This is a genomic window from Curvibacter soli, assembly GCF_029211125.1.
In the GTDB taxonomy this organism is placed as follows: domain Bacteria; phylum Pseudomonadota; class Gammaproteobacteria; order Burkholderiales; family Burkholderiaceae_C; genus Curvibacter_A; species Curvibacter_A soli.
This window is the reverse complement of the sequence record NZ_JARGEN010000026.1, coordinates 107,944-162,859: the sequence shown is the minus strand read 5'-3', so window position 1 is coordinate 162,859 and position 54,916 is coordinate 107,944. Positions and strand designations below refer to the sequence as shown.

Genomic DNA, 54,916 nt, shown 5'->3' with positions numbered 1-54,916 from the left:
GATGGCCATGGCTGCGGACTGGCTGATTTTGGGTAGCTCTAGCGCGTGCGTGCCAGACACGCCTTGCGGCTATCGTGGTCTTTGATCGCGTAGCAACGATCCCGCGATCCTTTGATTTCCGCCAGACACTGGTTGCGGTTGTCACCATCCTTGATGCGGTAGCAACTTCCAGAGTCCCGCTTGACCTGCGCCAGACAGTACGCCCGCTTATCCGCATCCTCGATCGCGTAGCACTCCGAGGTGCCCGCCATGGCCTCCCCCATCCAGACCCCTGCGATCATGCAGAGCGGCACGAGGAGGTGGCTTCTTGCTATGTTGTTGATGGTCATGGTGCCCTCATTCGCAGATGCTGTGGAACATAGCCTGCTCCTCGCCAGCGGTGCATATGGTCAGTTGTTGCCCATCCCGTTGCCAGCGGAATCTACACATAGCTAGCCCTGACCCGCTACAGGTCTGCATTTCCGGACGGCCCTCGCATCGGGTGTCTCCCTCCATGCATTGATCTGCATCTTTGGAGATCATGGGCTGCCAGCCATCACGCATGAGCACCACCCGCACCTGTGCATAGGATTCGTTGCGAGCGAATGGCGGGACAGGACGCCGTTTGATACTGGTCTGGGCCTGGGTTTCATCCACCACTGGCGGCGGCGAGCGATCATTCCCATCTTGTGATTTGCGAGAGATCATGAGTGGCGCGCGATTCTCTGCTGCCACAGCGTTGCCCGTGACCTTCTGCCATTGCCCGGCATATGCCCAGTATGTCTTCCCTTGGTAGGTGACCAGCATGCGCTTGGGTTTGAGGTGATCGGCATCCTTTGATGATTGCCATTCCATCCAGTCCGCTTTCACTGGATCTCCATGCGTCACCTCACGGCATTGCCCGCGTGCGATCTTGCGCATCAGTTCTTGCTGGAAGACCCAGCTACTGCGTTGCATGTAGCTGTCGCTGGTGACGATGCGCGTCAGCACCTCCGGTCTGTGGCGAAATTTCTCCAGCAGGGCTTGGTTGGTCACGTCCGTGGCACCAATGATTTCATCGAATGATTGCTGCTGATGGCACAGCAGGGCAGGCTTTGTCATGTCAGAGCGCAACTCCAGCTGCACGCCCGGCATGAGTAGTGCGACAGGGGCAATGATCACCACCGCGAGTCCATACCAGGCCAGGACCACCTTCGCCTTGCCGAGACGACCCTGCCCCCAGGTTGCCGATGACCACGCACGGAGAGATTGCCATTTGGTAGCGAGATAGTTCTTCATTGCATTGCTCCCTCTGCGTTGTTGTGCTGATTGGGTGTGTTGGCCCGTGTTGATGCGAGTGGGTCAGAGCTATGACCGTCGGTCATATTTCCTGCGCGGCGACCGAGGGCGTAGTCCGCCCAGTCCTGCATGAGCTGCTGCCGCTTGGCGAGGAGGTCACCGCGCCGGTACGCGGCCTCCACCTTGTTGCCCACCGTATGGGCCAGTGCCATTTCTGCCACCTCGTTCGGATAGTCGGTCTGCTCCGCGCACCAATCGCGGAACGTAGAGCGGAACCCATGGGGCACTGCCTCCAGCTTCAGGCGACGGAGTACCGCCGTGAGCGTCATGTCCGAGAGCGCACTACCCAGTTCAGGATCGCGGCTGTTAGGGCTTGGGAATACATACGCCTTGCCCGTGGTGCGTCCCGCTGCCAGGGCGAGTGCTTTCATTTCTTGCAGGAGTGCGATAGCTGCATCCGACAGCGGCACCCGATGGGCCTTGCTGGCCTTCATGCGTTCAGCGGGGATGGTCCATACCCGCGCAGCCAGATCGATTTCCTCCCAGGTGGCACCGCGAACTTCTCCGGAGCGGGCTGCCGTCAGGATCAGGAATAGCAGGGCCTTGGCACCTATCCCCTCCTGGCCCACCAGTTGCTCCATGAATACTGGCAACTGCGCATAGGGCAGCGCCTGAAAATGCATCGTCTTCGTCACCTTGCCCGGAGCAGGCAACAGCTTGTCCAGCAGCCCCTTCCAGCGCGCAGGATTGGAGTCGGTACGGTAGCCCCGTGCAATGGCCCAGTCGATGATGGATTCGATGCGACTGCGCAGGCGGGTAGCGGTCTCCGTCTTGCTGGACCAGATTGGCTCCAGCACCTTGAGCACCATCGCCAGCGAGATGTCCCGCACAGGCATCTTGCCCAGTACAGGCGTGGCGTACATATCCAGCGACCGTTGCCACTGCTGCGCGTGCTTGGCGTTCTTCCAGCCCTTCTCATGCGAGGCGATATAGCGCTTGGCCGCTTCACCGAATGTCATGCTGGTGTGTATTTCTGCGACCAGACGGGCACGTGCTCTGCGTGCATCCTCTATAGGGTCAATGCCCTGCGCCAATTTGGCACGGGCAGCCCGAGCCGCCTCCCGTGCATCCGCCAGCGTGACGGACGGATACGAGCCCAGGCCCAGGTCTCGTCGCTTGCCTGCCACCTGATAGCGCAGCACCCAACTGCGTGAGCCATACATCGTGACATTGAGGATCAGGCCACGCACGCCGCCGACATGGTTGGTGCCACGGCGCCAGAGGGCGGCGACCTGCGCCGCACCCAGTTCCTTGCGAGGTTCGCGGGGCATCATGGCTGCACCTCCGCTGATGCAGGACGGGGATAGCCAGGGGGCTCATAGATCAGTACCTGCCACTCGCACACCGAGGCACGAGAGAGGGCTGGAGCAGGGTCACCCCCATCCATGGCGATCAGCTCACTTTCGACGGCGCGAGTTCGGCCCTCGGAGAGCCAGTCAGCCCAGGCGCGGTAGCGGGCGATCATCCCGGCGTCGCGCTGGTGGAGATAGACGACCTGCAGGGGCGCAGGCGTGTTCGGTGCAGTCAATCGAGTTTCCTCCTTGACCGCCACTCTGGAGAATTTGGAGAGCTTGTAGGAAATTTCGATTTCATCGTCCCGGAACCCGCATGGGGCAAGGCGATGCTCTCCTCTCCCCAAGTTTATTGAGTTGATTGCTATCAATTTCATATCAATGACTCCTATGTCATTGATTTTCAATAGCTTTTTTCAGAGGCGGAGAGGGGGTGTCCGGAGCGGGCACGCTGTCTTGAGGGACGAGACAGAGGACGAGTTTTCTTGCGACGCGAGACACGGAGACTCCCCGGCGATGGGGAGTATGGAGGGGAGGGCAGCGGGTAGAGCTACCCGCCATCTGTTCAGGCCAGCTCGTAGGGTTCCAGGGTCCAGCTATAGCTCAGGCCACGCGGGTGACGCGGGTGGCCGTTGGCGGTCAGCTCACCGAATCGGCGCCACTGAGGGTTGTATTTCGCCAGCCGCTCGAACAGCTCGTCCCGGGTGCGGTAGAGGTACGGGCGGTTCATCACCAACTCACCCCAGGCAGCCCAGATGGTGGGATTGGGGTACTGGGCAATGATCTTCTCGATTTCTTCCAGATTGCGCTCGCAGGCCATGGGCGCAGGCTTGGACGGCAGGTCTTGGGGATCGGTGGCCCGCACCGGGTAGAGGTTCAGCATGATGAAACTGTCGAATCCACATTGCTGGGCCACCTTCTCCACCTTGGTGACTGTGTTGTCCAGTTTCTCCTGGGTGGCCGTGCTGGGATTGAGGCCGATGGTGATGAGCGGACGCTTGCCGATGGTGCCCAGGGTGTAGCGCCATTGGTCGTCGTGCTCGGAGTGGTAGATCTCGTACATAGTGCCTTTCAGGTGTGTGTTTTCCTTGGCACCCATGACAGCGTGGTTTGTGATGCCAAATTAACCTATTTCCGGCAGTTGAATCCCCAAAATTCGAGCAAGTGCCTGTCACGCATTGGGTTTCCATGCTTTCCAGACTCACCCATTTGGAACTGCTCTGCAGTCACGCGAAGTCTTTGGAAACCCGCATGGATATTGGGTTTTTTCAGTTTTTCGATTGGTTCAACTGCCGTTTCTAGGATTAATCGTACATCCATTTAGTCGTATTACGACTACCCACCAACATACCCATCGACTATCGTGCATCAGAGCAATATGGCCATCACAACATCTTCACTCCGACCTGCTTGGATTCTTGGCGGCATGCTCGCAGGAGTGTGTGCTTACAACTGGGGCGCGTTCGAATGGACAAAGTACTTGTTTAGTGTGATCTTTGGTGTGTCAGCGTTCACTCTCGCTGGCGTCGTTTTGCTTGCTCTGCTGTTCTTCATGGGGCGCTTCGCTACAGGAGAATGGGCACGCTATTCCCGGAATGACTTTGAGAACGTTGGCCCTTGGGCGCTGGGGCAACTGCAGCGAGGAGTCTCGGTGCTGTTGGGCCTCGCGTTGATAGGCCTGGTGTCTTGGATGAGCACAGGCAGCGAGCGAGGCGTTGCGCTGATTCTGGTTTGCGGCTGGCTTGCGGCGCCCCTGCTATGGTGCGCATACGGTCTTCGTCAGATGCTGATCAGTCAGACGTCTGCTGCATGATGCTCTTCAGGCGCCAGCCCTCGGGTGGCGCTTGAGCACTTGTCCGCTTACGATGTTTCGCCTGGGCGACGACGCGGCATCGGTGCATCTACCCGCCAGACTACCCATCCCACTGCTCCGAATGAGGTGCTGCGCCCCTACCTGGGCGGCACGCAAACCCTGCGCGCATCCTGAGATGGAACACTCCCCCAGGCTCGCCCACTGCGTGTGGCCACCAACCCCTCGCCGGGGGCGATACCAGCAGCCCGGCAAAGCCGGTTGCGCGGTATCCCTGGCATTGGGCTGCGCCAGTTTCATGCGTCGCGGGTGGCGCGCGAGCGCCATGGATAACTGATATAGAATCGCGCCTTCGACTGTGGGAGAGGTGGCAGAGTGGTCGAATGTACCTGACTCGAAATCAGGCGTAGTGGCAACACTACCGTGGGTTCGAATCCCACCCTCTCCGCCAGAACATGCCCTAAGTGATTGATTCACTTAGGGTTTTTTCTTTTCTGGCCGATCATCCCCCGCAGTGTCCCCCGCAGCAGATTGCGATTCATGCGGTCAAGAACGAACAGCACCGTCGTTTTTTTCGCGCCGACACTTTCCAGCGTTGCGCCGGGGCAAACCTTCAAAAGCGACATAACCTACTTGCACAGCGGCGTTGCCGTGGTCGCCAGTGCAGGACAGGCCCCTGCAGCCGCTCCGCCACCGCCTCCGCAATCGCCACGTTTGAGGGGTGGCTCCAGGCTCGGTAGGTGGACGAAAAATTCCGTTCACGTAGGACGCGCCCCACGGCAGGCAAGAAAAAACCCGCACAGGGCGGGCTTCGGTCGGTGCATGTAGATCAGCACGGCGGGTGCATGAATGGCATCAGCGCCTTGGCTGCAGAGACACGCAGGCGCATCGGTGCATCGTTGCGGTTGACCAGCGCCAAAAGCCATTTTGCAGGGCAGTCTGTAATGGGCAGGCCATCTATCAGGCGCGGCTTGTTGCGACTGCCTGCGGGCCTTCCAGCGCCTTTCCTGCGGCCTCCGTGTCCTGCCATGATTTGCTGAAACTTGATTGATTTCAAAAGGGGAAAATTTTCTCTGCGTGCAAAGCAATGGGGTGTCGCCGGTTCGAGGGTTGTAAGGTTTGACCGTGCCCCCCACCCTACGGCACAAGCTCATCAATCCGCGCCTCTAGCTGGGCAATGTGCGCCTCCATGCAATCCATGCGGGCCTGCAACGCTGCAATGTCATAGCGCGTCACCTGCTCGAACTGTTCGCGCTTGGGTTCCATGTGCCTCAAGTAACGCATAACCCCGTCTAGGTTCTGCTCGGGTGTCCGGCTCATGAGAAATACTCTGCCATTTCGGGGTCACTTTCCCACGGCTTCAACCCGCTGTGCAGCGCCTTTTTAAGCCCGGCGCTTTCGGGGCGCGTCGTCGCAGACTTGCACAATCTCAGCTTGCCCGATAGCGCGGCCATCGTTGCAGCGTACTGGTTACTCAGCTTCGCGGCATTGTTCACGCTGCCATCGGCCAGGATAGGCCCGTCGCGCAGCACCAGGGCATCGCATAGCCTCTTGTGATGGTCTGCCATAACCAGCGCTTCAAGCAGCACCAGGTCGCCGGTCGAAAAGTAGTTCGCATCAAGCCCGGCGCAGATTGAAACCCACAGCGCAGCAGCGTCTTGGGGCAGGCCAGCGGGCGGGGGCGGGCGCTTCGTGTCGAATATGGTCGGTGTTGCCAGTGCGGCGGCGGATTTTCTGGGCATGGTGATTCCTCAAAAATACAGGCTTTTGAACGTAGCTTGGACATGCCGGTTCCCAGTCGGGGCGCGCAGGGTTTGACCGGTCCCCCCTTGCATCAATGAACAAAAAGCCCCACCAGGCGAACCCGGCAAGGCTTGATGTGCGCACCACGCGGCTGAAGCAAACCGCTGTGCGCTCTCGGGGTTTTCTCACGCGGCCCACTCTCCGAGTAACGGCCGTTTTGTTTACGCGCGGACGCCGGTGACCACAGCGAAGCAGGCCGGATGTGTCAGCACCACATCAGCGCGGACGTGGCAGACAAAGCCGATTTCGCCGGTGGTAGCGAATGCCTCTTTGGCAACTTGGATGCTCACCTGTTCGCGCATCATGAATGCCAGCTTCGTGAAGTCGCCAATGTAGATTTCGCTGCAGTCTGTGCTGGTGCCCACGGTCAGATTGTTGGGCACTGCGGACGTGCTCAGCATGGTCATGCCGCTCAGCATCTCAGGGCGGCGCAGGGGTTGGCCGGTGGTGTCGGTCAGCCCGCCCAGCTTCACGAGACTGCGGGGGCTCATGATGGCGGCGGTGGGCATCGGGGCATTGGCTGCCAGCAGTTCTTGCGCGCCGGTGAAAAAGTTTCCATAGCCAGCCAGGGCAGCACCATTGACGCCGTTGCTCACGGCCTTGATGCCGGCCGTGTTCAAGATGCCGCGCGGCTCGGGGTTGGTGCCGGTGCCACGCAGGCCGGCGCGATCCAGCTCCTTGGCGAATGCTTGCGCGATGGCGACATTCAGCGCCGCGTCCATGTTCGCAGCATCGGCAAGAAGTTCGCGGCTTGCTTTGAAATAGAACGCCAGGCTCTTCGGTGCTGCCACCACAGCGCGGAACGTGGGCGCGCTCTCAGCCAGGTTGCCCGACTCCAGACGCCATGCGGCGGTGGGGATGTTGTCCACGGCGGCGGTGGTGTACTGCTTTGCGCCTTCGGTCAAGGGCACGATGCCAGCGCCAGCAGACAGCAGCGAACTGGCTGGAACCAGCGCTTCCAGAATTTGCGGCATCACCAAAGATGGCACAGCGAACCCGCCCGAACTGTCGGTTCCAACACTCAGAGCAGCAGACACGCCTGCCGATGTTTTCATACCAGCCACGCCGCGCAGGAAGTCGCTAATCTGGATCTGCTCGCCGCGGCCTGCGGTGCCAGGCTTATTGGCGTAGTGCGCGCGGAAGTCTGCCGCATTGCGCAGCACTTTGACTGTGCCTCCGGCCTCGTTTGTCCAGTCGCGGCCAGCCTGTTCGTTAGCAGCCTGCACGGCCGTGATTTCAGCGTGCACCTCGCCAGCGCGGGACATGAGGCTATCCCATTCGTTTGACTGTGCTGCGCCCCACTTGTTGCCGGGGTATTGCTCCAACAGCTCTTTGGTTCGAGCGCTGATTTGGTCGTGTTCGTGGCGAAGTTCTGCGAGTCGTGACATGGGTTCTTTCTGTAAAAGTGTTGAGCCTTGAGCATCTTTCATGTGCCGCCCGCGCCGCAATACGCCATTGCGTTGCAGCGCGGTGCAATGGGGATCAGCTCGGGGCAATGAGGGAAGCGCGGTGTTTTTTCCGAAGCCAGTGCTCGAAGTCGGCGGCGGCGATAACTTCAATGCCGGGCGTCAGCTCGAAGAAGCGCGGGAACGTGGTGTCTCGCTTGAGCATCCGGTTCAGCGTGTGACGGGATATCCCCAGCTCGAACGCGACTTGCTGGCGGCGCATGAATCGGGCCACTGCGGGGGAGTCATTCTTCATGGCTTTGCCCCTTCGCGCGCAGCATCGCTTTCTCGGTGTTCAGGCCGGATCGAATGCCCGCGTTGACCATTTGCAGAACGAAAAGCCCCAGCGCTTGCTGCGCATGGCGGTCGCGCAGGATGGCCCGAATGTCTGCCAGGACGCCAGCCAGCTCGGGCGAGTCGTGGCGCGGCGGTGCCTCGCCGTCAAGAATCTGTGTGATGTGTTTTTGAATGTGGTGCATGGTGGTTCCTGTCGGTGTCATTGCGTTCCTCCGTTGTTTTGGTATGCCGACCACAGCGCCGCGCCAGTGCCGCATCGCAGGCCATACCGCGCGCCGCGGCCTGCAGCAATGCAGGTCGGACAGTTGATGTGATGTAGCTGGTAGGCTCGATCCAGTTCGCGCCAGTCAATCGCAGCAGGCTCGCATGGCTGTAGCACAGCGATCAGCGCCGCCTTGTTCTCGCGCAGCTTTGATGCCCAGCATTCGACCGCCTTGCGCTTGCCGGTTACTTTGAGTTGACCGTCAACGAACTGCAGTTCGATGCCAGCATCAAGGGCTTTTCTGATTAAGGTGGTCGCGTCGCTCACAGCAGCACCTCGACCGGCTCGTTATCCGTTTCGTCGTCTGTGACACTTTCGACCGGATGGCTAGAACTAACCTGCGAAACCGACATAACCGATTCAGCGGCCCAGCGCTCTGCAGACGTTGTGCCGGATGCCCGGACAAACCGCAAACCGTCAACGATGCGGCCTTGATGCCGTGCAATCCAGCGGCCCAGGCGGCGGCGGTTGATTTCGCCGCGCTCTTCGCTGATTTCCAGCAGGCACTCGCGCAGGTTCTTTGCATCGTCTGCAAAGCCCGTTTCGGCTGCAGATACAGCCTCGCGAATCATTGCAGGGCGGTTGCCGTGTACGCGCTGCCACGCTGCCAACAAACGGCCCAGCGTTTCGCGGTCGGGGTCTTGCGCCAGTTGCTCGAACACGCGCTCTGCAGGGTCTTGCAGGCCCAGCCACAGCAGCGGCTGGCGAACCCATGCGCCCCACTGTGAATAGCTCGCCAGGGGCTTGCAGTTGATGTGCGCCTCGCCCGATGCAATCCATGCACGGATGACGGTCAGGGCCAGCGAAACATAGTTTTCACGGTAGCCCCGCACAGCGGCCAGCGGGTCGCCAGTAAATTGCCGGGTTGCTGGTGTCTCGACTTGCGGGTCAAGCGAAACCGTAATGCAGCGCCGCGCCATGTCTTTGACCGGCCCAACGTTGTTACCCGAACTCAGGAACAGTGACCGCGTGCCGACCGTCGCCGTCTTGCTCACACCCAGGATGCGGCCCGTCAGGAACGCTTCGGTCAGCGCGCTGCACAGCGACTTGAACGGGATCAGGTCGGTGGTCAGGTTGTCGAACACGACCACGCTCGGGGCTTCCAGCAGCAGCGCCAGCAGTTGTTTTTGGCACTCTTCGTCGCTGGTTGGGAAAGCCACTGCAGACGGTGTGCCCGGCCCGGCGAATGCAGAGATGATGCCGCTCAGGTAGCTCTTGCCGCTGGCAATTTGCGGGGCTCGGACGTGGAACATCGGCGCGGCTGGCAGGCTCGGTCGGATGGCAGCAGTCAGGATGCCAGCCAGGGCTGCAGCTTCATCGGCGGGGCTGGCGAACGCGAACTCGGTCAGTAGCGCGCGAAGCTCAGCCAGGGCCTGCAGCGCTTGCTGGCGTGTAGGTTTGTTTGGCACATCAAACAGGCGCGCATCAAACACACCGAACAAGCCCGTCGCCGCATCAAAACCAGCCTCTCGCACCAGACTGCCATCGGCGCGCAGGTGCGGCTGGCGTGCGATGCCGGTCAGGGCTGGCAAGTGCTCGTAACGCTCGCTGTCGAACAGAACTTGCACATGGCGCGCAGGCGGGTCGCTGGTCACAAAATCCTCAGCGCGGGCGTCGTAACGCAGCCAGGACGCGCAGCCAGACAGCGCTCGCACCAGTGCAGGCTGCGACACAGGCTTGATGCTGGTCGCGCCGCTTTCGGGGGCGGTGTTGACCGACACAATCAAACCGCCACGCTGGTAGTAACGGGCGCTTTCAGCCAGCACGGCCTCGGCAGCGTCAACGATGCGATGCAGCTCGCCCGCTTCGACCTTGATCGTCGGGCGGTGCTTTGCAGCCTGAAACGTCACGGCCAGGTGCTCCAGCAAAGCGCCTATGCGGTATTTGTCGCCGTGGCTGTGCTGGCACTTGAAACCGCCCACCGGGTACAGGTCGGACGGCTCAAAGTAGGCTGCGCCCCCGTCGATCTGGTCAGTGTGCTCCCCCCGCCACGGACAAGAAACGTCGTGTTTGCCGCTGCCCAATGGCTGCTTATAAAGCCCGCGTTTTTTCAGCGCCGCAATGACCTCGTTTTCGTCTGGGCGGGGCACATAAACGCCGTCTGCATTGCGGTCGATTGCAGCAGCTTTGCGGCCTGGTGCTTTCTTGCGCGATTCAATCGGCGGTGCCAATTCCAGGCGCTCGACAATCTCGTCGATGGTGTAGCGCCGCTCGGGGTGGAACTCGACCAGCTTGCACTCGAACGCGGGTTCGGTCTTGCCATTGCTGGCGAACGGCAGACGGCCCCAGCGGGTCGGCGGTGACTTAGCGCCGGGGTCGCACATGCCAGCTTCGACCATGCTCTGATTCAGCGCTTTGACGCGGCTCAGGTCGGTCTGCACCTGGTCGAACAGGTAGGTCGCCTGATAGTTGCCGGGGCTGGTTTCGATCACGATGGATGGCGGGCAGGCGGCCAGACGCTCCAAGGGCAAAGCCTTTGTGCCGACGTCATCCAACATCACGCCGTATATGCCTGCACAGTGCTTTTCTTGTCGGTGGTAGCCGTCATCGGGGGCATACGTCGCTAGCGTGAAATACCAGTTCAGGCTCGGGTTTTCCGTGCTGGTCTTGCCGAACTGCCACGGATTGCCGCCCCAGGCTTTGCGCTCTTTCGGTTTGCCATCAAAGCCCAAAACGAACGGGCGATGCGGCTCGGTCAGGCCAGCAAAAACGGCCTGCAGGAACTCTTCGTTATTTGATGGTGTGCTCATTGCTTCGCCTCCACCTCGTTCGCCAGGTGCGACTCGACAATGGCCAGCGCCGCCTGCAACTTGCGGTGCAGCGCCTGCAGCGTTTTGGCCTTCAGCTTGACCTCGAAAAACTCACTCTCTTCGTGCGCAAGAATCTTGACCGCGCTGATTTTTTCACCTGACTGCGCACGCTCGATAAGATCTTTGCGCGCTTGCTCTGGCAGCTTTATCAGAGCATCAAGCTCCACGCCCTTATCGAGACTGGTGCCAAAAATCCGATCCAAGTCGTCGCCCAAGGCTTCAGCGCGGGCAAGGTGACGTTGAATGCTGCGCACGCTCTCGCCGGTAAGCGATGCTGTACTGGCTGCGAAGGCTTTTTCTTGGGCACGACCGTGCTTTGCAACAGGTGCGCCAACTTGTCGGGGCTGTTTAACAGGAGGCTGAATGACCATTTAGATCACCCCCATCTGACGGGCGAAACCGACCAGCGCAGCGAAGTCGGCACAGTGACGGGTCAGGCCCCACTGCGCAACGATGAACCCGCCATCGGCCAGACGGTGAACCGCAGCGCCCTTTATGGCGAAGCGTGCCATTAGCGTCGTCTCGCGCTTCTGGTCTAGAATGCTGGTGCTTGTGTTTTCGTTTGCGCTCAGCCCGGTTGCCGCCGGGCTTTGTGCTTTCTGGGTGTTGCCGATCACTTTGCACCGCCCTTCTGTGCATCGCGCCATGCGACAAGCTCGCCAGTGTCGAACACTGTGCAGCGGCTCGACAGACGACGCGCTTTAGGGAAGTCGGCGCGCTCTTTTGCCCAGCGCCACAGGGTTGACACGCCAACGCCGAGGATTTCGGCAGCGTGTTTCGGGCGTGCTGCCCGAGGGATGGTTTGCGACATTGTTCGCTTTCAAGTTGCCCCGCGTTGTCTTGTGACTGCGGTATGAAAGCAGTGTCAAAAATCCCCCGTTTTTGCGCCCCTACGTTGTTGGACTATCTCGCGTTATCAACGTATGGCTGTGACGCCGGACGCGACGACGCGCGGGCCGATAGGCAGTGCAAGATGCTCACCCAGGCACGCCGCAAAACAGGCAAACCAGCTTGCTTTGTCTTTCGGCGGGGGCTTCCCTGTCATGCCACGAACGTGCTCAGCCAGCATAGACACGAAACCCCGCGCGCGGCTCTGTTCTGGTTTTGTTGTTGTGTCTATGGTGTATTGCTGTGCGGCATATTCAGCGGCTTTTTCGAGCGCTTCTACGTAGTCCCAGCCCGTCGCCAGCAAGCTCCCGCCGGGTTGCTTTATCGCCGCTTTGACGGCCTGCTCAAGCTCGACAGGTGGGCGGCTCCCATAGGCTAGGGAATCAGTATGCACGTGCAAAGAGTCTCGGGCTGGCTCGCTCAGTTGATTCAGGGCCTGCAGCAGACGACGCGCTTCGTTTGCAACGCGCTCGATCTGCGTGCGCTGTATTTGTGCGGGCAGCAATTCGCCATCCATCACCATCTGCCCCATGTCGTTCGCGTATTGGATCAGCGCCTTTTTCTGCTCGCCCGTCAATGGCGATTTTTCGAGATGCAGCAGCAGTTCGCGCCGGACGTCTGCGGGGATGAATTCAGGGTCAACCATGCCGCCGCCGCCCACGGAAAAATCAGGTTTTGCGCGTGTTGTCATTTTTTCGGTTTGTAGGTTATGTAGGTCAAATCGGTTTCGGTCAGCAGTTGCGTGAAAAGTGTCAGGCCGATTTCGCGCTTTGCAGGGGCACGACGACGCCGGTCGCCGCAGGCTTTGCGCAGTATTGCGCCCAGTCGGCCATCAGCACACGACGACGCTCTAGCAGGCTCCCGCGCTGATAGGCGGCTTCGGCTTTGTCTTTCAGTTGGTGGCTCATGGCGTGCTCTATGACTTCGCGGGGATGCGCAGTAGCCTCGCCAGCCCAATCTCTGAAACTTGATCTGAAGCCGTGAACCGTCAGGTCGCTGCGGCCCATGCGCTTTAGCAGTGCGAGACAGGCCATGTTTGACAACGGGGTGTTTTTCTTGCCGCCGGGGAACACGAACTCGCCCTCTTTTGTCTCTGCTTTCAGACGCTGCAGGACTGCCAGCGCCGCATCAGACAATGGGATGGTGTGCTCTTTTGCGGCTTTCATGCGGCTGGCTGGGATAGTCCAACGCTTCTCGCCTATGTCGATCTCTGCCCAACGCGCCTCGATGGCTTCGGATGTGCGGCAGTTGGTCAGGATGATGAACTCGGTCGCCAGGGCAGCAGTGCCGGGCATGGTGCGAAGCGCCTGCATGAACGCGCCGATTTCACGCCAGGGCAGCGCCGGATGGTGTTCGACCTTCTTTGTCTTTTGTGGTGCGCTCAGCAGGTTCTCAAGATGCCCACGCCACGCCGCCGGGTTGTCCCCCGTCCGATAGCCTTGCGTTTTGCACCAATCGAGGATTTTCTCGACACGACCACGAACCCGCGATGCAGTCTCAGTTTTTGTAGTCCATATCGGCTCCAGCACGCGCAGAACCAGCGGTGTCGTGATGTCTGCGACTGGCAACGAACCAAAAACGGGGCTGGCGTAGGTGGTGAGGGTGTTAGTCCACTGCTCAGCGTGTTTTTCGTTCTTCCAGCCTGCCCGGTGGCTGGCGATGTAGCTGGTCGCTGCAGTGTCAAACGTAATGACAGACGCCTCAGCCAGTTTGCGCTGCACTTCGCTGGCGTGTTTTGCTGCCAATGGATCCACACCGTCTAGCAGCATCTTGCGCTGTGCCAGTGCTTTCTCGCGTGCCTCAGCGAGCGAAACCGTGTGCAGCGGCCCCAGGCCCATCTCGCGCTCTTTGCCGCCGAACCGATAGCGAAAAATCCAGCTTTTCCCGCCGGTCGCTTTGACGCAAAGATGCAGGCCAGCACCATCGGCGTGATAGCCCGGCTTGCTCAGCTTTTGAACCTGCAGCGCAGTCAGTCGGTTGATGTTTCCCATAGCGGCCTCTTTCTCGAATCAAACGAACGGGCTGCAGGCTGGCGATAACGTCCCCCGCATTGTCCCCCGCAGCATGGTGCGATTGTGCGGGGTTTTATGGGATAACGCAAGACAACAATGATTTCCTAAGTATTTGATTTATATGGGTGTTTTCGGACGTTTCGGGACAACATGAGATTACGGGTTAGAGGGACACCCTCTCCGCCAGTAAGCAAGCAAACAAGCGCCTCTCGGGGCGTTTTTTGTTTTTATCTACCATCGTTTCTACCATCTGGTTTGCGGTTGGATTGGATGCACTGGAACGTCGTGAGACATTCCAGCGTGGAAGATGGGTGGGGCGGCGTCACCGCCAACCTCCTGAGTCGTCGCGGCGATTTTTGGCATCATTCGCTCCGACCGCCGCTCCGCAAGGCGTCCGGATTCAAATCCCTCGGCATCGAACGGATTTTTCGGCTGAAGGATCAGCGCTGTGCTTTGCCCCAATCGCGCGCAAGCTCAATGTCGCCAGCAGTTTTGCGATGTTCAGACTCATCAAATTTCCTTAGTAGCGCATCAACAGTGATGCACTACGTGTAGCGATGGTTTGAAAACTGCTTCCTAGACGAGGAGCGCCGTTCGTTTGGGACTAGTGCAGTGTTCGATGCTTGGCGGCACAAATGAAAGCGATGCGTTTTGGCGCAGGGCAAGGCGCAAACCACAGCGATGGCCGTCGCTATCGCGAGGATTTGCAACGCCGCCATGCGTCAAAAGGCGCGGTTTTATGTGCTGCTTAGCGTTGAACACTGCACTAGGTTGGCGGTTGTCCCGCGAGGCGCTTGACCTGTTTACGCACGCCCTCAAAGATGGCCACAGCCACATCTTGCGGAAAACCCGGAGGCAACTGCCGGGTGACCGCCTCGATGGCCGGTTCAACCCGGGCAAGCAGTTCGCTGATGATGTCCTCTGCGTTCTCGCCCCAGCCACACTTGGCAGCCGTTGCGTTGAAGTGACGTCGCATGATGGTCGCCAAATCGTAGTGGCGGTTCTTACCGCTCAATGCCATGGCCAGTTTGGCATTTCTCCACGCCAGTTGATTCTTCCCATTACCTATGAAGGGCCACGCGGAGAGCACGTCGTACATCGGCGTGAGCGCATAACTGCCACCCGCGAAAAGGCGGATGCTGAAGTTCTTGGCATGACCGTCGGTGGCGGCCAGCAACCAAAAGGCCACTTGACTTGACAGCAATGATTTCAAGTCGGCGCGCGCGTTTTGGGAGCCATTGAGCACCTGGGCAAGCTGCTCAATTCCTGGACCACCGTCGGCTTCGTACTTTTTGGCGGGGGTCACGCCCAGCGCCTGACAGAAGTCTTCTTGGGGTAGACGGAGCAACCATGTGCCGGATGGATGCATCCTGCGGTCGAATCGCTCCACTGCCAGTACCGGTGGGTGGTCAGCAAAAGTGACGATGTCCGCGTTGGCTACCTCGAACCCCAACGCGCCCATGAGCTTCAAGCACAACCACTCGTTGTAGACCGATGTGCGCATATCAGCTTGCATGTTGCCGACCAGGCCCAGGGGCAGCTTGAGGATGTGCGTGGTGGGTGTGGCACCGAGCGGCTTCAACCATTTGCCCCCATGACGCAGCAAAGCAGTCTTCTCCTGCGCGCCAGCAATTGAAATGCGGAAGTCCTGCTCCTTACCTTGATGACCGAACTGGCCTGTCCTGACGGTGTTGCGCAGAAGGGTAGCCACGGCCTCCTCGTCAAGGACTTCTCCGTCTATGCGGTTGAAGCCCGTTGGCTGTTCGTCAAGTGGCAGCAATTGAACGGCACCCACACAGTCCCTGCCAATGGCGGCCAGGAGGTCGAAGGTGTCCTCTGAGCCAGCGGCATAGCGTTGTGCCAGGCGCTTGCGGATGACACCGCGGTCTGGCAGCAGGTTGTCAAAGAAGTGCTCGACTCGGTCTCCACGAATCGGTTCGTTGCCTACAAGTGGCAGGGGCAACGACAATGACAACGGCCGGGCGGAACGAGATGCCAGCCAGCTATCTTCGTAGCGTAACTCCATCGGCCGGCGGGTGGCTGGAGTCCAGCGGCCCACCAGTTCGCCATTAGCCCAGATGGCCAGCGGTTGGGAGCTTCCACGGCGCCCCATGACTTACCAGTCCGCCTGCTGGGAATTGGTAGCCTGCTGCTCTTCGTCGCGTGGCTGAATACTCAGCTGCAGTCCCAGCTGGTTACAGATGTCCAGGAGTTGGTCCACACTCAATGAGCCTGGCGCGAGCTCCAGCTCAGACACACGCTTTTGGCTCAGACCCATTCGTGCCCCGAGTTGCGCCTGCGTGAGCTTACGGCTCTTGCGTGTGCCTTGCAGTAGGGCCCCCAGTTGAGGGGCGGTGGCAATGGGCTGGATTCTGTTGGACATGACTTACCGCTATTAGAAGTAAAAGTATATTACCGTAATAACCGGTTAATCGCAAATAGTTGCTTATCCGGTATTTGCGCCGGGGCCCTGCGCAGCCTCTTGCTCCAAGAGGAAGGTCGAACGAGAGCATGGCCGTGTCTCGTCGGCGAGCCCGAGATTCAAGGCCATTCAACCTGGAAACAGCAGTTGACCGCTGTGTATCCCTTGCCAGGCCGCATGAAATCGAGCGTTGACGGCTTCGATGGCGTTCACCTCGTGGGGGTGAGAGCGCTATGCACCTGCCAGCACCGCGCTCGGGGCGCCATGCGGCGTTGCTCCTCCTTGCGGGCAGTAGTAGCCCGCCGCGTCGTCGCGTCTTGCCTGGCACCCCGATCACGGCACTGGCAGGCGCATCCAATTGCCGTTTCCAGGTTCAAAAACTGCGCACTGAGGCACGATGGTCATGTCGTCATTGCAAGGTGGCAAATCAAAGACTTACAAGGAATCCCATCCTCTCCGCCAGAACTGTTTTGATAAGTTGTTGATTTTTAAGGGAAATGCTGGAATTTTACCGGCCGCCAATCAGCAAGCCAATATCAAAACAACTATCAAAAGCCGTGATGCTGGATGCGCCACGGCTTTTGTCTTTCCGGGCCCTCACAGGCCCGCTTGCCCGCAAACCGCAGCCACCATTCCTGTGCGGGCGGCAAAGTCACACGGCACTAGTGTTTAATTTCATAAATCAACGATAGTGTTTCTAAGCTGGGTTCCCCGAACCTCGCGCTTGCGCCACACGAAGGGGGTGGCCTTGTCGTTGTATGCAGCGGTGAAGTCATGGATGGCCTGAGTGAGTTGTTCGACGCTTGAGAAGCTTGCATTGTTCAGCGTCTTGCGCTGGAAGATGCCGAACCAGATCTCGACCTGATTGAGCCAGCTCGCGCTGGTGGGCGTGAAGTGAAAGGTGACGTTCGGATGCGCAGCGAGCCAGTCGTCGTTCTTCTTGTGGGTGTTCAGGTTGTCCAGGATGACGTGGATCTGCCGGTCAGCCGGCTGCTCGGCAACCACCTCGTCCATGAAGGCCTGGAAATCCGCTCGTTTCTTGGTCTGCGTCGTCTTGCCGCGAATGACGCCGGTGGCGACCTCCAGCGCAGCGAACAGGTTGACCGTGCCATGGCGCTTGTAGGTGCTCTTCAATCCTTGGACGATCTTGCCGCTGCTGGTCTGCACATAGCCCCGAGTACGCTCGAGCGCCTGAATCGAGGGCTTCTCGTCGACGCTGAGCACCAAGGCGTTGTGCGGCGGGTTCAGGTACAGCCCGATCACGTCGGCGGCCTTGGCGGCGAACTCGGGGTCGGTGCTGACGCACCAGGTGCGGTGGCGCCGCAACTGGATACCTTCCTTGCGCAGCGCGCGCCACACGGCATCGTCGGACACGCCCAGCGCCTGCGCCAACGAGCCGCCATCCCAGCTCGCCAGGCCCGCTGGCGGCGGCAACTCAAGCTGCGCCAGGATTCGGTCGCGCAACGCGGCGCCGTACTTGGCTGGCTTGCCGGGCCGGGGTTGATCGCGAAGTCCCGCCAGGCCGTGTTCAGCAAAACGTCGGCGCCACTGGCCAACCGTGTTCGGCCGCACCCCGATCTCGCGGGCAACCTGGTCGTTGCGCTTGCCGCGAAGGCAAGCCAGAACAATGCGCGCCCGCTCGGCCAGGCGCACTTCGCCGCTTCGGCTGCGCGCCAGCCTCTCGAGCTCGCCCATGACTTCTGCTGTACACGACAACGCGACTGCAACCCGTGGCATGACACCCCCCCGCAAAGCAAAGCAGGCATCATAATACTGTCGTTTGTTATTGCAATCAATAACTAGAACCACCGGCATGCCCACACCACCTCGTTTTTCCATGACTTATGCAAAACAGGCCCGGGCAGTCTCTCACTCCATCAGTCACGCCTGTGCAGAGAGTCGCCGCCTTCGCGACAATGGAGGGCTTCGCGGGGCCTGCGCACGGGCCTCGCTCCGTGTGTCATCCTCCCCAAGCGCCTCATGACCTTCCCCATCCTCCGCATGGCCCTGCTGCTGGGCCTGCTCTCGGCCATCGGCCCGTTCGCCATCGAGATGTACCTGCCCGCGCTGCCGGCCATCGGGCGCAGCCTGGGGGGTCGATCCGGGCGCGGTTCGGATGAGCCTCATGGTCTTCTTCGTGTCGTTTGGCCTCGGGCGGCTCTTCTGCGGTCCGGCCTCCGACATGGGGGCCGCAAGCCGCTGCTCTATGCGGGGCTGGCGCTGTTCGCGCGCGGCCGCGTGGGCTGCGCGCTGGGCGTCTGGCGGCTGACCTGGCTCACGCTGGGGCGCCGCCGCCCGGCCTGCGTGGGTGCGGAATGCACGCCATGAGGCGCACGGAAGAGGGCAGAGCACCCGGCGGCGGGGCGGCGCCGCTGCACGACGGGCTGGAGCAGCCGCAGCGCAACCGCGCGGTCATGGTGATCATGCTGGGCATCGCCATGGCGGTGCTGGATGGCACCATCGTCAACCTGGCGCTGCCGGCCATCGGCGAGGAGCTGCAGGCCTCGCCCGCGGGCGCGATCTGGGTCGTCAACGCCTACCAGCTCGCGGTACTGGGCTTGCTGCTGCCGCTGGCCACGCTGGGCGATCTGGTGGGCTACCGGCGCGTGTACCTGTGGGGCACGGCGCTGTTCACGCTGGCTTCGCTGGGCTGCGCGCTCGCGGGCTCGCTGCCGCTGCTGGTGGCCATGCGCGTGCTACAGGGGCTGGGCGCGGCGGGGCTCATGAGCGTGAACACGGCCATCGTGCGGCTGGTCTTCCCCAGGCGCCTGCTCGGGCGCGGCATCGCGCTCAACTCGATGGTCGTGGCCACCTCGTCGGTGGCCGGGCCCACGCTGGCGGCGGTCATCCTGGCGGCGGCCTCGTGGCCGTGGCTGTTCGCCATCAATGTGCCGCTGGGCCTGTTCGTGCTGTGGCTGGGCCGCCGCGCCCTGCCGGCCAACCCGTGGCGCGCGCCGGGCGGGGTGCGCATCGTTGGGCTGGACGTGGTGCTCAACGCGCTGATGTTCGGGCTGGTGTTCCTGGGCGTGGACAGCCTGGGCACGCGCGCCGATCTGGCCGGCGCGCCGCGTGGGCCGCTGTGGGTGCCGCTGGCGGAGATCGCCGCGGGCCTGCTGGTAGGCGTGGCGTACGTGCGGCGGCAACTGCGCCAGAGCCCGCCGCTGTTCCCGCTCGACCTGCTGCGCATCCCGGTGTTCGCGCTGTCGATGTGTACCTCGGTCGGCGCGTTCTGCGCGCAGATGCTGGCCTACATCGCGCTGCCGTTCCTGCTGCTGGGCGGGCTGGGGCGCTCGCACCTGGAGGCGGGTCTGCTCATCACGGCCTGGCCGCTGGCCATCGTGGCGGTGGCGCCGCTGGCCGGGCGGCTCATCGGCCGCTACCCGGGCGGGCTGCTCGGCGGCGCGGGGCTGGCGCTGCTGGCCAGCGGACTGGCGCTGCTGGCGGCGCTGCCGGCCCAGCCCAGCGATGCCGATATCGCATGGCGCATGGCGCTGTGCGGCATCGGCTTCGGGCTGTTCCAGTCGCCCAACAACCACATCATCGTGACCTCCGCGCCCGCGCACCGCAGCGGCGGCGCCAGCGGCATGCTGGGCACGGCGCGGCTCACGGGGCAGACGCTGGGCGCGGTGCTCGTGGCCATCATCTTCAGCGTCTGGCCGCCCACGGACGGGCACGGGCCGTTCGTGGCGCTGGGGCTGGCGGCGGCCTGCGCCGCCGCGGCGGCGGTATCCAGCAGCCTGCGCCAGCGCGAAGTTTGAGGCGGCACCGAGGAGCCCCGCGTGCCGGTGCGCGCCCAAGCCGTGGTCCGCCGCAGAAGCGGGTACAACTTCTTGCCTGAGTTTCCCGCCATGGCGTGCCCCCGGACGGTTTGCCGCGCCGGCATTGCTGCTGTACGCCGCGCTGTGCCTGGGGCCGGCGCGGTCCATGCCCAGGGCGTGTGGATCGAGGGCTTGACGCGGCCCGAGCTGCGCGACGCCGTGGCCGCGGGCAGCCACCACCGCGCTCATCCCCATCGGCACTTCGACGCCGTGGCCTATGTGTTCGACACCGCCACCGGCGCGGTGGCCAGGATCGCCGTGGGCGCCGGGCCGCACGGGCTGGCGGTATGGCCGCAGCCGGGTCGTATCCGCTCGGGCACACGGGCGTGATGCGGTAGGCGTCAAACACATACTCCCTGGGAGTATGTTACTACTCCGCAGGAAAAATCTGCGCTGCAGGCTTGATGGTGGGGGAGTATGTATGCGCGCTGGGCGCATGCATGCCGTGCCGGGGTGCAGTGTTCTTCCACATCAGGCAGCACATAAAACCGCGCCTTTTGCCGCATGGCGGCGTTGCAAATCCTCGCGATAGCGACGGCTATCGCTGTGATCGCTGTGGTTTGCGCCTTGCCCAGCGCCGAAACGCATCCCTTTTTTATTGGTGCCGCCAAGCATCGAGCACTGCACTAGCGGCCGATCAGCCGGAACGCTTCGCGCGCCGCCTGCACGGTGGCGCCGATGTCGTCCTCGCTGTGCGCGGCGCTCACGAAGCCGGCTTCGTAGAGCGCCGGGGCGATGTACACGCCGCGCTCCAGCAGGCCGTGGAACAGCGTGTTGAATGCGGCGCCGTTGCTTTGCATCACCGCCGGGTAGTTCTGCGGCAGCGCATCGAGGAGGAAGAAGCCGAACATGCCGCCCTCGCTGTCGGCGGCGAAGGGCACGCCGGCCTCGCGCGCGGCGCTGTGCAGGCCATCGACCAGGGCGCGCGTGCGCGCGGCCAGCGCCGTGAAGAAGCCGGGCTTGCGGATCTCGCGCAGCGTCGCCAGCCCGCAGGCCGTGGCCACCGGGTTGCCCGAGAGCGTGCCGGCCTGGTACACCGGGCCCAGGGGGGCGAGCTGCTCCATCACGTCGCGCCGCCCGCCGAAGGCCGCCAGCGGCATGCCGCCGCCGATCACCTTGCCGAGCACGGTGATGTCGGGTTTCACGTTCAGCAGGCCCTGGGCGCACTGCAGCCCGACGCGAAAGCCCGTCATCACCTCGTCTGCGATGAACAGCGCGCCGTGGCGCGTGCAGAGTTCGCGGCAGCGGTCGATGAAGGGCTGGCTCGCGCGCACGAAGTTCATGTTGCCGGCGATGGGCTCGATGATCAGGCCGGCGATGTCGGCGCCGTGCAGCGCGAAGGCCTCGTCGAGCTGCGCGAGGTTGTTGTATTCGAGCACCAGCGTATGCCGCACCACCTCGGGCGGCACGCCGGCGGACGTGGGGTTGCCGAAGGTCGCCAGGCCCGAGCCGGCCTTGACCAGCAGGGCGTCGGCGTGGCCGTGGTAGCAGCCCTCGAACTTGATGATCCTGCTGCGGCCCGTGGCACCGCGCGCCAGACGGATGGCGCTCATGCCGGCCTCGGTGCCGGAGCTGACCAGGCGCACCATGTCGATGGAGGGCAGCAGGTCGGCGATTTCCTCGGCCAGCTCGACCTCGCGCTCGGTCGGCGCGCCGAACGAGAAGCCGTCGACGGCGGCTTTCTGCACCGCGTCCAGCACTGCGGGATGGCCGTGGCCCAGGATCATCGGGCCCCAGGAGCCGATGTAGTCGATGAAGCGCTGGCCGTTGGCGTCCCAGAAGTAGGCGCCGTGCGCGCGCTGCACGAAGCGCGGCGTGCCGCCCACGGCGCGGAAGGCGCGCACGGGCGAGTTGACGCCGCCGGGTATGCGGGCCTTGGCGCGCTCGAAGAGGGGGATGTTCAGGTCAGTGCTTGGTGTCATGGGAAGGCATCACGAAGCCCTCGATGACAGAGGCGTCGTCGGGGGGCTGGTCGTTGCTGGGGCGTGCATCCTCGTCGGGCTGGGCCCAGAACATGCGGTCGGGCACGGCGCTGCCCATGCCGGGGCGAAAGCCTCCGGCCAGGCAGCGGTCGAGGTAGGCGAGCGCCTCGCCCACCGCTTCGCCCAGGTCGTCGCCGCTGGCCAGCAGCGCCGCCAGCGTGGCCGACAGCGTGTCGCCGGCGCCGGAGAACACCGCGTCGAACAGCTCGAACTTGACCGTCGCCAGCACGGCCTGGGGCGAGGCGAGGACGTTCTCGACGAACTGCTCGGGCAGCGGAATGCCGGTGACCAGCGTGTAGGGCACGCCCATCTCGGCGGCGGCGCGGGCGATGTCGCGCGCCGTGGGGCTGCGCTGGCTGCTCCAGTCGGGAAGCAGCCAGCGCCACAGCGTGCTGTGGTTGCCGACCAACACCGTCGTCTGCGGCAGCATGAGTTCGCGGAAGGCGTCGAGGTACTGCTCGATCTGGTCTTCCTGCCACCAGGACAGGTCGGGCATGTAGCTGACCACGGGCACGTCGGCGTAGTCGGCCGTGATCTCGGCGATCACGCTGACGTTCTCCGCGCTGCCCACGAAGCCGACCTTGAATATCTGCACGGAGATGTCTTCCAGCACCGTGCGCGCCTGCTCGGTCACGGCGTCTTCGTCGAAGCTGAAGTGGTCGAAGATCCGCGTGGTGTCGCGCGCGTATGCGCCGGTCACCACGGGCGTCGCATGGCCACCGACCGACGCGATGGCGCTGATGTCCGCCGCGGTGCCGCCGGCGCCGCTCGGGTCGTTGGCGTTGAACACGACGACGCAGAAGGAGCCTTCCGTTTCGCCGTCGTCTTCAGCGGGAATGTCGAAAGAAGGAAAGGGGGGGGATGCAGCCATGGGCCTTGCATGATAGGCCGTGCGGCAGGGAGTGGCCCGGAGTCAGGCACAGGTTGTGCGCTTGCACGGGTATGGACTCGATACAATCGTTGCATTCTATTCGAAGGCCCCTTAAGCTGTGACGGACGCAAAAACTTGGATGTGCTTGATCTGCGGGTGGATTTATGACGAAGCTGCCGGCGACCCCGACCACGGTGTCGCACCTGGAACACGATGGGAGGACGTGCCGATGAACTGGACCTGTCCGGAATGCGGCGCCCGCAAGGAAGATTTCGAGATGGTCCAGATCTGAGAGCTGCGGCCCCTGCCCGCAGTGCGCCATATACGCTACACAACAGCTACCGGGAGCGGTGTCAATTGGGTACAAGTTACAAGGTCCTCGTCGTGGACGACAGCAACACGATCCGGCGCAGCGCCGAGATCTTCCTCAAGCAAGGCGGCCATGAAGTGCTGCTGGCCGACGATGGCTTCGACGCGCTCGCCAAGGTCAACGACTACCAGCCCGAGCTGATTTTCTGTGACATCCTCATGCCCAAGCTCGACGGCTACCAGACTTGCGCCATCATCAAGCGCAACGCGCGCTTCTCTGCCACGCCGGTCGTGATGCTGTCATCGAAAGACGGTGTATTCGACAAGGCCCGCGGGCGCATGGTCGGCTGTCAGGATTACCTCACCAAACCATTCACCAAGGACCAACTGCTGCAGGCCGTGCAGCAGTTCGGCGCCCACCACACTAGCCAAGGAGCGATGTAATGCCCATCCAAAAGGTATTGATCGTCGACGATTCGAAGACCGAACTGATGTTCCTCACCGACCTGCTGCAAAAGAACGGCATGCAGGTGCGTACCGCCGAAAACGCCGAAGACGCGTTCAAGCGCCTGGCCGAGGAAAAGCCGGACCTGATCCTGATGGACGTGGTGATGCCAGGCCAGAACGGCTTCCAGCTCACGCGCGCCATTTCGCGCGACCCGCTGTACGCCGACGTGCCCATCATCATGTGCACGAGCAAGAACCAGGAAACCGACCGTGTCTGGGGCATGCGCCAGGGGGCACGCGCGTACATCACCAAACCGGTGGACGCGGCGGAACTCAAGGCCACCATCAACGCGCTGAGCTGAAAGCCGCCCACCATCCATGGCCAATCGTGAAGCCCTTCGAGAACTGCAGGCCCGGCTTGCCAGCCGTTTGCAGACTGCCAGGGACGAGGGCGTGGCCGTCTCCTGGCTGGCTGTGGAGGCCGGCGGCCATCCGTATCTTCTGCCGCTGGGCCAGGCCGGCGAAATTTTTCCGTGGACGCATGTCCAGGCCGTGCCGTATACCAGCCAGTGGTTCATGGGCGTGGCCAACCTGCGCGGCGGTCTCTACGGCATCGTCGACCTCGCGGGGCTGATCGCCCACGGCGGCGCGGCGCCCGCCCCACGCTCCGAGCTTGCCCTCGCCGACGCCAGCCTGCTGGTATTCAATGCCGCTCTGGACATCAATGCCGCGCTGCTGATCGACCGACTGGTGGGGCTGCGCAGCGCGGATGCGTTCACTGCCTCGCAAGCCCCCGCGGCTGGCGCTCCGGCATATTTCGGGGCGGTCTACACCGCTTCGGATGGCGCGCGTTGGCAAGAGATCAGCCTGCAAAAACTCGCCCAAGACCCCGTGTTCCTGAGCATCAGTGCTTGAAGTCCATCTTTTAAGGCAGCGCCAACCATGTCCGTCGCAGACTATCTCGGAAAACTATTTGCCCGCAAACGCGCTGAAGCGTCCGACGCATATCCCGGCGTAATCGACGTGAGCGTCGAATCCGGCGAGCCGCAGGATCCGCTTTCCACCGCCGCGATGGAAAGCACGCAGACGCGCGAGGCGCTGCAGGCCGAAGCGCTCAACAGCGTCCAGGGCTTTCCGGAAAGCCGCCTTTCCGACGCTGCCGATGAGGGGGGGGCGCAGCAGGTCGACGTGATCACACTCCCGGTGCTCGGACGGGGCACGGTGGCGCGCCACCAGCGCGTGCTGCTGACCCTGCTCGGGATCGGCCTCGTCGTGCTTGCCATCGTCGCCGTGTGGGTGCTGCAGCAATCGAACAAGGTGGCGCAGCAACTGACCGCCACGGGCCAGGCGCTGATGCAGTCGCAGCGGCTTGCCAAGTCGGTCTCGCAGGCGTTGCTCGGCAGCCCCGATGCCTTCCCTGACGTGCGCGACAGTGCCGACGTGCTCAACCGCACCGTGCATGCGCTCAACAGCGGCGATGCCCAGATGGGGGTGGATGCGCTGGGCGAGGGGTACCGGGGTGATCTGTCCAATGTCACGCCGCTGGTCGAGCGCGCGGCGCGCAATGCAGGCATCGTGATGGGCCAGCAGAAGATCCTGACGCAGGTGGGCGATGCCTTGCGCACCATCAACCGGCAGTCTTCCGACCTGCTGGAGATCGCCGAGACCATCTCCTCGCTCAAGCTGCAGCAGAATGCGCCAGCCAACGAACTCTCCGCCGCGGGGCAACTGGTGATGCTGACGCAGCGCATCGGCAAGTCGGCCAACGAATTTCAGACGGCCGAGGGCGTGAGCCCCGAGGCCGTGTTCCTGCTTGGCAAGGACTTGAACTCCTTCAAGGAAATCAGCCAGGGCTTGCTGGACGGCAGCACCGAGCTGCGCCTGAGCGCATCGCGCGACCCGCAGACGCGCGAGCAGATCGATGCGCTAATCCAGCTCTACGAGCAAACGCGCAACCAGGCCAGCGCCATTCTGGGCAACCTGCAGGGGCTGGTGTCGGCGCGCGAGGCGCAGGCGTCTATCCTGGCCGACAGCGAGCCGCTGCGCCGGGGCCTGGAAGACCTGCAGGGCCGGCTGTCGTCGCAGTCCGGTCTGGACTCGGTTTCGGTCCTGGCGCTGGTGGTGCCCGCGCTGCTCGTGCTGCTGTGCGGTATCGGGGTTTCGCGCGTCCAGCTTCTCGATAGCCGCAACCGCCAGAGCGCGGCCGAAGTGCAGCAGCAGGAAGCCCAGCGGCAGGAGCAGGAGGCCAAGCGTGTCAACGACGCCAACCAGGCGGCCATTCTGCGCCTCATGAACGAACTGCAGGCAGTGGCTGAAGGCGATCTGACGCAGGAAGCCACCGTGACCGAGGACATCACCGGCGCCATCGCCGACTCGGTGAACTACACGGTGGAAGAACTGCGCATGCTCGTGGGCAGCGTGCAGAACACGGCGACCCAGGTGGCGCAGACGACGAGCCAGGTGGACAGTACCTCCACCGAACTGCTGGCGGCATCCACCGAGCAATTGCGCGAGATCCGCGAAACCGGGCGTTCGGTGCTCGACATGGCATCGCGCATCAACGCGGTCTCCTCGCAGGCGCAGGAATCCGCTTCGGTGGCGCGCCAGTCACTCCAGGCGGCAGAGTCGGGGCTGCAGGCGGTGCAGAACGCCATCGGCGGCATGAACTCCATCCGCGACCAGATCCAGGACACCTCCAAGCGCATCAAGCGACTGGGCGAGTCGTCGCAGGAGATCGGTGAAATCACCGAGCTGATTTCCGACATTACCGAGCAGACGAACGTGCTGGCGCTCAACGCCGCCATCCAGGCTGCGTCCGCGGGCGAAGCGGGGCGCGGGTTCTCGGTGGTGGCCGAAGAAGTGCAGCGCTTGGCGGAGCGCTCCGCCGACGCCACGCGCCAGATCTCGGCACTGGTGAAGGCCATTCAGACCGATACGCAGGATGCGGTGGCCGCCATGGAGCGCTCCACGCAGGGCGTGGTCGAAGGGGCGCGCCTGTCCGACAGCGCCGGCACCGCGCTGACCGAGATCGACAGCGTGTCGCGCCGGCTGGCCGAGCTGATTCAGCAGATTTCGAATTCCGCCTCGCGCGAAGCCTCGCTCGCCAACGGCGTGGCCGACAACATCCAGCACATCTTCGCCGTGACGGAGCAGACCGGAGAAGGTACCCGCGCCACGGCCCAGCAGGTGCGCGAACTCTCGCGCATGGCCGAAGAATTGCGCCAGTCGGTGGCGCGGTTCAAGATCGGCTGACCCGTCCGCGCCGCCATCTTTCCATCGCCCACAGCAGGCCCCGCACTGGACGAATTCATGCAATCCATCGAAGCAGCTTCCGCCCCCACCGCCGATGGGTTACACGGCGACCAGGATCTCGGCCCTCTTGCATGGGTTCTTGAAGAGCTGCAGAAGTCCCTGGACGGTTCGGTCAAGGCACTGCGGCGTTTTGTACGCGATGCCGAACTGGCCCGTGGCTCCGACCTCGCGGCGCTGGATGCCAGCGCGCTGCGCGTCGCCCGGCAGCAGTTGCACCAGGCCAGCGGGGCGCTGGAGATGGTCGGCATGGAGCCGCCCGCCGTTGTGCTGAAGGCCATGGAGGCGGCGGTGCAGAAGTTCGTCCAGCGCCCCGAGTCCTGCAGCGACGAGGCCGCCAATGCCATCGAGCGCGCGAGCTTCGCCTTGAGCGAATACCTGGCGGCGGTGCTGGCCGGCAAGGTGGTGTCGCCGGTGGGGCTGTTCCCGCAGTACCGCGACGTCCAGGCCCTGGTCGGGGGGGCGAGCGTGCATCCCGCCGACCTGTGGCCCGCGGAACGTCGTTTTCGCGAGCCCAATACCGCGCTGCCTGAAAGACCGGCCGTCTACGACACGGATGCGCGCACGCGGCTGGACCGCGCGCTGCTCCAGACCATCAAGTCCGGCGATGCCGCTGCGGCGCGCGAATTGAGCACAATGTGTCTGGCGCTGGCTGGCGGGCAGTCCGAGCGCCAGATTCGCACTTTCTGGAAGATCAGCGCGGGTTTCTTCGAAGCCATTGCCTTGGGCCTGGTGCCCGTCGACGTCTATGTGAAGCGGGTTGCGTCGCGCGTCCTGCTCCAGTACACCGCGCTGGCTCGGGGCGAGACGCGTGTCGCCGACCGGCTGCTGCAGGACTTGCTGTTTTTTTGCGCGCAGGCCAAGTCCGCCACGCCTGCGCCGGCACTGAATGCCGTGCGGGCCACGTTCGCCCTGGACCGGTTCCCGCCCGTGGACTACGAGGTGATGCGCTTCGGACGCTATGACCCCGCGGTCCTCGTCCAGGCGCGCAAGCGCATTGCCGCCGCGACCGAAACCTGGTCGGCGCTTGCGGGCGGTGACCGCAACAAGTTCAAGCCCGCGGTGGACCAGTTCAGCCTGGTCAGCGACTCGCTGCGCAAGCTGCTGCCCGACAGCGAGGGGCTTGCAACCGCGTTGATGCATGCCATCGACACGACCACGCGCTCGGGCGAACCGCCTTCGCCAGCGCTTGCCATGGAGGTCGCTACCGCCGTGTTGTACCTGCAGGCAGCGTTCGAGGATCTCGATGCCGGAGATGGCCGCATCGCTGAACGCACGGCCAGCTTGGCCCAGCGCCTGGAGCGCGTGACGGCGGGGGGCGATTCCGAGCCCCTGGAGCCGTGGATGGAAGAGCTGTACCGCAGGATCAGCGACCACCAGACCATGGGCAGCGTCGTCGATGAACTGCGGGCCACGCTGGCCGAAGCCGAAAAATCGCTGGACCAGTATTTCCGCAATCCCGCCGACAAGGATGCGCTGATGCCGGCCCCGGGGCATCTCGCGCAGATGCGCGGCGTGCTGTCGGTGCTGGGGCTGGACCAGGCGTCCCTGGCAGTCATGCGCATGCGGGAGTCCGTGGAGCGCCTGCTGGTCGACCCGCCGCTCGACGATGCGGCACGCCACGCAGTGTTCGAAAAACTCGGCAATAGCCTGGGAGCACTGGGCTTTCTGATCGACATGCTGAGCTACCAGCGCGTGCTGGCGCGCAAGCTCTTCGTCTATGACGAGGACGCAGGCGAGTTGCGCATCCTGATGGGCCGTACCCGTGCGCGCACGTACGATTCCACCGAAGCGGCGACCGTCTACGTGGAGGAGCGCGCCGTCATGCTCGAGGCGCCGCAACTGCCCGAGATCGTGCGCGACCTGCTCGACTCCGAGCACCTGCAGCCATTGACGACCGTACCGCTGCCGGTTGCCGCGGGGCCGGTCGCCGCGCCGGCTCCTGTTGTCGATGCTGCGCCGCCTGCCGATGAGGGCGGCGACGACGATGACGACCTGCTCCAGATATTCCTCGATGAAGCACGCGAAGTCGTCGAAAGCGGGTTGTCCGCCGTTGCCGCATTGCGTGACGAGCCGGGCGACCTGACCCAGCAAACGACCTTGCGCCGTGCCTTCCACACGCTCAAGGGCAGCTCGCGCATGGTGGGGCTCGCCGAATTTGGCGAAGCCGCCTGGGCCCTGGAGCAAGTGCTCAATGCATGGCTGGCGCAACAGAAGCCGGCGTATCCCGAACTGCTGGCATTGTCGCAAGACGCATTGCAGGCGTTCGGCAAATGGGCCGATGACATCGGGGCGGGTAATGCCACCGCATGGCAAGCGCAGGGCTTTCGCACGGCGGCCGATGCCATGCGTCTCGAAGGCCGCGCCGTTGCCTTGCAGACGCCGGCCACGCCGCAGGCCGAGGTCTCGGTGGCCACTATCACCGATATCGAGATTTCTCCAGCCGGCACCCATGCCGTCGAGGAGCAACATGCCATCGCTGAATCCGCGCCTGCGGATGGGGGTGAGAAGGACCAGCCGTGGGTACCCACGGATATTGCGCCTTTGGCTGAATTGGACCATGCCTCCGAGGAAGCCCAGGTGCCAAGCGCAGAAGAAACGCCTGCGCCGGCAAGCATGGCCTGGGAGGCCACGGACGCAGCTCCTCTGCTCGAGATGGTGGGCCGTACGGCGGAGGCGGAACAGCCGGCGGAACCCTTGCTGTCGCTCGCAGAAGCAGAAGAAGTCGATTTTTCCCAGTTCGCGGCGGCCCTGGCCGAAAACGATGTGCAAGCCGCATTGGAAAAGGAGCAGGGAGCTTCTTCGGACGAAGAGTCGGTCCTCGCGTCTGTGCCGGCGGATGAAGTACCCACCGATCGGCCGGGCATCGCCCCGGCAGACGTTTTCGCCGAGGATGTCACGGCGATTCTTGGCGACGGTGTTGCGCCCGGTGGATTCGATGGGCAACCACTGCCTGTGCCGGATGCATTGCCAGCGATCGCGCAAGCACCCGTTGCAGTAGTGCCGGACGACTCGGCCGTTTCGCCGCTCGATGCTGCGTCTGAGGCGGGGGAAGTGTCGGTCAAGGTCATCGGGCCGCTGCGCATCGGCATCCCGCTGTACAACGTCTACCTCAACGAGGCCGACGAGTGGTCGAGGCGCTTGCAGACGGCGCTGGCCGAATGGTCGCTCGAACTGCACGAGCCCCTGTCCGATACCCCGATGGCACTGGCGCATTCGCTCGCAGGCAGTTCGGCGACTGTGGGCTTCCTGGCCCTGTCCGATCTGGCGCGGCTGCTGGAGCATGCACTGCAGCACGTCCAGTTGCAGTCCCACGGCCAGCCGGACCAGGCGCGCGCATTCATCGCGGCGGCTGAGGATATCCGCAGGCTGCTGCACCAGTTCGCCGCCGGCTTCCTGAAGGATGCAGACGCGGAGGTTCTCAATGGCCTGCGCGACATCCTGGCGACCGAGATTGGCAGCACCCTTTCGCCGGAAGAGCTTTCCCCGAACGATTCGGGGTGGGGCCATATGGCCCAGGTGCCGTTCGTGCAGGAGGATGTGCCGGCCATACCGGTGGAAAGCACAAGCACCCCCTTGGTGGAGCCTGCCCACAGCCATTCCCCGCAGCCGCAGGGCTTCGTCGATGCCAACCAGCGCATGGAAGATGCCATCGCGCGCGCCGTGACTGCCACATCCGACATCGATGACGACATCGATGTGATGGACGTCATCGATCCCGACCTTTTCCCCATCTTCGAGGAAGAGGCCATCGAATTGTTGCCGCACGTGGGCGGCGCGCTGCGCCAGTGGGCGGATAGGCCCGATCATACGGACGCCCGCAGCGAGGTCCTGCGCGCCCTGCATACGCTCAAGGGCAGTTCGCGCCTGGCTGGGGCGCTGCGCCTGGGCGAAATGGCGCACCGCCTCGAATCCGCGATCGAGCAGATCGGCTCCGAAAACGTGCATTCCGCCGATGTCGAGCCTCTGCTGGCGAGCTTCGACGCGCTGCAGGCCAATTTCGACGCGCTGCGCGCCATCAGCACGCAGGCTGAAGCGGAAGCCGATGGTGCAGCACAAACGCCCGCCGTGGCGCAGGCTCTGCCGGAGAGCGGGCCGGAGCAGCCCGTGGAAGCGCTGCCGGCTGTGGCTGCGGCTCCAGCGCCCGCCATGCCGGTCATCCGTCCAGCAGCCACGTTCAACATGCAGGCGCCTTCGCCGCTGCGTGCCGCGGGCAGCCAGTCGGTGCGCGTGCGTTCGCAATTGCTGGAGCGGCTGGTCAACCAAGCTGGCGAGGTGATGATAACGCGGTCGCGGCTGGAGTCGCGCCTGGGCCAGTTGCGCGGCTCGCTCACCGACCTCACGGGCAACCTGGACCGCTTGCGCCAGCAACTGCGCGATATCGAACTGCAGGCCGAGTCGCAGATGCAGTCGCGGCTGGCCCAGGCCAAGGATTCCGCCGCCGGCTTCGACCCGCTGGAGTTCGACCGGTTCACGCGCGTGCAGGAACTGACGCGCATGATGGCCGAGTCGGTCAACGACGTGGCGACCGTGCAACGCAACCTGCAGCGCACGATGGAAGGTGCCGAAGACGACCTCGTCGCGCAAGGCCGCCAGGCCCGCGAGTTGCAGCGCGACCTGCTGCGCACGCGCATGGTCGAATTCGAGGGCATCTCCGAGCGGCTGTACGCCGTGGTGCGCCAGGCGTCCAAGGAAACGGGCAAGCAGATCAAGCTCGACATAACGGGTGGTTCGATCGAGATGGATCGCGGTGTGCTGGACCGCATGACGCCGGCCTTCGAGCACTTGCTGCGCAATGCGGTGGTGCATGGCATTGAAGACCCTCAGCAGCGCCAGGCCGCAGGCAAGTCCGGCGTCGGTACCATCACCGTGGGTGTCCACCAGGAAGGCAACGACGTTTCGGTTACGTTCGGCGACGATGGCGCAGGGCTGAATTTCGCACGCATCCGCGACAAGGCGGTGGAGCAGGGGTTGGTTGCTGCCGATGCCGTGCTCGACGACGCGAGCGCGGCCGAGATGATCTTCATGCCCGGCTTCTCCACGGCGACGGAGGTCACCGGCCTTGCCGGTCGCGGCATCGGCATGGACGTGGTGCGCTCGGAAGTGCAGGCGCTCGGTGGGCGCATCGAGACCACATCGCAGCTTGGCCGCGGCACCTCGTTCAAGATGGTGCTGCCGCTGACCACGGCGGTGACGCAGGTTGTCATGCTGCGGGCTGGCGCATTGACGCTGGGTGTTCCGGCCAACGTCGTCGAGATCGTGCGGCGTGTGCCGGCGGCGGACCTTGCGCGTGCATACCAGTCGGGCCATTTCGACTTCAATGGCGATGCCTTGCCGTTTTTCTGGTGCGGCGCACTGCTGCAGGCTTCGCTGCGCAGCGCCGAGCCGCCGGCCAAAACGCATCCCGTGGTGATCGTGCGCAGCGCGGCGCAGCGCATCGCCTTGCACGTGGACGAAGTGCTGGGCAACCAGGAAGTCGTGGTGAAGAACCTCGGCCCGCAGATGTCGCGCCTGCCTGGCATGGCCGGCATGTCGGTGCTGGCCTCGGGTGCGGTGGTACTGATCTACAACCCGGTGGCACTGGCCACTGTGTACGGTGACCAGGTGCGCGACCTCTCCGCCGCCGCCATGGCGGCCGTTCCTGACGTCGATGCGCCGCCGCAGCTGCAGGCCACGGCCAATGCACCAAGCCAGGTGCCGCTTGTGCTGGTGGTGGACGATTCCATTACCGTGCGCCGCGTGACCCAGCGCCTGCTGCAGCGCGAAGGCTACCGCGTGGTGCTTGCCGCCGATGGGCTGCAGGCGCTGGAGCGGCTGCAGGGCGAACGCCCGACGGTGGTGTTGTCCGACATCGAAATGCCGCGCATGGATGGCTTCGACCTAGCACGCAATATCCGCGCCGATGCCGCGCTGCGGGAGCTGCCGATCATCATGATCACCTCGCGCATTGCTGAAAAGCACCGCGAGCATGCGATGGAGCTCGGTGTCAACCACTATCTGGGCAAGCCCTACTCCGAAGAGGAGCTGCTGAGCCTCGTGCGGCGGTATGCCGTGGCGGATGCCGTGCCGGCCTGAGCCACAGGTCGAAAGCTGGGGGGCTGCGATCGCCGCTAAAATGGCGCAATGGTCGCCGACTCTGCCCCCATCAACCTAACGAATCACTTCCTGATCGCGATGCCCGGGCTGGAGGACGAAGCCTTTGCCCGCAGCGTCGTGTACCTTTGCGAGCACAGCGAGCGCGGTGCGCTGGGTCTTGTCATCAACAAGCCCAGCGACATCAACCTGAAAAATCTCTTCGACAAGGTCGATCTGTCGCTGCGTCGCAAGGATTTGACCGAAGTGCCTGTTTTCCGGGGCGGCCCGGTGCAAACCGAGCGTGGTTTCGTCCTGCACGAGCCGATGCCCGTGGAGGGCGAGAATGCGGCGGCGGACGAATCCGCCTACGCTTCCACCATGACCATCCCGGGCGGCCTCGAAATGACCACTTCCAAGGACGTGTTGGAGGCGCTGTCCACAGGCGCCGGGCCGCGCCGCGTGCTCATCACCCTCGGATACGCCGCATGGGGTGAGGGGCAGCTTGAAACCGAACTGGCTGAAAATAGCTGGCTGACCGTGGGCGCCGACCCGACTGTGATCTTCGACACGCCCGTTGGCCAGCGCTACGACCGCGCGCTGTCGCTGCTGGGCCTGCAGGCCTGGACGCTGTCTCCGGCGGCGGGGCGTGCATGAGCACGGAGACCTTCCAGTCATCCCCTCCCGCGCACCTTCAATCTTTTCTGGCTTTCGATTTCGGCCTGAAGCGCACGGGCGTGGCCATGGGCAGCAGGCTGCTGGGCGCTGCCACGCCGCAGCCCACCATCCGGGCCGAAGGTGACCAGCGTCTCGCGCAGGTCGCAGTCCGAATCCGCGAATGGCAGCCCGATGCGCTTGTCGTGGGCATTCCCTTCCATCCCGACGGTGCAAGCCACGACAACACGCGCCGTGCGCGCCGTTTCGCGCGCCAGTTGCAAGGGCGCTTCGGTCTGCCGGTTTTCGAGGTCGACGAGCGCTACAGCACCACCGAGGCCCTGGCCGCCGGCGCGCAGGATGCCGACGCCGCATCGGCCTGCATCATCCTGGAGCAGTTTTTGAGGAGTCTTGCATGAACACCCCCCCGGCTGCCCGCGCCAGCAGTCTGGTGCTGGACGCGGAAGCGCTGTACCGCGAACTGCTGCGCGGCGTGCGGCCCATGCTGTCCGCCGGGACGCGGCTGGCCGGCATCGCATCGGGCGGTGCATGGCTGGCCGAGCGCCTGCGCCAGGACCTGGGCTTGCAGGACGCACCCGGCATCCTGTCGTCGGCCCTGCACCGCGACGACTTTGCCCAGCGCGGCATGGCGGTCGCTGCGCAGACCCGCCTGTCGTTCGATGTGAATGGCGCCGACATCCTGCTGCTCGACGACGTGCTCTATACCGGGCGCACCATCCGGGCGGTACTCAACGAACTGTTCGATTTCGGGCGCCCCGCCAGCGTGCGCCTGGCCGTGCTGGTGGACCGGGGCGGGCGCGAACTGCCCGTGGCTGCGGACTTCGCCGCCGCGCGCGTGGCCCTGCCTGCGGCACAACAACTGGCGCTGGCCCGCGACGCGGGTGGCAGTTTCAGCTTCCGTGTGGAGGGCCAATGAGCATGCGCCAGCGGCACAACCCCCAGCTCAACGGGAACGGCGAGCTGATCCATCTGCTCTCCACCGAGGGCCTGCCGCGCGACACCATCACGCACATCCTCGACACCGCGGCGAACTTCGTGAGCGTGAACGACCGCGAGGTCAAGAAAGTACCGTTGCTGCGCGGCAAGAGCGTCTTCAACCTGTTCTTCGAGAACTCCACGCGCACCCGCACGACCTTCGAGATCGCGGCCAAGCGCCTGTCCGCCGATGTCATCAACCTCGACATCGCGCGTTCCTCGACGGCCAAGGGGGAAACGCTGCTCGACACCATCGCCAACCTCTCGGCCATGGCCGCAGACATCTTCGTGGTGCGCCACAGTGAGTCGGGTGCCCCTTACCTGATCGCCCAGCACGTCGCGCCGCACGTGCACGTGGTCAACGCCGGCGATGGCCGCCATGCCCACCCCACGCAGGGGTTGTTGGACATGTACACGATCCGCCACTACAAGCGGGACTTCAGCAATCTCACCGTCGCCATCGTGGGCGATGTGCTGCATTCGCGCGTTGCGCGCTCCGACATCCATGCCCTCACCACGCTGGGCTGCGCCGAGGTGCGCGTGGTCGGCCCCAAGACGCTCGTGCCCGCGGATCTGGCCGCGATGGGCGTGCGTGTGTTCCACACGCTGGAGGAGGGCATCAGGGACTGCGATGTGGTCATCACCCTGCGCCTGCAGAACGAGCGCATGAGCGGTGCGCTGCTGCCGTCGAGCCAGGAGTTCTTCAAGAGCTTCGGCCTCACCCCTGAGAAGCTGCGCTGGGCCAAGCCCGATGCCATCGTCATGCATCCCGGGCCGATCAACCGCGGGGTGGAGATCGATTCCACCGTGGTTGACGGCAAGCAGAGCGTGATCCTGCCCCAGGTCACGTTCGGCATCGCGGTGCGCATGGCCGTGATGTCCATCGTGGCGGGCAACGAGGCGTGACGGCAAGGGTGGCAACAGCATGAAGACTCTGATCCAGAACGGCCGCGTCATCGACCCGGCATCGGGCCGCAACGGCGTGTGCGACATCGCCATCGCTGCGGGGCGCATCATCGGCATCGGCCATGTGCCCGAGGGTTTTGCCCCCAGCAAGACCGTGGATGCGACGGGCTGTATCGTCGTGCCAGGCTTGGTGGATCTGGCTTCGCGCCTGCGCGAGCCCGGCCACGAGCATGAAGGCATGCTCGAATCCGAGATGCATGCCGCAGTCGCCGGCGGTGTCACCAGCCTCGTCTGCCTGCCCGACACCGACCCCGTGCTCGACGAGCCGGGTTTGGTGGAAATGCTCAAGTTCCGCGCCGAAAAACTGCACGAGGCCCGGCTCTTCCCCCTGGGCGCGCTGACGCGTGACCTGGCGGGCGAAGTGCTGACCGAGATGGCCGAGCTGACCGAAGCCGGCTGCATCGGCTTCGGCCAGGCCGACGTGCCGCTCATGAACACGCAGGTGATGCAGCGCGCGCTGCAGTACGCGGCCACCTTCGGCTATACGGTGTGGCTCAGGCCGCTGGACCCTTACCTGGGCCAGGGCGTCGCGGCCAGCGGCGCGCTGGCTACGCGGCTGGGACTGTCGGGCGTTCCCGTGGCGGCGGAAACCATCGCCCTGCACACCATCTTCGAAGTGCAGAAGATGACCGGCGCGCGCGTGCACCTGTGCCGCCTGTCCAGCGCCGCCGGCGTGGAACTGGTGCGCCAGGCCAAGGCGCAGGGCCTGCCCGTGACCTGTGACGTGAACATCAACTCGCTGCATCTGGCCGACACCGACATCGGCTATTTCGACAGCCGTGCGCGCCTGTCACCCCCACTGCGCCAACAGCGCGACCGCGACGCCATCGGCGCGGGTCTGGCCGATGGCACCATCGACGCGCTGGTGTCCGACCACGCACCCGTTGACGAAGATGCCAAGATGCTGCCTTTCGCCGAGGCCGAGCCCGGTGCCACCGGCCTGGAACTGCTGCTGAGTTTGGCGCTGAAATGGTCGCGCGACGGCAACGTGCCGCTGGCGCGCGCGCTTGCGGTCGTCAGTGCCGAGCCGGCCCGCGTGCTGGGAAATGCGCTCGGCACGCTGCAGGCCAGCGTGGGGCGCATCGTCGAGGGCGGCGTGGCCGATCTTTGCGTGTTCGACCCGGCTGCAGCATGGACGGTCAACGCCGATGCCCTGGCCAGCCAGGGCAAGTACACGCCCTACGCGGGCTACGAGTTGCCTGGCCGGGTGCGCTACACCTGGGTCGGCGGCCAGCTTGCGTTCCAGCGTGGCTGAGCACAGAGCGGGGGCGCTGCAACAGATGCGTTACGCCATCGCCTGCTGGCGCTTGGTGCGCATCGTCTGGCATGTCGGCTGCGGCATCGGCACCATTGCGCTGCGGTTTCAGCGTATGCCGCTGGAGCAGCGCCAGGCGCGCGTACAGGCATGGGCGCTGGCGTTGCTGCCTTGCATGGGCATTTCGCTGGCGGTGCGCGGCCAGCCGCCGCTGCGCGGGCCAATGCTGCTGGCGGCCAACCACATCTCGTGGCTCGACATTCCCGTCATGCATGCGGCACGGTACTGCCGCTTTGTCTCCAAGGCCGACGTGGCCCGCTGGCCCGTGATCCGCACACTGGCCAACGCTGCCGGCTCGCTCTACATCGAGCGCGAATCCCGGCGCGACGCCATGCGCGTGGTGCATGGCATGGCGCATAGCCTGCGCGCGGGCGACGTGCTGGCCGTGTTTCCCGAAGGCACGACGGGCGATGGTCGCGCCTTGCTTTCCTTCCACGCAAACCTGCTGCAGGCTGCCATCGTCGCCGATGTCCCAGTGCAGCCCGTGGCGCTGCGCTTCATCGACAAGGCGTCGGGCGCGCAGTCGTTCGCGCCGCGCTACGTGGGGGATGACTGGCTGATCGGCTCGGTATGGCGCACCTTGTGCGCGCCCCCGCTGGTGGCGGTCGTCAGCTTCGGCGAGCCGCAACGCGCCGCCGGACGCGACCGGCGGCAATGGGCGCAGGACTTGCAAGCCGGGGTCGCGCGCCTGCTGGACGCTCAGGACTCGTAGGGCTGGCGTTCGAGTTGCAGGTTGTGGAAGTCTTCCACGAGGTCGATACCCAGCTCCTCGATGGCGTCATCCTCGGCGTCGTAGGCCCACAGCACGCGTACATCCGCGCCCTGTTCACCCGCCTCATCGAGCAGTGCGAATAGCGAACGCAGGCCCATGGTGGATGCGCTGTTGACGTATTGCAGGCGCATCTCGGCCGCGAAGCTGCTGGGTTTCTGGACCTCGAAATACTGCCGCAGAGCGGCGAGGATCGGGTTGAAGAATGGCAATGGGTTTTCGGGGTAGCACTCGCCCTGCATTACGAGCCTGCGCTCGGTAGGGGCGAACAGCACCTCGGGCGTGACGGTGGTGCGCTCGGCTCTCAGGTCTTGCATGAATGGGCCTCCGGTACGGGTGGAATGAGAAATGAAACGTCCTAGATGCAGGCGCGCATGCGAAACAGCAGGACGTCCGGCGTATGCGCATCTCCGCAAGGGGAGAACGCATATTCCAGCGGCTGCGTGCTGTCGCGCGCGATGGTCAGCAGCCCCAGGCCGGCGCCGCGGCTGATGGGGTCGTCGTCGGCGTGGTCGATGTTGTGCAGTTGCATGCGGTAGGAGCGCTTGATGTCTTCCAGGCTCATCTGTCGCAGCGCGTCGAGCTTGGCACTCAGTCGCGGCACGAAGTCCGACCGTACATGGTTGACGCAGTCGATCGCGTAGTACGCCGGGGTCCGTGTGATGGCGATGGCGCCGGTCTTGCCCGGTGCGCCATGGGGCAGCGGTACTTCGGCTGCGTAGTGGAGTACGTTCTGCGCCATTTCCACGAAGGTGGAGAACAGCCGGCGCCGCGCCGCGCCCGAAACGCCTTCGGCCTCCAGCCGGGCTTTGAGCGATTCGGCAGCGGCGGCGATGATGGGCGCGCTGAACTCGCCGCGGCAGAAGAAGATCGCGTCCTCGTCCGTGAACGGCATGCCGGGTAGCGTGTCGTTCATAGGGGCTGTGCGGTGAATGCCAGCAGGGATACGTCGTCGCGGCGGCGCTGCTCGCCCTGCCATTCGGAGAACGCGCTGGTGAACGCCTGACATAGCGCTGCAGCGCCGTGTGCCCGGTGCTCTGCCATGAACTGCACTAGGCGGCGCTTGCCGTGCGCGATCTGCTTGGCACCGCCGATCTGGTCGATCACGCCATCGGTGCAGACCATGACCATGCTGCCCGGCGCGAGCTGCAATGCATGGGTGGCCCAGACTTGGTCATCGGCGGTATCACTGTAGCCTATGCCGGCCTTGTCGCCCTCGGCCACCTGGATCGCGTCATCGCCGGGCCGGGCGATGAAGAGCGACAGCTTGGCGCTGGCAAAACGCATGCTGCCACGGTCGGGCGAGAGCAGGAAGATGGCCGCGTCGAGCCCGTCGTTGGCGTCCTTGTGGTCCGCCGTGGCGCCATCGGCCCGCTGCTGCAGCACCCGCTTGAGATAGATGTTCATCTGCGTCAACACTTCGCCGGGCTGCGCCTGCGTGTGGGCGGCGGTGAACTGTTCCAGGAACGACAGCACGATCAGCGTCATGAAGGCTCCCGGCACGCCATGCCCCGTGCAGTCGAACAGGCAGCCCAGCAGGCCTTGCGGCGTCTCGCGGAAGAAGTAGGCATCGCCACCCACCACGTCGCGCGGCTCCCATACCAAGCCGTGATCGGGCAGCGCGCCGCGCAGGTCGCGGTCCGACTCTGCGAGGTGCGAGCGCTGGATCAGGCTGGCGTAGGCGATGCTCGCCAGCAACTGGCGCGTTTTTTCGGTCTCGATGTCCGACATCGCCTTCATCAGTGCGTAGCCCGTGCCCATGCCGACGTAACGGCCATTGGACGTGGCGATGAAGCCGTCGCGCAGCACCCGTGCACCCGCCTCCACGGCAACTTTCACCAGCGTCTCGATCGGCGTGGCAGCGTCCACCACCACCGGGGACTTGTCCATGAACGCGATGCAGCTCTTGCGCCCGAACACGTCGCGCCCGAAGGGCCGCGCGTACTGTTCCATGAACTGGTGGCGGTTGATCAGGCCGATCGGCACGCCCGATTCGTTGACCGCCACTGTTTCCAGCGCCTCGTTGCGGGCGAAAAGCGTGTGCACCTGTTCGTTGGAATGTTCAGGAGTGATCGACTCCTGTGCCACGCACAGTTGCTCGGCCCGCGTCAGCAGGTGCGCATGGCCGGCCTGCTGGTCCGCAGCGCCGGCGGCAAGCGAGTTGTAGAGAAGGTCTATTTGTGACATGCCGTGCGGGGAAGATATGAGGGCGATGTGCCATTTTTTGCGTCGCAGCATGACCACACGATGACGGGTTCGTGCACGGCTCGCCAAGCGCGCAAAAATGCACGCCCGGGCGGGTTGTCCCACATGGCTAAGGGTCGTCAAATCCACGGGTTTGCAGTATGGTGCGCGGGCCGCGTGCATCTGGCGCAAGAGCACCTTGCGGAGCAGGCGTGTTTTTCTTTTGAAAGGAAACCCATGAACATCGTTGAGCGTGCCAAGAGCATCCTGCTCAAGCCCAAGGACACCTGGCCCATCATCGACGCCGAGTCGGCCACCGCAGCGGGGCTGTACAGCGGCTACCTAGCCATCCTGGCTGCCATCCCTGCGGTCTGCGGCTTCATCGGCATGTCGCTGATCGGCTTCGGTGGCTTCGGCGTGTCGATCCGCGTGCCCATCGCGGCCGGGCTGGCCAACATGGTCGTCTCGTACGTACTGTCGCTGGCCGGCATCTACGTGCTGGCGCTCATCATCGACGCGCTGGCGCCCACGTTCGGCGGCACCAAGAACAGCCTCCAGGCGCTCAAGGTGGCGGTCTACGGCAGCACCGCGGCGCTGGTGGGCGGCGTGTTCAGCCTGGTTCCCGCGCTGTCCATCCTGGGCCTGCTGGCGGCGCTGTACTCGATCTACCTCGTCTACACCGGCCTGCCCGTGCTCATGAAAAGCCCGCAGGAGAAGTCGGTTGCCTACACGGCAGTGGTCATCGTGGCTGCGGTGGTGGTGGGCATCGTGATCGGCGCTGTCGCCTCGGTGTTCACGTCGCGCTCGATGGCGCTCGGCTACGGCGCGGTGGATTCATCGCCGGCTTCCATTACCATGCATACGCCCTCGGGCCAGGTGAAGATCGACGCCGCGGCGCTTGAAGCTGCGGGCAAGAAGATGGCGGCGGCGGCCCAGGCCATGGAGCGGGCGCAGCAGCCGGGTGGTGATGTGGGTGCCGCGACGGCGGTAGCCGGCAGTGTCGCAGCCGCCGCCATGGGCGCGATGGGGGGCGGCGACGGTGCTCCCATTCCCGCCGACATCCTGAAAGCCGCGCTGCCCGCGCAATTGAGCGGCTTCGCGCGCACGGCGATCGAGGCGCAGCAAGGCGCGGCCAGCGGCCATGGGCATCGGTAGCAGCCAGGCCAAGGCTGAATATGGCGTGGGTGACAAGACGGTGAACGTGGAGATCGCCGACATGGGTGCCATGGGCCGGCTGGCGCTGGCCGCCGGCGGCGTGGTGCAGGGCGAGCGCGAAACCGCCGACAGCGTCGAGAAGACCTGGAGCGAAAACGGCAGGGTGCTGCACCACAGATACCGCAAGGACGCAAGCTACTCGGAATTCAAGGCCACGCTGAAGAATGGCGTGGTCGTCAGCGTGGAAGGCAACGGTGTCGGCATACAGGATCTGCGTGGTATCGCGGGCCAGATCGACCTGCAGGCGCTCGAAAGCCTGGAGCGGCCCAAGAAGTCGTGATGCTGGATGGCCATGTTCGAGCCATTCGCATCGTAGGCAGCGACAGTCCCGCTCTGTGCGCAGTTCCGAAACAAATATTGCCGCCCGCTTGCTTGCGGCTTATTGGTTCAGGAGGATGGAGGCGATGACCCCCGTGGTGATGGCGATGAGCAGGTAGTCGCCGCCGTACTGTACCCAGTGGTAGCCGCGCGGCGGCTGGCTGAGGTGGTGGGTGCGCCAGTCGTCGACCACATATTGCCGCCCTCGGTATTCACGGGGGAACTGGTCGCCCCTGTGGTAGCGGAAATCGGGGCCGGTGCCGCGCTGGGCCATGGCACCGGGGCCTGGGCCGGGACGGTCGCCATGCTCCATGCTGCGGTTCGGCTGCGGGAAAGCGCCGCGCGGCGGCTGAGCGTGCGGACGGTCTTGCGGCCTCCCATGCCCCATGGGGCCTTCGTGGCGTGCTGGCCCGGGCTGGGCGGATGCAACCATGCTGATTGCGAGCATGAGTGTCCCGAGTGCGGGTGCAATCTTGTAGCGGCGCATGTTGTCTATCTCCTGGGGATTGGTGGATTCAACATAGCCGAAGCGCCTGGGTCTTGCTGTAGGACGGTGTCCACTTTGCCTCTTCGCTGGGCATGGGAGCGCGTCGGGGATGCCTTGTCCTCCACGGCACGACGTGCCGGAGATGCCGGAGCGCATTGCCGCCAGATGGTCCCCTCGACAGGAATCGAACCTGTATCTAGCGCTTAGGAGGCACTCGTTCTATCCATTGAACTACGAGGAGGGCGTGCGCTGGGGATTGTAGGGCGCGGCACCGGTGGCCGGAAATTCGAATGAAAATGGGCCCCAGCGCTTATTCTACCTGCGGTGGCAGCTCACTTTTCAATAGCAAATGGCGGCGATGCGCTGCCTGCCCCTCTCAGTTGTAGGTGAAGGTGTAGATCAGGTCCACCGCGCTCTTCACGCCGGCCTGGCCGCGCAGCGTGAGGCGGCGCGAGAGGTCGTAGAAGATGTAGAGCGTGCCCAGCGCACCGGCCAGGCCGCGCTCGTAGGTCACGTACAGGTCGCGCGACAGGCGCTTGCCGAAGGTGAGGGCGGCGGCGCTGGCGTCCTCGCCGGATTCCGGGTCCTTGAAGCCGATGTCGTCTAGCCCCAGCAGGCTGGCGAAGTTGCCGCCGCGGCTGCCGTTGCCGCTCAGCAGCGCTAGTGCGGCCTGCTGCAGCACGGCGGCCTCGGCGCCGCCATTGGCCGTGCTGCGGCCCAGCACCACCCATGAGAGTTTTTCCGAGTCGGGCAGGTCGGGGTCGGCATACAGCCGCACGCGCGGCGCCAGCGCGGTGCCGGTCACCTGCACGCCGACGCGCTGGGTGATGTTGGGGCGGATGGCCAGGATGTCGAGCGCCGGGTTGTCGTAGGCGCCGCTGAAGCGCACCAGGCCCGTTTCCACGTCGAGTTGCTGCCCGTAGGCGCGGTACTGGCCCTGGGCCACGCGCACCTCGCCGGTCAGCCGCGGCGGCACGGCCAGGCCTTCCGTGCTGCGGATGTTGACTTCGCCCGCCAGGCGCGCCGTGAGGCCGCGGCCCTGCACCGCGAAATCGTTGCCCAGGTTGAAGTCCACGTCGATGTCGGGCGGCTGGGCGGTGCGGGCCTGCGCGGCGGGCTGGCTGCTGCTGGCGGCCCGCCCGTCCTTCTTCTCGCGCTGGGCCTGCTCGGCGCGCGTGCGCGCGGCAGAGCGCACCACCACGTCGCTGCCCAGGCTGGGCGCCGTCTCGTCGGGCAGGATGAAGACGGCGCGGTCGGTGCGCAGCTTGCCGCGCACACTGATGCGGCCCTGGTCCATGCGGGCGCTCAGGTCGCCCGACAGCGCCAGTTGCCGGTCGGTGCGCACCAGCACGCGCAGCGCGTCGGCGTGGGCCTGCAGGTCCATGCGGATGCCCTGGTCGCCCGTGCCTGCCGGTTCCCACTGCGCCGTGCCGCGCACGGTGAGCATGCCGCCATCGCCGCGCGCGAGCGCGCCTGCCGTGGCGCGGCTGCCGCTGAAGCCGCTGATGCGCGTGGCCGCGCCGGTGCCGCCGTGCAGCGTGAATTCGGCGATGTCGAGCCGCGTGCCGCCGAGCGTGGCGCGCAGGCGCCCGTCGCGTAACTCGATTCCGTCGACCACCGAGCGCACGGCTAGGCCGTCCGCGCCCAGGCTGCCGTTCCAGCGCGGCGCCGCGCGGCTGCCCGAAAGCTGCACGTCGGCGTCCACCGTGCCCTGCACGCGCCATGCGGGCGGGGCCAGCAGCGACCAGGCGCCCACGTCCGGCAGTTGGGCGCGCAGGCGTCCATCGAGCGGTGCGTCGGCGGGCCACTGCCAGCCGTCGCCCGCGTGCGCCAGGCGCGTGCGGGCCTGCGCCTGCACCGTGCCCATGCGATCACTGACCCATGCCAGCCGGGCTTCCAGCGCGTCGCCTTGGGCGGCGAGGCTCATCTGCGCCTCGCGGATGCCGGCGCTGGCCATGCCCTCGTGCGCGGCAACGCTGGCCGTGCCGCCGGTCGGGCCGCTGCTCACGATGCGCGTGTCCGCAGGCGCTGCGCCCGCCGTCTGCACACGCAGGTCGCCGCTTTCGCGCGCCACGCGCATCTGTGCGCGCAGGGTGTCGCCCAGGTCGATGTCCCAGGTGCCGCCGAACACCAGGTCGCCTTCGATGCCCATGTCGGCCAGGCTGCCGCTGCCCGGTGCGGTGCCCAACGCTTCGGCCCAGGCCATGGGCAGGTGGTCGATGCGGCCCTGCGTGCGCAGGCGGTGCCGCGGGTGGTCGGCAGGGCCGGTCTGGGTGTATTGCAACGGTTCCCATGCGATGCGTGCCGTGCCGGGCACGGGGCCGGTGAGTGACAGCGCGCCCGCGCCGGCCTGCAGGTCCACGGTGGGTGTCGGCGTCGCCTGCCGCCGTGCGCCGGTGGCGGGTGTGCCGCCCCAGCCCAGCGCGATGTCCACGGGCGCATTGAGTTGCAATGCCCAGGGGCCTGGACGGCTGCCGTCCCGCAGCCGGGCTTGCAGCGCCGCGATCTCGGCCCGCGCCTGGCGCGGCTGGGGCAGGCCGCCCGCGATGCGGGTGGAAAGCTGAACGCTGCGCTCGCCCTGGGTGGCGGTGCCCTGCAGTTCTAACGTGGCGCGCGCCGCGGTGCCGTCCACCTGCAGGCGCATGTCGTTGATCTGCACGGGGGCCGCCCCGCTCTGCGCGAGCCGCAGGCGCGGTACTGTGGCACTGGCCTGCAATGCGAGTTCGCCGCCGCCCGCTGCCGGCGCGGTGCCCTGCAGCCGGGCGGCCACGGATTGCCAGCCGCCATTCCAGCGGCCTTCCGCCGACGCGGTGCCGTCCACCTGCGGGCCCGCGCCGGCATCCGCCAGCCCGGGCAGCCCTTGCACCCATTGCTGCAGGCGCCGCGCGTCCGCGATGTCCAGCGAGAACCGGCCCTGACCGCTTGCGGGGGCGATCTGCCCGTCCACACGCGCCACGCCGCCGGGCGCCGTCAGCGCCAGCGTGGCTTGCCCGCCGGGGCTGCGGGTGCGCGCGCGCAGGCGACCTTCCAGGCGTGCTTGCTGGGTGGCGATGCGCAGCGTGCGCAGGTCGAGCGTGGCATCGGCGGTGTTCCAGGTGCCCTGCGCGGCCACCTCGTCGATGCGCAGCGGGGGCACCGCGGGCGGAGGAGGGCGGGTGTTCTTTCCATCGGCTTTGCGTGCCGGGGTCGCATGCAGCGCGATGCCGAACGCGATGGCCGGGCCTTCCTGCGTGGCCTGCACGGTGCCGCTGGCGGGCGCGGCCGCCAGCCGCGTATGCAGGGCGGCGGGGTTCACGCCTTGCAGCGTGGCGCGCAAGCCCCAAGGCTGCAAGGGGCTCCAGCGGCCCTCGGCCTGCAGCGTGCCGCCGCCCGCATGCACACTGGCTTCGGGAATGGTCCAGGCGCTGCCGTCGTAGGCGGCGTGCAGCGCCAGCGCTTCGACAGGCAGGCGCTGCAGGTCCCACGGGCCCGGCTGGCTGTTGCGCAACGCGGCTCGGATGTCCCAGCCCGCGCCGTCTGCATTCGGGGCCGCCGCCACGCGACCCGACAACTCCGTGGCCGGCGCGCCGGGCCACAGGCGCGCGGCATCGATGCCCGCCAGATTCGCTGCCGCCTGCACCAGCGGCTGCGGTGCCCAGGGGGCGATCTCGGCCTGCGCATCGGCGCGCATGGCGTCTGCGGAGCCGCCGCGGGCGGGCCGCACCCACGCATCCAGCTGCAGCCGGGCCGACGCGGTGGCCAGGCTGCCCTGGAGCGTGGCTTGCAGGTCGACAGGCAGCGGTGCCACGCCTTCGGGAACCGGCGGCTGCAGCCGGCCCCGCAGGGCGGCGTCGAGGGCCATGGGCGCTGCGCCTTGCAGTGCCGCATGGCCGCTGTAGCTGCCGCCGGCGATGGCCGCGCTGTCGAGCGCCAGCAGGTGCCGCGTTTGCGCGTACTCGTACTGGTAGCGGCCCGCAAGATGGGTGGCGGCGACCGCCGACGGCCCTTCCCAGCGCAGGTCGTCCACGCGAAACGGCAGGTCCACGGCCACCGGCAGCAGCAACGATTCGATGGGCGTGGCCGGCTCGGTGCTGCCCGGGCCGCGGCGGGCGATGCGCAGGGCGGCGATGTGGGCATTGCCCAGCTCCACGCGGCGGCGCAGCAGCGGCGCCAGGCGCCAGGCCACGTCGATGCCGCTGGCCTCCACCGCGAGCGTGGGGCTGTCCCAGCGCAGCCAGCCGATGCGCCCGCCCGCGCGCACCGAGCCGCTGACCTCGCGCATCTGCAGCGTCTGCCCTGCGGGCAGGCGGCGCGCTACCTGGTCGAGCACCACGGCCAGCGACGCGCCGCTGCCCAGCCACCACCAGCCCGCGGCTGCGGCGGCGGCCAGCAGCAGCGCGAGCGCCGCGCAGGCCGCGCCCAGCCGGCGTAGCGCGCGGCGGCGTGGAGTGGGGGGCTGCGTGCCGGCCATCAGAAAGCGAACCCCACGCGCAGGTGCAGCCGCAGTCGCCTGGCATCCACGCCATAGGCCAGGTCGGCCTGCATCGGGCCCACGGGGCTGCGCCAGCGCACGCCCGCGCCCACGCCCACCTTGGCCTGCAGGTCACGGGGCTTGTTGGCGACGGCGCCGGCGTCGACGAAAACCGTGCTCTCGAACGCTGTGGCCTCGCCGTTGCGAACGATGGGGCGCTGCCATTCGACGCTGCCCACCGCGAGGTAGCGGCCCGCGAAGGTTCGGTCGCCATCCACCCGGGCGCCGATCTGGTTGTAGCCGTAGCCACGCACCGTGGTGTCGCCGCCGGTGAGAAACATTTCCGTGGACGGCACCGGCGCCGCGCTGCGCGCCACAACCGCGCCGCCTTCCAGGCGCAGGGCCAGGCGGCTGCGCCGCGCCTCGCCGCCCGCGGCCTCGGCGCTGCCCAGCGGCTGGTAGCCGAGCCAGCGCGCATAGGTGCGGGTATAGGGCTCGCGGGGCGCGTGCAGCGTGCTGCCCAGACCCAGGCTCAGCGCCAGGCCCATGCCGCGCGTGGGTTCGAGCGCGCTGTCGAAGTACCGGCCCGTCCAGCCGTAGTTGACCGACACGGCGGCGGACGGACTCGACGACTCCGCGCCCTGGTTGCTGGCATAGTCGTATTGCAGGTAATAGGTGCGGTCGATGTGGTCGCCGCTCTTGCCGCGCCCGCCGCGCAGGCGCCCGCTGCTCACGTCGTAGCTACCGGTGGTCTCGCGCTGCACCAGCGCCGACGTGAGCCAGTGCCAGCCGTTCTCCTCGGGCGGCGCGTCCCACGCGGTGCTGGCCAGGCGCGTCTTGCGGTCCAGCGAGATGCGCGACACGGCGCGCCAGCCGATCAGCGGCAGTTGGTTGTGGGTGTGGTCCAGGCTCAGGCGCGGGCCGCTGTCGGTGCTCGCGCCCACGCCGAACACGGCTTTCTGGAGCTTGGCGTCGCGCACCTGCGCGATGACGGGGGCGGCCAGCGGGTCGGGAGCCTCGGTGTCGAGCATGAGGAACACTGAGTCGTAGTAGCCGCTCGCGGCCAGCCGCGCCTGCGCTTCGAGCAGCGTAGCCTGGTCGTATGCGGCCCCGCGCTGCAGGCGCGCCAGGCGCTCCGCGATCACCGGGTCGTAGCGCTCGCTGCCGCGCACCTGCACGCCGCCGAGGCGGTAGAGCGGGCCCGAGTCGTACTGCACGTCGAGCCGCGCGGTGGCGGCATCGGCGTCGATGGCCGCCTGGCTGCCCGCCAGCCGGCCCGCGGGATAGCGCCGCGCGGTGAGGGCGCGCAGGCCGGCGGCCTTGGCGTCGTCCCAGGCCGATTGCGTAAAGGGCTGGCCGGGCTTGAGGCCCCAGCCGTTCTCGATGCCGGCGCGCTGGGCCGCTGCATCGCCATCGGCGGCGATGGGGCCGGCGAAGCCGACGTGCGCCTCGGCGATGTGCGTGCGCGGACCGGGCTCGACGGTGATGGTGACCGCGCGCGGCGCGGGAGCGCCGCCGCCGGGGGTGTCGCGCAGCTCCAGCGTCAGCGTGGGCGCGAAGTAGCCGAGCGTGCCCAGCAGGTCGCGCGCGTTGCCCTCGGCGGCGCCCAGCAGGCGCGCGACTTCGGCGTCGCTCAGGTCGCCAAGCATGCGGTAGCGCTGCAGGTCCAGATGGCGCGCGAGGTAGTCGCGCACCGCGTCGGGGGCGTTCACTTCCAGCGTGAAGGCGGGCCGCTGCGCGGCGGGCGGTGTGCCGGACGCGTCGGCGTCCGGGAGGGCGGCGACAACTGCGGGCACTGCGCGGCGCTGTGCGGCATCATCCGCGCCCTGCCGCGGCAGCAGGCTGCACCCTGGCAGCAGCAAGGCGCCCGCAAGAGCGAGGAAAAGTCCGGCGCGCGTTCGGAGCATTGCTCCTATTTTGACAGCAGGCGCATCGCTTCTTCGAGCCCTTTGAGTGTCAAAGGGTACATGCGCTGGCCCATCAGTTCCTGCACCAGCGCGATGCTCTGGCGGTACTGCCAGACGCCCGGCGGCTCGGGGTTGATCCAGGCGAATTGGGGGAAGGCGTGCGTCAGGCGCTGCAGCCATTCGGCGCCCGCTTCCTCGTTGTTGTATTCCACGCTGCCGCCGGGCTGCAGGATCTCGTAGGGGCTCATGGTGGCGTCGCCCACGAACACCAGCTTGTAGTCCTTGTTGTACTTGCGGATGATGTCCCAGGTTTCGAACTTCTCTGCGTAGCGGCGGCGGTTGTTCTTCCACATGAAGTCGTAGACGCAGTTGTGGAAGTAAAAGAACTCCAGGTGCTTGAACTCGGTCTTCACCGCGCTGAAAAGCTCCTCCACGCGCTGCACATGCTCGTCCATCGTGCCGCCCACGTCCATGAGCAGCAGCAGCTTCACGTTGTTGTGGCGCTCGGGCACCATCCTGATGTCGAGCCAGCCCGCGTTCGCCGCCGTGGCGCGGATGGTGTCCTGCAGGTCGAGCTCCTCGGCCAGCCCCTCGCGCGCGAAGCGGCGCAGCCGGCGCAGCGCCATCTTGATGTTGCGCGTGCCGAGTTCCTGACTGTCGTCGTAGTCCTTGTAGGCGCGCTGCTCCCACACCTTCACCGCGCTGCGGTTCTTGCCCGCGCCGCCGATGCGCACGCCCTGCGGGTTGTAGCCGCCGTTGCCGAAGGGGCTGGTGCCGCCGGTGCCGATCCAGCGGCTGCCGCCCTCGTGGCGCTCCTGCTGCTCCTCCAGGCGCTTCTTCAGCGTTTCCATGAGTTCGTCCCAGCCCATCTTTTCGATGGTGGCCTTCTGCTCGGGCGTCAGCTCGTGCTCCAGCGTCTTGCGCAGCCAGTCGAGCGGCACTTCGCGGCGGAAGTCGGCCAGCAGTTCCACGCCCTGGAAGTAGGCCGCGAAGGCGCGGTCGAACTTGTCGAAATGCTTCTCGTCCTTCACCAGCACGGTGCGGGAGAGGTGGTAGAAGTCCTCCGTGCTCCAGGCGTCGGCGGACAGCGGGCCGACCACGCCGGCCTGCAGCGCCTCCAGCAGCGCGAGGTATTCCTTGACCGACACCGGCAGCTTGGCCGCGCGCAGCGTGTAGAAAAATTCGATCAGCATGGTTTTCTATGCAGAATTGGCCGCCAGCGCTTATTCCGCCTGGGCTTGGCGCTCCAAAAGGTATAGCAAATGGGCGCGCGCTTCCGGCCATTCGCCGGCCGCCATGCTGTACATCACCGTGTCGCGCACCGTGCCGTCGCGGCGCAGGGCGTGGTGGCGCAGCACGCCGTCCTTCTTCGCGCCCAGGCGCTCGATGGCGCGCTGGCTGGCGAAGTTGAAGTTGTCGGTGCGCCAGCCCACCAGGGCGCAGCCCAGCGTCTCGAAGGCGTGCATGAGCAGCAGCAGCTTGGCCGTGGTATTGACGTGCGTGCGCTGGCAGCGCCGCGCGTACCACGTGTAGCCGATCTCCAAGCGCCGGATGGCCGGCACGATGTCGTGGTAGCTGGTGGTGCCGACCACGTGCCCAGTGTCTTCCTCGACCACGGCGAAGGCGAAGCGGCTGCCGGCCTCGCGCATCTGCAGCGCGGTGTCGATGTAGGCGCGAGTCTGTTCGGGCTCGGGCACGGAGGTGATGCGCAGCGTCCACAGCGCGCCGTCGGCGGCGGCGTGGCGCAGGCCCGCTTCGTGACCCGGCGCCAGCGGTTCGAGCCGCACGCCGCGGGCCGAAAGGATGACGGGTTCGACGAAAGCCATGGCGCGGTTCCTAGCGGTTCCTAGCGGTTGCGCTGGTTCATGAACACCAGCCGCTCGAACAGCGAGGTGTCCTGCTCGTTCTTGAGCAGCGCGCCCACCAGCGGCGGTACGGCCACCTTCTCGTCCTTGCTCTGCAGCACCTCGGGCGGGATGTCCTCGGCCACCAGCAGCTTTAACCAGTCGATCAGCTCGCTGGTGGAAGGCTTCTTTTTCAGGCCCGGCAGGTTGCGCACCTCGTAGAAGGTCTTCATCGCCGCGGCCAGCAGCTCGCGCTTCAGGCCGGGGAAGTGCACCTCGACGATCTTGCCCATCGTCTCGGCGTCGGGGAACTTGATGTAGTGGAAGAAGCAGCGGCGCAGGAAGGCGTCGGGCAGTTCCTTCTCGTTGTTCGACGTGATGAATACCAGCGGGCGGTGCTTGGCCTTGATGAGTTCGCGCGTTTCGTAGCAGTAGAACTCCATGCGGTCGAGTTCGCGCAGCAGGTCATTGGGGAACTCGATGTCGGCCTTGTCGATCTCGTCGATCAAGAGCGCCACTGGCTGCTCTGCCGTGAACGCCTGCCACAGCACGCCGCGCACGATGTAGTTGTGGATGTCGCGCACCTTGTCCGTGCCCTCGATGCCCGACAACTGCGAATCGCGCAGGCGGCTCACCGCGTCATATTCGTACAGGCCCTGCTGCGCCTTGGTGGTGCTCTTGATGTGCCACTGCAGCAGCGGCATGCCGAGCGCGGCAGCCACTTCCTCGGCCAGCATGGTCTTGCCGGTGCCGGGCTCGCCCTTCACGAGCAGCGGGCGCTGCAGGGCGATGGCGGCGTTCACGGCGAGCATCAGGTCGGCGGTGGCGACATAGTTCTGGGAGCCTTGGAATTTCATGGGCGGGCTTGGTGCAAATCAGGATGGATGAAAGCGGCGCGGCCCCTATAATGAATTGTTGATTTCCATCAACCATAGGGCCACTTCTCTGCAGGATTGTGCGCGCAAAATGAAAAAAAAGTTGACCATGATATTCGCGCTGGCTGTCGCTTTTGCGGCCGTCCAGCTCCATGCCCAGGAAACGAAAGGCGATGCTCAGGCGGGGGAGAAGAAGGTCGCCATGTGCCTCGGCTGCCACGGCATTCCCGGCTACCAGGCGAGCTTTCCCGAGGTCTACAAGGTGCCCAAGATCTCGGGCCAGGGCGCGAAGTACATCGTCTCCGCGCTCGATGCCTACCGCAAGGGCGACCGCAAGCACCCCACCATGCGCGGTATCGCCGACTCGCTCTCCGACCAGGACATCGCCGACGTGGCCGCCTACTACGAGGCCAGCGGCCACGACGACGGCATCGCTGCGGCGGCGCCCGGCCCCCTGCCTGCGCCGAGTGCGCAGGTGGCCGGTCTGCTGCAGAAGGGCGCCTGCGTGTCCTGCCACGGCGACAATTTCGCCAAGCCCCTGGACCCGTCGTACCCCAAGATCGCGGGCCAGCATGCCGACTACCTGTACGTCGCGCTCAAGGCCTACAAGACCGACAAGAACCCGCAGGTAGGCCGCAGCAACGGTGTGATGGCCGGCGTGGCCCGGCAGTTCTCGAACACCGAATTGAAGACCCTGGCCGGGTATGTGAGCACGCTCGATGGCGGGCTGAAAACGGTGCCCGAGCCGGGCTTTCGCTGACCGGCGCGCAGCGCGGTATTCTTGATCCTTGCAGACCCGCCGTCCGGCGGGCTTGCTTTTTCTGGGACAACACAGCCCGCCGCTCTGCCCGACTATCCCCATTCGCCAGTTTCGCCTTCTCCTGCTCGCCCTGCTTGCCGCCGCGCTCGGTTCGGCGGCCCTTGCCCAGCGGCTGTACAAATGCACCGATGCGAAAGGGCAGGCCACCTATTCCGACAAAGCCTGCATGCTGCCGTCGGCCTCCGCGCAGTCCAGCGCCAGTGCGCCGCCTCCGAGCAAGGCTGTGGCGGACAGGCTGACGGAAGAAGCGGTGGCGAAACTCCTGCGCCATGCCGCGGATCTGGGCGTGCGCATGGATTGCCGGGGTCAATGCGCGCTCGCGGCACGCGACCTGGCTTTCAGCTCAGATCGCAAAAGCGGTCTCAGTCCCGCGTGGCGCGGCGCTGCACACAGGCGATGTAGGTGTCGCCATTGGGCGGGCGGCCGGCGCGCTGGCTTTCCCACAGCATCTGGCCCAGGCATTCCATGGCTGCGTGGTGTGCGTCGTGCAGCGAGTCGAGCCGCGCGGCCAGCAGTTCCACGGCCTGCCGGATGCCGCGCGGCTGGTCGATGCTGCACTGCTCGCTGATCGACAGGTGCATCGACAGATGCAAAAACGGGTTGGCGCGCCCGGGCGGGGCGTCGGGTGCGCTGTAGTCGCGCGCGAGCGCGGCGTCCGCGTCGGCCAAGTCGGCGTGGTATTCGGGATGCTCGGCAATCCATTGCATGGCCAGCGTCTCGATGGCTTCCATGGGCTGGCCTGCGCTCGACTTGGCGTGCACGGAGCAGAAGAAGCGGCGGACGTCGGCTTGGCTTGGCTGGAACATGGGGCAAGCCTAGCATGCGCGCGCTGCCGCATTGGCTTTGCGCCCGCAGCGTACAGCGGGCGCAAGGAGAGGGCGATTCAGATATCAGGTACGCAGAGGGTTCGCCCCGGGTCATCCGGACGCCGGAGCGACAGACGCGCATGCTTGGCGCTAAAACCATCGGTCACCGGCCACGGGGCACCAGCTCTGCATGGACGTTGGAATGGAAGCAGTAAACGGCATAGCAGGCAAGGTCATCGTGATAGCCGGCGTGAGCAGCGGCCTTGGGCGAGGCGTCCGCGCGGCTGCTCGTCGCACAAGGCGCCAAGCTGGTCATCGGCGCACGCCGCAAGGAACGCATCGATGGGCTGGCGCGGGAGTTGTCAGAGGAGGGCGGCGAGGCGCTTGCGCTGGCGACCGACGTGACCCGGCGCGAGGATGTCCAGGCGCTCGTCGGCGCAGCTGGCGACCGGTTCGGGCGCATCGACGTGATGCTCGGCAATGCTGGGCTCATGCCGAAATCGCCGCTCGAGCGGCTGAAGGTCGACGACTGGAGCCGGATGATCGACGTCAACATCAAGGGCGTGTTCAACGGCATCGCGGCGGCATTGCCCTTCATGCAGCGGCAGAGGGCGGGCCACTTCATCAACGTCGCGTCGGTCGCGGGCCACACACAAGGTGCGGCAGGGCAGCGCCGTCTACTCGGCCACCAGGCACGCGGTGCGGGTCCTGTCCGAAGGGCTGCGGCAGGAAGTGAAGCCCTACGGCATCCGCACGGATCATCTCGCCGGGAGCCGTGGCGACGGGGCTTGCCGACAGCATCACCGAACCCGACATCGGGCAGGCCGCCAGGAACATGTAAAAGATCGCCATCTCTGCGGATGCGTTCGCAAGCATGGTCGCGTTCGCGATCGGCCAGACGGATGACGTGGACATCAACGAGATTTTTTCCGCCCCACCGCCCAGGAATACTGAAGCCGGTCTGCGCGCTACCTGCGCTGGCTGGCCAGCATGCGCGAGACGGCCTGCGCCGCCTGCTGCAGCCGGGGCAGGAACCGCGTCTGCATCTCCCCCACACTGGTGCGGTTGGCCTGGCCGCTGATGTTGAGCGCCGCCACCACGCGGCCGTCGCGCCCGCGCAGGGGCACGGCGATGGAGATCAGCCCCTCCTCCAGTTCCTGGTCGATCAGGCTCCAGCCCTGCTCGCGCGCCTGCTGCACGCGCTGGAACAGCGCATTCTCGTCCGTCACGGTGTGGCGCGTGAGCGCTTCGCGGCGCGAGGCCCGCAGCCGCGTGCGGACCTCGGCGTCCGGCAGGCCTGACAGCAGCACGCGGCCCAGCGAGGTGCAGCAGGCCGGCAGGCGCGAGCCCACGCCGAGGTTGATCGACATGATCTTGTGCGTGTGCACGCGCAGCACGTAGACGATGTCGGTGCCGTCTAGCACCGCGGCGGAGCATGATTCCTTCACATCCTCGACCAGCGCTTCCATCGCCGGCTCGGCCAGGTTCCAGATCGGCATCGACGACAGGTAGGCGAAGCCCAGGTCGAGGATGCGCGGGGTGAGGCGGAACAGCTTGCCATCGCTCTCCACGTAGCCCAGCGTCAGCAGCGTGAGCAGGATGCGCCGCGCCCCGGCGCGCGTGAGACCGCTGCGCGCGGCCACTTCGCTGAGCGTCTGCGCCGCGCTTTCGGTACTGAAGCTGCGGATCACCTCCAGCCCGCGTGCGAAGGACTGCACGTAGCTGTCGCCGGGTTTGGGGGGCGGTTGTTCCGTCACGGTTGTCAGTCTCCATGGGTTACCTATAAGAGGACAGAAGACGGTAGAATTCATTATATGAACATTTGTTCTGTACGCGAACAAAAGACGACACCATCTGGCGAACCGATACGGCCAGCGGCAGGAGACGCATTCCATGATCGACAAAATCGTGGCCTCGGTAGCCGAGGCGCTGGCCGATGTGCGCGACGGCGCCACCGTGCTGATCGGCGGCTTCGGCACCTCGGGCAATCCCGGCGAGCTGATCGCGGGCCTGATCGAGCAGGGCGCGAAGGACCTCACCGTCGTCAACAACAACGCCGGCAATGGCGACGTCGGCCTGGCCGCGCTGCTCAAGACAGGCCGCGTGCGCAAGATCATCTGCAGCTTCCCGCGTCAGGTCGATAG

The 54,916-nt window shown here is 65.4% G+C and carries 56 protein-coding genes, 2 tRNA genes and 3 pseudogenes (2 of these 61 running past the window's edge); 24 read left to right on the top strand and 37 right to left on the bottom strand.

Annotated elements, in window-relative coordinates:
- Positions 1–26, top strand: partial view of a nucleotidyltransferase family protein gene (locus PY257_RS06765; protein WP_275740205.1) — the 3' portion only. It extends 541 nt beyond the left edge of the window; the window shows 26 of its 567 coding nt (coding positions 542–567); its start codon lies beyond the left edge, outside the window; the stop codon is at positions 24–26.
- A 12-nt stretch (positions 27–38) separates the two neighbouring features.
- Here the strand turns inward: PY257_RS06765 and PY257_RS06760 are convergent, their stop codons facing one another.
- The 5 genes from PY257_RS06760 to PY257_RS06740 all read right to left on the bottom strand — a co-directional run bounded on the left by PY257_RS06760 (position 39) and on the right by PY257_RS06740 (position 3,672).
- The gene (locus PY257_RS06760; RefSeq protein WP_275740203.1) at positions 39–329 is read right to left on the bottom strand and encodes a hypothetical protein; all 291 of its coding nucleotides are present in this window, start codon (positions 327–329) and stop codon (positions 39–41) included.
- A gap of 7 nt (positions 330–336) precedes the next feature.
- Entirely contained in the window at positions 337–1,257 is a 921-nt protein-coding gene (locus PY257_RS06755; RefSeq protein ID WP_275740201.1) for a hypothetical protein, read from the bottom strand.
- Positions 1,254–2,591 (bottom strand): tyrosine-type recombinase/integrase, encoded by a 1,338-nt coding sequence (locus tag PY257_RS06750; RefSeq protein ID WP_275740199.1) that lies wholly within the window; start codon positions 2,589–2,591, stop codon positions 1,254–1,256. The genes PY257_RS06755 and PY257_RS06750 overlap by 4 nt, the downstream gene beginning before the upstream one ends.
- Positions 2,588–3,016, bottom strand: coding sequence for a hypothetical protein (locus PY257_RS06745; RefSeq protein ID WP_275740197.1), 429 nt, complete (start codon positions 3,014–3,016; stop codon positions 2,588–2,590). Before PY257_RS06745 ends, PY257_RS06750 begins: the two co-directional genes overlap by 4 nt.
- A gap of 158 nt (positions 3,017–3,174) precedes the next feature.
- Entirely contained in the window at positions 3,175–3,672 is a 498-nt protein-coding gene (locus PY257_RS06740; protein WP_275740195.1) for a DUF1643 domain-containing protein, read from the bottom strand.
- A gap of 315 nt (positions 3,673–3,987) precedes the next feature.
- On the opposite strand from PY257_RS06740, the gene PY257_RS06735 reads away from it, so the two are divergent.
- A complete protein-coding gene (locus PY257_RS06735) occupies positions 3,988–4,422 on the top strand; it encodes a hypothetical protein (protein WP_275740193.1) in 435 nt (144 codons plus the stop codon).
- Positions 4,423–4,780: 358 nt separating this feature from the next.
- Positions 4,781–4,870, top strand: a tRNA-Ser gene (locus tag PY257_RS06730).
- Positions 4,871–4,892: 22 nt separating this feature from the next.
- Here PY257_RS06730 and PY257_RS06725 read toward each other — a convergent pair.
- The 17 genes from PY257_RS06725 to PY257_RS06645 form a co-directional block, all read right to left on the bottom strand.
- Positions 4,893–5,045: a hypothetical protein gene (locus tag PY257_RS06725; RefSeq protein WP_275740191.1), complete on the bottom strand. Its 153-nt coding sequence runs from the start codon at positions 5,043–5,045 to the stop codon at positions 4,893–4,895.
- A gap of 203 nt (positions 5,046–5,248) precedes the next feature.
- A complete protein-coding gene (locus tag PY257_RS06720; protein ID WP_275740189.1) occupies positions 5,249–5,476 on the bottom strand; it encodes a hypothetical protein in 228 nt (75 codons plus the stop codon).
- An 80-nt stretch (positions 5,477–5,556) separates the two neighbouring features.
- Positions 5,557–5,739, bottom strand: coding sequence for a hypothetical protein (locus tag PY257_RS06715; protein WP_275740187.1), 183 nt, complete (start codon positions 5,737–5,739; stop codon positions 5,557–5,559).
- Positions 5,736–6,161: a hypothetical protein gene (locus PY257_RS06710; RefSeq protein ID WP_275740185.1), complete on the bottom strand. Its 426-nt coding sequence runs from the start codon at positions 6,159–6,161 to the stop codon at positions 5,736–5,738. The genes PY257_RS06715 and PY257_RS06710 overlap by 4 nt, the downstream gene beginning before the upstream one ends.
- Positions 6,162–6,383: 222 nt before the next feature.
- On the bottom strand, positions 6,384–7,610 hold the full coding sequence (locus PY257_RS06705) for a phage major capsid protein (RefSeq protein WP_275740183.1): 1,227 nt from the start codon (positions 7,608–7,610) through the stop codon (positions 6,384–6,386).
- 94 nt (positions 7,611–7,704) lie between these two features.
- Positions 7,705–7,923, bottom strand: a complete 219-nt coding sequence (locus PY257_RS06700) for a helix-turn-helix transcriptional regulator (RefSeq protein ID WP_275740181.1) — start codon at positions 7,921–7,923, stop codon at positions 7,705–7,707.
- Entirely contained in the window at positions 7,913–8,146 is a 234-nt protein-coding gene (locus tag PY257_RS06695; protein WP_275740178.1) for a hypothetical protein, read from the bottom strand. The genes PY257_RS06700 and PY257_RS06695 overlap by 11 nt, the downstream gene beginning before the upstream one ends.
- A 17-nt stretch (positions 8,147–8,163) precedes the next feature.
- Positions 8,164–8,493 carry a hypothetical protein gene (locus PY257_RS06690; protein ID WP_275740176.1) on the bottom strand — a complete coding sequence of 110 codons (330 nt, stop codon included), beginning with the start codon at positions 8,491–8,493 and terminating at the stop codon, positions 8,164–8,166.
- On the bottom strand, positions 8,490–10,976 hold the full coding sequence (locus PY257_RS06685) for a DNA-primase RepB domain-containing protein (protein WP_275740174.1): 2,487 nt from the start codon (positions 10,974–10,976) through the stop codon (positions 8,490–8,492). The genes PY257_RS06690 and PY257_RS06685 overlap by 4 nt, the downstream gene beginning before the upstream one ends.
- Positions 10,973–11,407 (bottom strand): hypothetical protein, encoded by a 435-nt coding sequence (locus PY257_RS06680; RefSeq protein WP_275740172.1) that lies wholly within the window; start codon positions 11,405–11,407, stop codon positions 10,973–10,975. Before PY257_RS06680 ends, PY257_RS06685 begins: the two co-directional genes overlap by 4 nt.
- Positions 11,408–11,653, bottom strand: coding sequence for a hypothetical protein (locus PY257_RS06675; protein ID WP_275740170.1), 246 nt, complete (start codon positions 11,651–11,653; stop codon positions 11,408–11,410). It abuts the gene before it with no gap.
- Positions 11,650–11,847, bottom strand: a complete 198-nt coding sequence (locus PY257_RS06670; RefSeq protein WP_275740168.1) for a helix-turn-helix transcriptional regulator — start codon at positions 11,845–11,847, stop codon at positions 11,650–11,652. The genes PY257_RS06675 and PY257_RS06670 overlap by 4 nt, the downstream gene beginning before the upstream one ends.
- A gap of 105 nt (positions 11,848–11,952) precedes the next feature.
- Positions 11,953–12,615, bottom strand: coding sequence for a hypothetical protein (locus PY257_RS06665; protein ID WP_275740167.1), 663 nt, complete (start codon positions 12,613–12,615; stop codon positions 11,953–11,955).
- A gap of 61 nt (positions 12,616–12,676) precedes the next feature.
- Complete coding sequence (locus PY257_RS06660) at positions 12,677–13,915, bottom strand: tyrosine-type recombinase/integrase (protein ID WP_275740165.1); 1,239 nt, start codon at positions 13,913–13,915, stop codon at positions 12,677–12,679.
- A gap of 787 nt (positions 13,916–14,702) precedes the next feature.
- On the bottom strand, positions 14,703–16,049 hold the full coding sequence (locus PY257_RS06655) for a type II toxin-antitoxin system HipA family toxin (protein ID WP_275740163.1): 1,347 nt from the start codon (positions 16,047–16,049) through the stop codon (positions 14,703–14,705).
- Between the two features lie 3 nt (positions 16,050–16,052).
- Positions 16,053–16,319 carry a helix-turn-helix domain-containing protein gene (locus PY257_RS06650; protein WP_275740161.1) on the bottom strand — a complete coding sequence of 89 codons (267 nt, stop codon included), beginning with the start codon at positions 16,317–16,319 and terminating at the stop codon, positions 16,053–16,055.
- Positions 16,320–17,033: 714 nt separating this feature from the next.
- Positions 17,034–18,095 carry an IS630 family transposase gene (locus tag PY257_RS06645; protein ID WP_275740223.1) on the bottom strand — a complete coding sequence of 354 codons (1,062 nt, stop codon included), beginning with the start codon at positions 18,093–18,095 and terminating at the stop codon, positions 17,034–17,036.
- A gap of 264 nt (positions 18,096–18,359) precedes the next feature.
- On the opposite strand from PY257_RS06645, the pseudogene PY257_RS06640 reads away from it, so the two are divergent.
- The 3 genes and pseudogenes from PY257_RS06640 to PY257_RS06630 all read left to right on the top strand — a co-directional run.
- Positions 18,360–18,611: pseudogene (locus PY257_RS06640) on the top strand (MFS transporter); the annotation flags it as partial.
- A 71-nt stretch (positions 18,612–18,682) separates the two neighbouring features.
- The gene (locus tag PY257_RS06635; protein ID WP_275740159.1) at positions 18,683–20,116 is read left to right on the top strand and encodes an MFS transporter; all 1,434 of its coding nucleotides are present in this window, start codon (positions 18,683–18,685) and stop codon (positions 20,114–20,116) included.
- Positions 20,117–20,260: 144 nt separating this feature from the next.
- Entirely contained in the window at positions 20,261–20,506 is a 246-nt protein-coding gene (locus PY257_RS06630) for a hypothetical protein (protein WP_275740225.1), read from the top strand.
- A 141-nt stretch (positions 20,507–20,647) separates the two neighbouring features.
- On the opposite strand, the gene PY257_RS06625 is transcribed toward PY257_RS06630, so the two are convergent.
- From PY257_RS06625 to thiD, 3 genes are read right to left on the bottom strand one after another with little or no spacing between them, the layout of a single operon-like run.
- On the bottom strand, positions 20,648–20,791 hold the full coding sequence (locus PY257_RS06625) for a hypothetical protein (protein WP_275740157.1): 144 nt from the start codon (positions 20,789–20,791) through the stop codon (positions 20,648–20,650).
- An 11-nt stretch (positions 20,792–20,802) separates the two neighbouring features.
- Positions 20,803–22,098, bottom strand: a complete 1,296-nt coding sequence (gene hemL / locus PY257_RS06620) for a glutamate-1-semialdehyde 2,1-aminomutase (RefSeq protein ID WP_275740155.1) — start codon at positions 22,096–22,098, stop codon at positions 20,803–20,805.
- A complete protein-coding gene (gene thiD, locus PY257_RS06615) occupies positions 22,082–23,029 on the bottom strand; it encodes a bifunctional hydroxymethylpyrimidine kinase/phosphomethylpyrimidine kinase (RefSeq protein WP_275740153.1) in 948 nt (315 codons plus the stop codon). Before thiD ends, hemL begins: the two co-directional genes overlap by 17 nt.
- A 118-nt stretch (positions 23,030–23,147) precedes the next feature.
- Between thiD and PY257_RS06610 the strand changes: the two genes are divergently transcribed.
- The 12 genes from PY257_RS06610 (at position 23,148) to PY257_RS06555 (ending at position 37,809) form a co-directional block, all read left to right on the top strand.
- Positions 23,148–23,321 carry a rubredoxin gene (locus PY257_RS06610; RefSeq protein ID WP_275740150.1) on the top strand — a complete coding sequence of 58 codons (174 nt, stop codon included), beginning with the start codon at positions 23,148–23,150 and terminating at the stop codon, positions 23,319–23,321.
- A gap of 65 nt (positions 23,322–23,386) precedes the next feature.
- Positions 23,387–23,782 (top strand): response regulator, encoded by a 396-nt coding sequence (locus PY257_RS06605; protein ID WP_275740148.1) that lies wholly within the window; start codon positions 23,387–23,389, stop codon positions 23,780–23,782.
- Positions 23,782–24,147, top strand: coding sequence for a response regulator (locus PY257_RS06600; protein ID WP_275740147.1), 366 nt, complete (start codon positions 23,782–23,784; stop codon positions 24,145–24,147). The genes PY257_RS06605 and PY257_RS06600 overlap by 1 nt, the downstream gene beginning before the upstream one ends.
- Positions 24,148–24,163: 16 nt before the next feature.
- The gene (locus PY257_RS06595; protein WP_275740146.1) at positions 24,164–24,700 is read left to right on the top strand and encodes a chemotaxis protein CheW; all 537 of its coding nucleotides are present in this window, start codon (positions 24,164–24,166) and stop codon (positions 24,698–24,700) included.
- 27 nt (positions 24,701–24,727) lie between these two features.
- Positions 24,728–27,037, top strand: a complete 2,310-nt coding sequence (locus PY257_RS06590; protein WP_275740144.1) for a methyl-accepting chemotaxis protein — start codon at positions 24,728–24,730, stop codon at positions 27,035–27,037.
- A 57-nt stretch (positions 27,038–27,094) separates the two neighbouring features.
- Entirely contained in the window at positions 27,095–33,169 is a 6,075-nt protein-coding gene (locus tag PY257_RS06585) for a hybrid sensor histidine kinase/response regulator (protein WP_275740142.1), read from the top strand.
- Between the two features lie 48 nt (positions 33,170–33,217).
- On the top strand, positions 33,218–33,823 hold the full coding sequence (locus PY257_RS06580; RefSeq protein ID WP_275740140.1) for a YqgE/AlgH family protein: 606 nt from the start codon (positions 33,218–33,220) through the stop codon (positions 33,821–33,823).
- On the top strand, positions 33,820–34,239 hold the full coding sequence (gene ruvX, locus PY257_RS06575; protein ID WP_275740138.1) for a Holliday junction resolvase RuvX: 420 nt from the start codon (positions 33,820–33,822) through the stop codon (positions 34,237–34,239). The genes PY257_RS06580 and ruvX overlap by 4 nt, the downstream gene beginning before the upstream one ends.
- Positions 34,236–34,757 carry a bifunctional pyr operon transcriptional regulator/uracil phosphoribosyltransferase PyrR gene (gene pyrR / locus PY257_RS06570; protein WP_275740136.1) on the top strand — a complete coding sequence of 174 codons (522 nt, stop codon included), beginning with the start codon at positions 34,236–34,238 and terminating at the stop codon, positions 34,755–34,757. Before ruvX ends, pyrR begins: the two co-directional genes overlap by 4 nt.
- 2 nt (positions 34,758–34,759) lie before the next feature.
- A complete protein-coding gene (locus PY257_RS06565) occupies positions 34,760–35,722 on the top strand; it encodes an aspartate carbamoyltransferase catalytic subunit (protein ID WP_275740221.1) in 963 nt (320 codons plus the stop codon).
- A gap of 19 nt (positions 35,723–35,741) precedes the next feature.
- Positions 35,742–37,037: a dihydroorotase gene (locus PY257_RS06560; protein WP_275740133.1), complete on the top strand. Its 1,296-nt coding sequence runs from the start codon at positions 35,742–35,744 to the stop codon at positions 37,035–37,037.
- Between the two features lie 25 nt (positions 37,038–37,062).
- Positions 37,063–37,809 (top strand): lysophospholipid acyltransferase family protein, encoded by a 747-nt coding sequence (locus tag PY257_RS06555; RefSeq protein ID WP_275740219.1) that lies wholly within the window; start codon positions 37,063–37,065, stop codon positions 37,807–37,809.
- On the opposite strand, the gene PY257_RS06550 is transcribed toward PY257_RS06555, so the two are convergent.
- The 3 genes from PY257_RS06550 to PY257_RS06540 are packed head-to-tail and all read right to left on the bottom strand — an operon-like array spanning position 37,797 to position 40,053.
- Entirely contained in the window at positions 37,797–38,183 is a 387-nt protein-coding gene (locus PY257_RS06550; RefSeq protein ID WP_275740131.1) for a DUF1987 domain-containing protein, read from the bottom strand. The two genes, PY257_RS06555 and PY257_RS06550, sit on opposite strands and share 13 nt — an antisense overlap.
- A gap of 41 nt (positions 38,184–38,224) precedes the next feature.
- Positions 38,225–38,782: a SiaB family protein kinase gene (locus PY257_RS06545; protein WP_275740129.1), complete on the bottom strand. Its 558-nt coding sequence runs from the start codon at positions 38,780–38,782 to the stop codon at positions 38,225–38,227.
- Complete coding sequence (locus PY257_RS06540) at positions 38,779–40,053, bottom strand: SpoIIE family protein phosphatase (RefSeq protein WP_275740127.1); 1,275 nt, start codon at positions 40,051–40,053, stop codon at positions 38,779–38,781. The genes PY257_RS06545 and PY257_RS06540 overlap by 4 nt, the downstream gene beginning before the upstream one ends.
- A 234-nt stretch (positions 40,054–40,287) precedes the next feature.
- On the opposite strand from PY257_RS06540, the gene PY257_RS06535 reads away from it, so the two are divergent.
- Together PY257_RS06535 and PY257_RS06530 are read left to right on the top strand one after the other, a co-directional pair.
- Positions 40,288–41,205, top strand: coding sequence for a Yip1 family protein (locus PY257_RS06535; protein ID WP_275740126.1), 918 nt, complete (start codon positions 40,288–40,290; stop codon positions 41,203–41,205).
- Positions 41,192–41,545: a hypothetical protein gene (locus PY257_RS06530; protein WP_275740124.1), complete on the top strand. Its 354-nt coding sequence runs from the start codon at positions 41,192–41,194 to the stop codon at positions 41,543–41,545. Before PY257_RS06535 ends, PY257_RS06530 begins: the two co-directional genes overlap by 14 nt.
- 99 nt (positions 41,546–41,644) lie before the next feature.
- Here PY257_RS06530 and PY257_RS16270 read toward each other — a convergent pair whose 3' ends face one another.
- The 7 genes from PY257_RS16270 to PY257_RS06495 all read right to left on the bottom strand — a co-directional run bounded on the left by PY257_RS16270 (position 41,645) and on the right by PY257_RS06495 (position 51,128).
- On the bottom strand, positions 41,645–41,896 hold the full coding sequence (locus tag PY257_RS16270) for an RcnB family protein (protein WP_345799237.1): 252 nt from the start codon (positions 41,894–41,896) through the stop codon (positions 41,645–41,647).
- A 340-nt stretch (positions 41,897–42,236) separates the two neighbouring features.
- Positions 42,237–42,311, bottom strand: a tRNA-Arg gene (locus PY257_RS06520).
- Positions 42,312–42,446: 135 nt separating this feature from the next.
- Positions 42,447–46,520 (bottom strand): translocation/assembly module TamB domain-containing protein, encoded by a 4,074-nt coding sequence (locus tag PY257_RS06515; RefSeq protein WP_275740098.1) that lies wholly within the window; start codon positions 46,518–46,520, stop codon positions 42,447–42,449.
- The gene (locus PY257_RS06510; RefSeq protein WP_275740096.1) at positions 46,520–48,427 is read right to left on the bottom strand and encodes an autotransporter assembly complex protein TamA; all 1,908 of its coding nucleotides are present in this window, start codon (positions 48,425–48,427) and stop codon (positions 46,520–46,522) included. The genes PY257_RS06515 and PY257_RS06510 overlap by 1 nt, the downstream gene beginning before the upstream one ends.
- 5 nt (positions 48,428–48,432) lie before the next feature.
- Entirely contained in the window at positions 48,433–49,620 is a 1,188-nt protein-coding gene (locus PY257_RS06505; RefSeq protein WP_275740094.1) for a vWA domain-containing protein, read from the bottom strand.
- Between the two features lie 30 nt (positions 49,621–49,650).
- Positions 49,651–50,253 (bottom strand): GNAT family N-acetyltransferase, encoded by a 603-nt coding sequence (locus PY257_RS06500; protein WP_275740092.1) that lies wholly within the window; start codon positions 50,251–50,253, stop codon positions 49,651–49,653.
- 20 nt (positions 50,254–50,273) lie between these two features.
- Entirely contained in the window at positions 50,274–51,128 is an 855-nt protein-coding gene (locus PY257_RS06495) for an AAA family ATPase (protein ID WP_275740090.1), read from the bottom strand.
- 109 nt (positions 51,129–51,237) lie between these two features.
- On the opposite strand from PY257_RS06495, the gene PY257_RS06490 reads away from it, so the two are divergent.
- The gene (locus PY257_RS06490) at positions 51,238–51,906 is read left to right on the top strand and encodes a c-type cytochrome (RefSeq protein ID WP_275740088.1); all 669 of its coding nucleotides are present in this window, start codon (positions 51,238–51,240) and stop codon (positions 51,904–51,906) included.
- A 28-nt stretch (positions 51,907–51,934) separates the two neighbouring features.
- Positions 51,935–52,177 (top strand): annotated as a pseudogene (locus tag PY257_RS16325) (DUF4124 domain-containing protein); the annotation flags it as partial.
- A gap of 151 nt (positions 52,178–52,328) precedes the next feature.
- Here the strand turns inward: PY257_RS16325 and PY257_RS06485 are convergent.
- A complete protein-coding gene (locus PY257_RS06485) occupies positions 52,329–52,772 on the bottom strand; it encodes a DUF1841 family protein (RefSeq protein ID WP_275740086.1) in 444 nt (147 codons plus the stop codon).
- Positions 52,773–52,974: 202 nt separating this feature from the next.
- Here PY257_RS06485 and PY257_RS06480 point away from each other — a divergent pair.
- A pseudogene (locus PY257_RS06480) lies at positions 52,975–53,726 on the top strand (SDR family oxidoreductase).
- Between the two features lie 14 nt (positions 53,727–53,740).
- On the opposite strand, the gene PY257_RS06475 reads toward PY257_RS06480, so the two are convergent.
- Positions 53,741–54,583 carry an IclR family transcriptional regulator domain-containing protein gene (locus PY257_RS06475; protein ID WP_419095665.1) on the bottom strand — a complete coding sequence of 281 codons (843 nt, stop codon included), beginning with the start codon at positions 54,581–54,583 and terminating at the stop codon, positions 53,741–53,743.
- A gap of 82 nt (positions 54,584–54,665) precedes the next feature.
- Between PY257_RS06475 and PY257_RS06470 the strand changes: the two genes are divergently transcribed.
- On the top strand, positions 54,666–54,916 hold the 5' portion of the coding sequence (locus tag PY257_RS06470; protein ID WP_275740082.1) for a 3-oxoacid CoA-transferase subunit A. The gene runs 466 nt beyond the window's last position; only the first 251 of its 717 coding nucleotides appear in the window; it begins with the start codon at positions 54,666–54,668; its stop codon lies off the right edge, out of view.

What these genes read in the sequence shown, in the direction of transcription:
- PY257_RS06760 (WP_275740203.1), bottom strand. Translation starts at nt 329, where the DNA reads ATGACCATCAACAACATAGCAAGAAGCCACCTCCTCGTGCCGCTCTGC.
- PY257_RS06755 (WP_275740201.1), bottom strand. Translation starts at nt 1,257, where the DNA reads ATGAAGAACTATCTCGCTACCAAATGGCAATCTCTCCGTGCGTGGTCA.
- PY257_RS06750 (WP_275740199.1), bottom strand. Translation starts at nt 2,591, where the DNA reads ATGATGCCCCGCGAACCTCGCAAGGAACTGGGTGCGGCGCAGGTCGCC.
- PY257_RS06740 (WP_275740195.1), bottom strand. Translation starts at nt 3,672, where the DNA reads ATGTACGAGATCTACCACTCCGAGCACGACGACCAATGGCGCTACACC.
- PY257_RS06735 (WP_275740193.1), top strand. Translation starts at nt 3,988, where the DNA reads ATGGCCATCACAACATCTTCACTCCGACCTGCTTGGATTCTTGGCGGC.
- PY257_RS06725 (WP_275740191.1), bottom strand. Translation starts at nt 5,045, where the DNA reads ATGTCGCTTTTGAAGGTTTGCCCCGGCGCAACGCTGGAAAGTGTCGGC.
- PY257_RS06715 (WP_275740187.1), bottom strand. Translation starts at nt 5,739, where the DNA reads ATGAGCCGGACACCCGAGCAGAACCTAGACGGGGTTATGCGTTACTTG.
- PY257_RS06710 (WP_275740185.1), bottom strand. Translation starts at nt 6,161, where the DNA reads ATGCCCAGAAAATCCGCCGCCGCACTGGCAACACCGACCATATTCGAC.
- PY257_RS06705 (WP_275740183.1), bottom strand. Translation starts at nt 7,610, where the DNA reads ATGTCACGACTCGCAGAACTTCGCCACGAACACGACCAAATCAGCGCT.
- PY257_RS06700 (WP_275740181.1), bottom strand. Translation starts at nt 7,923, where the DNA reads ATGAAGAATGACTCCCCCGCAGTGGCCCGATTCATGCGCCGCCAGCAA.
- PY257_RS06695 (WP_275740178.1), bottom strand. Translation starts at nt 8,146, where the DNA reads ATGCACCACATTCAAAAACACATCACACAGATTCTTGACGGCGAGGCA.
- PY257_RS06685 (WP_275740174.1), bottom strand. Translation starts at nt 10,976, where the DNA reads ATGAGCACACCATCAAATAACGAAGAGTTCCTGCAGGCCGTTTTTGCT.
- PY257_RS06680 (WP_275740172.1), bottom strand. Translation starts at nt 11,407, where the DNA reads ATGGTCATTCAGCCTCCTGTTAAACAGCCCCGACAAGTTGGCGCACCT.
- PY257_RS06670 (WP_275740168.1), bottom strand. Translation starts at nt 11,847, where the DNA reads ATGTCGCAAACCATCCCTCGGGCAGCACGCCCGAAACACGCTGCCGAA.
- PY257_RS06665 (WP_275740167.1), bottom strand. Translation starts at nt 12,615, where the DNA reads ATGACAACACGCGCAAAACCTGATTTTTCCGTGGGCGGCGGCGGCATG.
- PY257_RS06660 (WP_275740165.1), bottom strand. Translation starts at nt 13,915, where the DNA reads ATGGGAAACATCAACCGACTGACTGCGCTGCAGGTTCAAAAGCTGAGC.
- PY257_RS06655 (WP_275740163.1), bottom strand. Translation starts at nt 16,049, where the DNA reads ATGGGGCGCCGTGGAAGCTCCCAACCGCTGGCCATCTGGGCTAATGGC.
- PY257_RS06650 (WP_275740161.1), bottom strand. Translation starts at nt 16,319, where the DNA reads ATGTCCAACAGAATCCAGCCCATTGCCACCGCCCCTCAACTGGGGGCC.
- PY257_RS06645 (WP_275740223.1), bottom strand. Translation starts at nt 18,095, where the DNA reads ATGCCACGGGTTGCAGTCGCGTTGTCGTGTACAGCAGAAGTCATGGGC.
- PY257_RS06635 (WP_275740159.1), top strand. Translation starts at nt 18,683, where the DNA reads ATGAGGCGCACGGAAGAGGGCAGAGCACCCGGCGGCGGGGCGGCGCCG.
- PY257_RS06625 (WP_275740157.1), bottom strand. Translation starts at nt 20,791, where the DNA reads ATGCTTGGCGGCACCAATAAAAAAGGGATGCGTTTCGGCGCTGGGCAA.
- hemL (WP_275740155.1), bottom strand. Translation starts at nt 22,098, where the DNA reads ATGACACCAAGCACTGACCTGAACATCCCCCTCTTCGAGCGCGCCAAG.
- thiD (WP_275740153.1), bottom strand. Translation starts at nt 23,029, where the DNA reads ATGGCTGCATCCCCCCCCTTTCCTTCTTTCGACATTCCCGCTGAAGAC.
- PY257_RS06600 (WP_275740147.1), top strand. Translation starts at nt 23,782, where the DNA reads ATGCCCATCCAAAAGGTATTGATCGTCGACGATTCGAAGACCGAACTG.
- PY257_RS06595 (WP_275740146.1), top strand. Translation starts at nt 24,164, where the DNA reads ATGGCCAATCGTGAAGCCCTTCGAGAACTGCAGGCCCGGCTTGCCAGC.
- PY257_RS06590 (WP_275740144.1), top strand. Translation starts at nt 24,728, where the DNA reads ATGTCCGTCGCAGACTATCTCGGAAAACTATTTGCCCGCAAACGCGCT.
- PY257_RS06585 (WP_275740142.1), top strand. Translation starts at nt 27,095, where the DNA reads ATGCAATCCATCGAAGCAGCTTCCGCCCCCACCGCCGATGGGTTACAC.
- PY257_RS06580 (WP_275740140.1), top strand. Translation starts at nt 33,218, where the DNA reads ATGGTCGCCGACTCTGCCCCCATCAACCTAACGAATCACTTCCTGATC.
- ruvX (WP_275740138.1), top strand. Translation starts at nt 33,820, where the DNA reads ATGAGCACGGAGACCTTCCAGTCATCCCCTCCCGCGCACCTTCAATCT.
- pyrR (WP_275740136.1), top strand. Translation starts at nt 34,236, where the DNA reads ATGAACACCCCCCCGGCTGCCCGCGCCAGCAGTCTGGTGCTGGACGCG.
- PY257_RS06565 (WP_275740221.1), top strand. Translation starts at nt 34,760, where the DNA reads ATGCGCCAGCGGCACAACCCCCAGCTCAACGGGAACGGCGAGCTGATC.
- PY257_RS06560 (WP_275740133.1), top strand. Translation starts at nt 35,742, where the DNA reads ATGAAGACTCTGATCCAGAACGGCCGCGTCATCGACCCGGCATCGGGC.
- PY257_RS06555 (WP_275740219.1), top strand. Translation starts at nt 37,063, where the DNA reads ATGCGTTACGCCATCGCCTGCTGGCGCTTGGTGCGCATCGTCTGGCAT.
- PY257_RS06550 (WP_275740131.1), bottom strand. Translation starts at nt 38,183, where the DNA reads ATGCAAGACCTGAGAGCCGAGCGCACCACCGTCACGCCCGAGGTGCTG.
- PY257_RS06545 (WP_275740129.1), bottom strand. Translation starts at nt 38,782, where the DNA reads ATGAACGACACGCTACCCGGCATGCCGTTCACGGACGAGGACGCGATC.
- PY257_RS06540 (WP_275740127.1), bottom strand. Translation starts at nt 40,053, where the DNA reads ATGTCACAAATAGACCTTCTCTACAACTCGCTTGCCGCCGGCGCTGCG.
- PY257_RS06535 (WP_275740126.1), top strand. Translation starts at nt 40,288, where the DNA reads ATGAACATCGTTGAGCGTGCCAAGAGCATCCTGCTCAAGCCCAAGGAC.
- PY257_RS06530 (WP_275740124.1), top strand. Translation starts at nt 41,192, where the DNA reads ATGGGCATCGGTAGCAGCCAGGCCAAGGCTGAATATGGCGTGGGTGAC.
- PY257_RS16270 (WP_345799237.1), bottom strand. Translation starts at nt 41,896, where the DNA reads ATGGAGCATGGCGACCGTCCCGGCCCAGGCCCCGGTGCCATGGCCCAG.
- PY257_RS06515 (WP_275740098.1), bottom strand. Translation starts at nt 46,520, where the DNA reads ATGGCCGGCACGCAGCCCCCCACTCCACGCCGCCGCGCGCTACGCCGG.
- PY257_RS06510 (WP_275740096.1), bottom strand. Translation starts at nt 48,427, where the DNA reads ATGCTCCGAACGCGCGCCGGACTTTTCCTCGCTCTTGCGGGCGCCTTG.
- PY257_RS06505 (WP_275740094.1), bottom strand. Translation starts at nt 49,620, where the DNA reads ATGCTGATCGAATTTTTCTACACGCTGCGCGCGGCCAAGCTGCCGGTG.
- PY257_RS06500 (WP_275740092.1), bottom strand. Translation starts at nt 50,253, where the DNA reads ATGGCTTTCGTCGAACCCGTCATCCTTTCGGCCCGCGGCGTGCGGCTC.
- PY257_RS06495 (WP_275740090.1), bottom strand. Translation starts at nt 51,128, where the DNA reads ATGAAATTCCAAGGCTCCCAGAACTATGTCGCCACCGCCGACCTGATG.
- PY257_RS06490 (WP_275740088.1), top strand. Translation starts at nt 51,238, where the DNA reads ATGAAAAAAAAGTTGACCATGATATTCGCGCTGGCTGTCGCTTTTGCG.
- PY257_RS06485 (WP_275740086.1), bottom strand. Translation starts at nt 52,772, where the DNA reads ATGTTCCAGCCAAGCCAAGCCGACGTCCGCCGCTTCTTCTGCTCCGTG.
- PY257_RS06475 (WP_419095665.1), bottom strand. Translation starts at nt 54,583, where the DNA reads ATGAATTCTACCGTCTTCTGTCCTCTTATAGGTAACCCATGGAGACTG.